The organism is Psychrobacter sp. UBA3480, assembly GCF_002377945.1.
Taxonomy (GTDB): domain Bacteria; phylum Pseudomonadota; class Gammaproteobacteria; order Pseudomonadales; family Moraxellaceae; genus Psychrobacter.
On sequence record NZ_DFQV01000002.1, the window covers coordinates 1 to 41,424 of the forward strand.

The 41,424-nt window shown below is 42.4% G+C and carries 42 protein-coding genes and 1 pseudogene; 16 read left to right on the top strand and 27 right to left on the bottom strand.

Annotated features, from left to right (window positions below):
• The 6 genes and pseudogenes from B2863_RS00485 to B2863_RS00510 form a co-directional block, all read right to left on the bottom strand.
• Nucleotides 1–380, bottom strand: a pseudogene (locus B2863_RS00485) (copper resistance protein B); the annotation flags it as partial.
• Nucleotides 381–405: 25 nt separating this feature from the next.
• Nucleotides 406–2,106, bottom strand: coding sequence for a copper resistance system multicopper oxidase (locus B2863_RS00490; RefSeq protein WP_296206776.1), 1,701 nt, complete (start codon nt 2,104–2,106; stop codon nt 406–408).
• 119 nt (nt 2,107–2,225) lie between these two features.
• Entirely contained in the window at nt 2,226–2,879 is a 654-nt protein-coding gene (locus tag B2863_RS00495; protein ID WP_296206777.1) for a DUF411 domain-containing protein, read from the bottom strand.
• Between the two features lie 140 nt (nt 2,880–3,019).
• Nucleotides 3,020–3,613 (bottom strand): c-type cytochrome, encoded by a 594-nt coding sequence (locus B2863_RS00500; RefSeq protein WP_296206778.1) that lies wholly within the window; start codon nt 3,611–3,613, stop codon nt 3,020–3,022.
• Nucleotides 3,614–3,807: 194 nt separating this feature from the next.
• A complete protein-coding gene (locus tag B2863_RS00505) occupies nt 3,808–4,086 on the bottom strand; it encodes a hypothetical protein (RefSeq protein WP_058025813.1) in 279 nt (92 codons plus the stop codon).
• Nucleotides 4,087–4,263: 177 nt separating this feature from the next.
• On the bottom strand, nt 4,264–4,548 hold the full coding sequence (locus tag B2863_RS00510) for a hypothetical protein (protein WP_296206779.1): 285 nt from the start codon (nt 4,546–4,548) through the stop codon (nt 4,264–4,266).
• Between the two features lie 219 nt (nt 4,549–4,767).
• Between B2863_RS00510 and B2863_RS00515 the strand changes: the two genes are divergently transcribed.
• The 3 genes from B2863_RS00515 (at nt 4,768) to B2863_RS00525 (ending at nt 8,388) form a co-directional block, all read left to right on the top strand.
• Nucleotides 4,768–5,490, top strand: a complete 723-nt coding sequence (locus B2863_RS00515) for a heavy metal response regulator transcription factor (RefSeq protein WP_296206780.1) — start codon at nt 4,768–4,770, stop codon at nt 5,488–5,490.
• Between the two features lies 1 nt (nt 5,491).
• The gene (locus B2863_RS00520) at nt 5,492–7,039 is read left to right on the top strand and encodes an ATP-binding protein (protein WP_296206781.1); all 1,548 of its coding nucleotides are present in this window, start codon (nt 5,492–5,494) and stop codon (nt 7,037–7,039) included.
• A 221-nt stretch (nt 7,040–7,260) separates the two neighbouring features.
• Complete coding sequence (locus B2863_RS00525; RefSeq protein WP_296206782.1) at nt 7,261–8,388, top strand: M14 family metallopeptidase; 1,128 nt, start codon at nt 7,261–7,263, stop codon at nt 8,386–8,388.
• Between the two features lie 66 nt (nt 8,389–8,454).
• Here the strand turns inward: B2863_RS00525 and B2863_RS00530 are convergent, their stop codons facing one another.
• Nucleotides 8,455–9,426 (bottom strand): EamA family transporter, encoded by a 972-nt coding sequence (locus B2863_RS00530; protein WP_296206783.1) that lies wholly within the window; start codon nt 9,424–9,426, stop codon nt 8,455–8,457.
• A gap of 244 nt (nt 9,427–9,670) precedes the next feature.
• Complete coding sequence (locus tag B2863_RS00535) at nt 9,671–11,050, bottom strand: PLP-dependent aminotransferase family protein (protein ID WP_296206784.1); 1,380 nt, start codon at nt 11,048–11,050, stop codon at nt 9,671–9,673.
• A gap of 265 nt (nt 11,051–11,315) precedes the next feature.
• Between B2863_RS00535 and B2863_RS00540 the strand changes: the two genes are divergently transcribed.
• Nucleotides 11,316–12,497 (top strand): MFS transporter, encoded by a 1,182-nt coding sequence (locus B2863_RS00540; protein ID WP_296206785.1) that lies wholly within the window; start codon nt 11,316–11,318, stop codon nt 12,495–12,497.
• Nucleotides 12,498–12,669: 172 nt separating this feature from the next.
• Here the strand turns inward: B2863_RS00540 and ampC are convergent, their stop codons facing one another.
• A complete protein-coding gene (ampC, locus tag B2863_RS00545) occupies nt 12,670–13,845 on the bottom strand; it encodes a class C beta-lactamase (RefSeq protein ID WP_296206786.1) in 1,176 nt (391 codons plus the stop codon).
• Between the two features lie 609 nt (nt 13,846–14,454).
• Between ampC and B2863_RS00550 the strand changes: the two genes are divergently transcribed.
• The gene (locus tag B2863_RS00550) at nt 14,455–16,812 is read left to right on the top strand and encodes a sensor histidine kinase (RefSeq protein ID WP_296206787.1); all 2,358 of its coding nucleotides are present in this window, start codon (nt 14,455–14,457) and stop codon (nt 16,810–16,812) included.
• A gap of 33 nt (nt 16,813–16,845) precedes the next feature.
• Nucleotides 16,846–17,784, top strand: a complete 939-nt coding sequence (locus tag B2863_RS00555) for a response regulator (protein ID WP_296206788.1) — start codon at nt 16,846–16,848, stop codon at nt 17,782–17,784.
• A 188-nt stretch (nt 17,785–17,972) separates the two neighbouring features.
• On the opposite strand, the gene B2863_RS00560 is transcribed toward B2863_RS00555, so the two are convergent.
• Nucleotides 17,973–18,278, bottom strand: a complete 306-nt coding sequence (locus B2863_RS00560) for a LysR substrate-binding domain-containing protein (RefSeq protein WP_296206789.1) — start codon at nt 18,276–18,278, stop codon at nt 17,973–17,975.
• 454 nt (nt 18,279–18,732) lie between these two features.
• Between B2863_RS00560 and B2863_RS00565 the strand changes: the two genes are divergently transcribed.
• From B2863_RS00565 to B2863_RS00575, 3 genes are all read left to right on the top strand, one after another.
• Nucleotides 18,733–19,596 carry an SDR family NAD(P)-dependent oxidoreductase gene (locus B2863_RS00565; protein WP_296206790.1) on the top strand — a complete coding sequence of 288 codons (864 nt, stop codon included), beginning with the start codon at nt 18,733–18,735 and terminating at the stop codon, nt 19,594–19,596.
• 126 nt (nt 19,597–19,722) lie between these two features.
• Nucleotides 19,723–20,772: a zinc-binding alcohol dehydrogenase family protein gene (locus B2863_RS00570; protein ID WP_057762481.1), complete on the top strand. Its 1,050-nt coding sequence runs from the start codon at nt 19,723–19,725 to the stop codon at nt 20,770–20,772.
• Between the two features lie 99 nt (nt 20,773–20,871).
• Entirely contained in the window at nt 20,872–21,177 is a 306-nt protein-coding gene (locus B2863_RS00575; RefSeq protein WP_201569072.1) for a putative quinol monooxygenase, read from the top strand.
• Nucleotides 21,178–21,343: 166 nt separating this feature from the next.
• Here the strand turns inward: B2863_RS00575 and B2863_RS14655 are convergent, their stop codons facing one another.
• Both B2863_RS14655 and B2863_RS00580 read right to left on the bottom strand, forming a co-directional pair.
• Nucleotides 21,344–21,496, bottom strand: a complete 153-nt coding sequence (locus B2863_RS14655) for a zinc-binding dehydrogenase (protein WP_414706854.1) — start codon at nt 21,494–21,496, stop codon at nt 21,344–21,346.
• Nucleotides 21,497–21,590: 94 nt separating this feature from the next.
• On the bottom strand, nt 21,591–22,064 hold the full coding sequence (locus B2863_RS00580; RefSeq protein ID WP_296206791.1) for a winged helix-turn-helix transcriptional regulator: 474 nt from the start codon (nt 22,062–22,064) through the stop codon (nt 21,591–21,593).
• 102 nt (nt 22,065–22,166) lie between these two features.
• On the opposite strand from B2863_RS00580, the gene B2863_RS00585 reads away from it, so the two are divergent.
• Both B2863_RS00585 and B2863_RS00590 read left to right on the top strand, forming a co-directional pair.
• Nucleotides 22,167–22,895 (top strand): SDR family oxidoreductase, encoded by a 729-nt coding sequence (locus B2863_RS00585; RefSeq protein WP_296206792.1) that lies wholly within the window; start codon nt 22,167–22,169, stop codon nt 22,893–22,895.
• A gap of 64 nt (nt 22,896–22,959) precedes the next feature.
• Nucleotides 22,960–23,547: a 2-hydroxychromene-2-carboxylate isomerase gene (locus tag B2863_RS00590; RefSeq protein ID WP_296206793.1), complete on the top strand. Its 588-nt coding sequence runs from the start codon at nt 22,960–22,962 to the stop codon at nt 23,545–23,547.
• A 171-nt stretch (nt 23,548–23,718) separates the two neighbouring features.
• Here B2863_RS00590 and B2863_RS00595 read toward each other — a convergent pair whose 3' ends face one another.
• The gene (locus tag B2863_RS00595) at nt 23,719–24,465 is read right to left on the bottom strand and encodes a carbon-nitrogen hydrolase family protein (protein WP_296206794.1); all 747 of its coding nucleotides are present in this window, start codon (nt 24,463–24,465) and stop codon (nt 23,719–23,721) included.
• Between the two features lie 109 nt (nt 24,466–24,574).
• Nucleotides 24,575–25,465, bottom strand: coding sequence for a LysR family transcriptional regulator (locus B2863_RS00600; protein WP_296206795.1), 891 nt, complete (start codon nt 25,463–25,465; stop codon nt 24,575–24,577).
• 131 nt (nt 25,466–25,596) lie between these two features.
• On the opposite strand from B2863_RS00600, the gene B2863_RS00605 reads away from it, so the two are divergent.
• Entirely contained in the window at nt 25,597–26,466 is an 870-nt protein-coding gene (locus tag B2863_RS00605) for a DMT family transporter (RefSeq protein ID WP_296206796.1), read from the top strand.
• Nucleotides 26,467–26,520: 54 nt separating this feature from the next.
• On the opposite strand, the gene B2863_RS00610 is transcribed toward B2863_RS00605, so the two are convergent.
• Nucleotides 26,521–27,066 (bottom strand): GNAT family N-acetyltransferase, encoded by a 546-nt coding sequence (locus tag B2863_RS00610; RefSeq protein WP_296206797.1) that lies wholly within the window; start codon nt 27,064–27,066, stop codon nt 26,521–26,523.
• A 200-nt stretch (nt 27,067–27,266) separates the two neighbouring features.
• Entirely contained in the window at nt 27,267–28,142 is an 876-nt protein-coding gene (locus tag B2863_RS00615; RefSeq protein ID WP_296206798.1) for an MBL fold metallo-hydrolase, read from the bottom strand.
• A gap of 147 nt (nt 28,143–28,289) precedes the next feature.
• On the opposite strand from B2863_RS00615, the gene B2863_RS00620 reads away from it, so the two are divergent.
• Complete coding sequence (locus B2863_RS00620; RefSeq protein ID WP_296206799.1) at nt 28,290–29,183, top strand: LysR family transcriptional regulator; 894 nt, start codon at nt 28,290–28,292, stop codon at nt 29,181–29,183.
• A 176-nt stretch (nt 29,184–29,359) separates the two neighbouring features.
• Here B2863_RS00620 and B2863_RS00625 read toward each other — a convergent pair whose 3' ends face one another.
• The 3 genes from B2863_RS00625 to B2863_RS00635 form a co-directional block, all read right to left on the bottom strand.
• Nucleotides 29,360–29,749 carry a nuclear transport factor 2 family protein gene (locus B2863_RS00625; protein WP_296206800.1) on the bottom strand — a complete coding sequence of 130 codons (390 nt, stop codon included), beginning with the start codon at nt 29,747–29,749 and terminating at the stop codon, nt 29,360–29,362.
• 439 nt (nt 29,750–30,188) lie between these two features.
• Nucleotides 30,189–30,845, bottom strand: coding sequence for an oxygen-insensitive NAD(P)H nitroreductase (nfsB, locus tag B2863_RS00630; protein WP_296206801.1), 657 nt, complete (start codon nt 30,843–30,845; stop codon nt 30,189–30,191).
• Nucleotides 30,846–31,149: 304 nt separating this feature from the next.
• Complete coding sequence (locus tag B2863_RS00635; protein WP_296206802.1) at nt 31,150–32,124, bottom strand: hypothetical protein; 975 nt, start codon at nt 32,122–32,124, stop codon at nt 31,150–31,152.
• Nucleotides 32,125–32,299: 175 nt separating this feature from the next.
• On the opposite strand from B2863_RS00635, the gene B2863_RS00640 reads away from it, so the two are divergent.
• Nucleotides 32,300–33,214, top strand: a complete 915-nt coding sequence (locus B2863_RS00640; protein ID WP_296206803.1) for a LysR family transcriptional regulator — start codon at nt 32,300–32,302, stop codon at nt 33,212–33,214.
• 132 nt (nt 33,215–33,346) lie between these two features.
• On the opposite strand, the gene B2863_RS00645 is transcribed toward B2863_RS00640, so the two are convergent.
• The 6 genes from B2863_RS00645 to pqqA all read right to left on the bottom strand — a co-directional run bounded on the left by B2863_RS00645 (nt 33,347) and on the right by pqqA (nt 37,719).
• Nucleotides 33,347–34,402 carry a dipeptidase gene (locus tag B2863_RS00645; RefSeq protein ID WP_296206804.1) on the bottom strand — a complete coding sequence of 352 codons (1,056 nt, stop codon included), beginning with the start codon at nt 34,400–34,402 and terminating at the stop codon, nt 33,347–33,349.
• Nucleotides 34,399–35,571, bottom strand: coding sequence for a pyrroloquinoline quinone biosynthesis protein PqqE (gene pqqE, locus B2863_RS00650; protein ID WP_296206805.1), 1,173 nt, complete (start codon nt 35,569–35,571; stop codon nt 34,399–34,401). Before pqqE ends, B2863_RS00645 begins: the two co-directional genes overlap by 4 nt.
• Nucleotides 35,568–35,864, bottom strand: a complete 297-nt coding sequence (gene pqqD / locus B2863_RS00655) for a pyrroloquinoline quinone biosynthesis peptide chaperone PqqD (RefSeq protein WP_057760106.1) — start codon at nt 35,862–35,864, stop codon at nt 35,568–35,570. Before pqqD ends, pqqE begins: the two co-directional genes overlap by 4 nt.
• A complete protein-coding gene (gene pqqC / locus B2863_RS00660) occupies nt 35,861–36,619 on the bottom strand; it encodes a pyrroloquinoline-quinone synthase PqqC (protein ID WP_102078380.1) in 759 nt (252 codons plus the stop codon). Before pqqC ends, pqqD begins: the two co-directional genes overlap by 4 nt.
• Nucleotides 36,620–36,661: 42 nt before the next feature.
• The gene (gene pqqB, locus B2863_RS00665) at nt 36,662–37,573 is read right to left on the bottom strand and encodes a pyrroloquinoline quinone biosynthesis protein PqqB (protein WP_296206806.1); all 912 of its coding nucleotides are present in this window, start codon (nt 37,571–37,573) and stop codon (nt 36,662–36,664) included.
• Nucleotides 37,574–37,644: 71 nt separating this feature from the next.
• Nucleotides 37,645–37,719: a pyrroloquinoline quinone precursor peptide PqqA gene (gene pqqA, locus B2863_RS00670; RefSeq protein ID WP_082894360.1), complete on the bottom strand. Its 75-nt coding sequence runs from the start codon at nt 37,717–37,719 to the stop codon at nt 37,645–37,647.
• A 364-nt stretch (nt 37,720–38,083) separates the two neighbouring features.
• Between pqqA and B2863_RS00675 the strand changes: the two genes are divergently transcribed.
• Both B2863_RS00675 and B2863_RS00680 read left to right on the top strand, forming a co-directional pair.
• Nucleotides 38,084–38,335 (top strand): hypothetical protein, encoded by a 252-nt coding sequence (locus tag B2863_RS00675; RefSeq protein WP_201569055.1) that lies wholly within the window; start codon nt 38,084–38,086, stop codon nt 38,333–38,335.
• A gap of 255 nt (nt 38,336–38,590) precedes the next feature.
• The gene (locus B2863_RS00680) at nt 38,591–38,836 is read left to right on the top strand and encodes a hypothetical protein (protein WP_057760113.1); all 246 of its coding nucleotides are present in this window, start codon (nt 38,591–38,593) and stop codon (nt 38,834–38,836) included.
• 164 nt (nt 38,837–39,000) lie between these two features.
• On the opposite strand, the gene B2863_RS00685 is transcribed toward B2863_RS00680, so the two are convergent.
• Both B2863_RS00685 and B2863_RS00690 read right to left on the bottom strand, forming a co-directional pair.
• On the bottom strand, nt 39,001–39,897 hold the full coding sequence (locus B2863_RS00685) for a 3-hydroxyacyl-CoA dehydrogenase (RefSeq protein ID WP_101205846.1): 897 nt from the start codon (nt 39,895–39,897) through the stop codon (nt 39,001–39,003).
• 531 nt (nt 39,898–40,428) lie between these two features.
• Complete coding sequence (locus B2863_RS00690; protein WP_296206807.1) at nt 40,429–41,367, bottom strand: LysR family transcriptional regulator; 939 nt, start codon at nt 41,365–41,367, stop codon at nt 40,429–40,431.
• Between the last annotated feature and the right edge of the window lie 57 nt (nt 41,368–41,424).

A 41,424-nucleotide genomic window follows, 5' to 3' on the forward strand; every position in this document is an offset into this window, starting at 1 on the left:
ATCATTGGCTTACCATACTGTCCGTAAGGAACCCCATTTGAATAGTCTGGACTGCGAGCATCAGCTGGTGGCTGCCCACCCTGCATCCCTGACATATCCATACTGCCATGATCCATGCCACTGTGATCCATACCCGACATATCCATGCCACTGTGGTCCATATCAGACATATCACCCGACATATCCATGCCACTGTGGTCCATATCAGACATATCACCCGACATATCCATACCACTGTGGTCCATATCAGACATATCACCCGACATATCCATGCCACTATGATCCATATTCGACATCTCAGCAGCTGTTGCAAAAGGTGATGTGAGCAAGACTAGCGATGACAAACCAATGAATGACAGATTTTTCTTAGATATTTTCATAATAAGCCTCATATTCGAAGGTTTGTTAAACGACGGCAACTTCTCGGAACATACCAGCTTCCATGTGATACAGCAGATGGCAATGCCACGCCCATCGTCCAACTTCTCCCGTCACATCGAAGCTAATCTTTTGCGCAGGCTGCACCACAATCGTATGTTTACGTACTTGAAAGTCTCCAGATGGCGTGCGCAAGTCACTCCACATTCCATGCAGATGCATAGGATGGTTCATCATCGTGTCATTGACTAAGGTAATACGTACGCGTTCGTTTGGCTTAATATTGACAGGCGTTGCATCCTTAAACATGACACCATCCAACGCCCAAATATAGCGCTCCATGTTACCCGTTAAATGTAACTCAATCTCTCGGGTAGGCTTGCGCTGCTCCGCAAATATAGCCTCATCCACGGAACGTAATTGGTCATAAGTCAAAACCTTTCTATCAATATCACGCAGGTTAATACCGGGATCATCGAGGTTCATACGTGGACTGTCGACACGCATGTCAGATTTAAAGTCATACTCGGTCTTAGCATGCTTTGCTTTGTAGCCTTTATCACCCATCGCACCCATCATATCTGCCATGGTTAACCATTCGATCTTGTCCAGAGCAGGTGTGGCAGCTCGCGCGCCTTTTTTAGTTGCAAGCGTAGTCGCGACATAGCCTGAACGATCGATGTTTTGGGCAAATATGGTATGTGCATCTTGAGTAGGCGTGACGATGACATCATAGGTCTCAGCCACGCCAATGCGGAAATCATCAATCGCAACGGGTGCGACATCAATACCATCTGTTGCTACCACAGTCATCTTGAGACCCGGTATACGCACATCGAATATCGTCTGTGCTGAGGCATTGATAAAGCGTAATTTAACGGGCTGTCCTGCTTTTACTAGTTGTGTCCAATTAGCCGCTGTGGTCTTACCATTCATCAGATAGGTAAAGGTTTTTTCGCCAGATAAATCAGTAAAATCCGTCGGCATCATACGCATCTGATTCCACATTTTGCGCTTGTCATAAGCGGCTTCTAAATCTGTTGCGGCAATATCAGACAATAGTTTTTTGAAGTCTGGCAAATGATAATTATCAAAGTCAGCGCGCTGTTTGAGCAACTTCAAGAGATTGTGTGGATCGCGGTGCGTCCAATCACTCAGCACGATCACATGGTCTTCTGCGACTGGATGACGCTCACGGCCTTTTGGTTCAATGACAATAGCGCCCAGCATACCGGTTTGCTCTTGGAACCCACTATGAGAGTGATACCAATAGGTGCCTGATTGTTTAAGTTTGAATTTATAAGTAAAGGTGCTATTTGCAGGAATGCCATCGAAACTGATACCCGGTACGCCATCCATCTCAAAAGGTACGAGCAAGCCATGCCAATGGATAGAGGTTGACTCATTCATCTGGTTATGAACACGGATAGTTACGGTATCGCCTTCTTGCATCTTTAGCGTTGGTGCTGGTAGCGAGTCATTAATCAGCGTCGCCATACTCGACTTGCCATTGACAGTAACGGGCTTCTTGCTGACATACAGATCAAACTCATGCCCAGTTAAGATAGGTACGATATGGCCAGATTTATCACTGTTGACGGCTGCATTCTGCTGGCCTTTACCGAGCGCACTATTGGCAATAGACGGTAGGGTGGACAGCATGGATGCCCCTAACAAGGTAGAAGATCCTGTCAAAAAACGCCTGCGATTAAGCACAGTTTTGTTCATAATAATTCACCTGATTTATATCCATAAAGTGAGAGTTGAGTCTATATATTTATCAGCTAAGCCTATGTCTTTGGCCGCTTATTAACAGAGCTTTATAAGCTATTTAAACGACAACCAAGCTAGATTTGCTGCTGCGGTGTGTCAATAGTTGCATAAATAGCTGTTGAGCCATCTTTGTTAAGCTGCATCACTTTATATGGCATAAATTTATCTTGGTATTCCATACCTGGGCTACCGACTGGCATGCTCGGTACAGCAAGTCCGATCGCATCACTTGGCGGGTTTTTTAGGAACTGCGCCATATACTTAGCAGGGACATGACCTTCAAAAACGTAGCCATCAGTAGTGACGGTGGTATGGCAAGAGCGCATTTGCTGCGGTACGCTGTATCGCTCTTTAAACAAGGACACGTCTTCGACATTCTGTGCGGTTGCGTTTAGACCATGACCTTCGGCATAACCGACCCATTCTTTGCAACAGCCACAATTGGCATCTTTATAGACGGTGGCTGAGATATTTTTTAGGATAGTTGATTGGGTATCTGAAGGAGCGCTGATAGGTGTCATTTCAGCTGTTGGTTGCTCCGTGTGCGTAGTTTGCACGTTTTGCGTAGCAACAGTTGGCTCAGTCGCTAGTGTTGAGTCAGCAGCAGCGGAATTAGGTTGACTGCAAGCGGCAATCGTTAACGATAATGGCAATACCACGATCGCCGAGAGCACACGGCCAGATATCAGATGATGTTTATTAATAAATCTATTAGTATAGCGTCTCATAAAACCACTCCCGAGCGTCTGTCTGACGATTAAATATTATAAAAATTAGAGCCAAATCACTGGATAAAATAGTGCTAGCAAAGTTTAAAACTCAAATCGCAAAAAGCAGCACTATTAAGCACTGCATTTTGTACAAAAAATCAATGTTGCATTTCGGATCCATCACCTGACATATTCATCTCACCATCAAATGACATATCCAACATACTATCGTCTAACCGAGTCGTTAGCATGGTGTACTGGTTTTCATTTAAGTCAGGTAGCGATCTAATAAAAGCAACCATCGCCCAAATCCTGTCATCATCGTGAGTGGCGCCCCAAGCGGGCATGCCAGACGCCATAATGCCATGTTTAATCGCCCAAAAGCTTTGTCTAGCACCAGCCTCGTTTTGATAGCGCTTAACGATATCCGCCTGAGTAAAGTTAGGAGGCTTTGGGTACATACCGCTATTTAAATCTGTGCTGTTGACGCCGGGAGACAAATGACAGCCTGCACACATATCTTTGTAATCTGCACCGCCCGAGCTGATCATTTCCGCCTTCTTTAAATTGGGAACCAAAATATTCTTACTGGCATGTTCAATTGAGCGTGTGCGGGCAGTTTCTAAAAAATCGTAAACCAGCGGACTATGAGCTCGATCAGCACCGATATTTATCATGCCGCTAGTCACCGTAATAAAAATACCCGTAATAGCGACAAAGACAGTAAAAAGTATTCCTAACAAAAACTTCATAGGTTTGTCCTAAAAATCCATTTTCTTTAATATCCCATTACTGCTTGATCAGCTTCTCTGACAATATAGTCAAGTCTATATAAATCCGCTACAGCGTCATCCTCGCTAAGCATACTAATGTATAACTTGCACTCGGTTTCCTTGTATCGAAATTATATTGAACTGACTATAGTATTGAACTTATAAATTGATATTTAAGAGTCGCTATCGCTGCTCACACAGTGCTTTTGGTACATCGCTTTCATTTTGCTCATGTTAGCCATCATGGCTTTCATAGCAGGATCATTCATATCCATTTTGCTATGATCCATTTTTTGCATCATCTGCATATGCTTTTGCATTTTCTCACAGTTCATTTGGTCTTTTTCAGCATGCATTTTTGGATCGTGTGCCAACGCAGAGGTTGAAACGACTAAGGCTATAGCAGTTGCTACGATTGATTTAGACAGTGGCATTGATTTGAATAGTGACATGGTAAATCCTTATTTGATTTGGTATGTAGTCGAAAAGACTTTAAGATATTAAGTTACTTTAAAGCATACTTTAGTGATTCTGACAGAGAGATGACGGTAAGATTACAATTCTGTCATCTTACTATTTATGGTTTTTAATGTTGTCAGTAATCCTTTAGTATGACATCAGAGCTGATGTTACTTATCGCTACCATATTTGTTGATAAAGTATTTTTCAGACTGTAGATGTTGATCTTTTTGTTCAATCTCACAAGCCACTCTCGCATCGATATAGCTTTTCATTTGTGAATTTGAGAGCTGAGCATCGTTATGATCCAAGTTTTTTGCAAACTCAGTCACAGCGTCGCAGTTGTTGATGATTGAAGTGCTTAGATCCGTCGTATGCGCATTGGCAGTGGTAGTACCGATAAGTACAGATACCGACAGCAGTAATACTTTTTTAAATGAACCGTGAACTTTCATATAAAACCTCTTTTGTAAGTTGTTTAAATTGATTACCGATAAAAATAATTCATCGTAGCTAAGTATTGAAACGAGCAGCTATTTATCGTTTATGTAGGTTAGCAAAATAAAACTGACAGTCTGATTACGAGCACATGACATCTTTGTCAGTTACCCATCAATGTTGTCACCTGTGCTGGTTAGAACGTTAAACAATCATGACCGTATTGAGGAATTACAATGAAAGTACTGCTGGTAGAAGATGAATTGAAGCTTGGCGAGTATATAAAAAAAGGCTTAACCGAAGCTGGGTTTATCGTGGATCATCAGCTAACAGGATTAGATGGCTATCATGCATTGATGACGGAAGAATTTAGCGTGATATTGATGGATGTGATGCTGCCTGATGTTAGTGGCTTTGAGCTGGTGCGTAATTACCGAGCGGCTGGCAAGCATACGCCTGTGCTATTTCTAACCGCAAAAGATGACTTAAGTGACAAGATAAAAGGGATTGAGATTGGTGGCGATGATTATTTGACCAAGCCTTTTGCCTTTGCAGAATTGATCGTCAGGATGAAAAGCTTATTACGACGTGCCAATCAAGCCGACTATCAAAGTACGATTATGCAAATAGCGGATCTTAAGATGGACATTGGTAAGCGCACGGTGCATAGAGGAGATAAGCCTATTAAGCTCACGGCAAAAGAGTTTTCCTTACTACAGTTTTTATTAGAGCGCCGTGGTGAAGTGCTTCCACGCTCAATCATCGCTTCCCAAGTATGGGATATGAACTTTGAAAATGATACCAATGTGATTGATGTGGCGATAAGGCGTCTTCGTATAAAAATAGACGATGATCATGACGCAAAGCTGATTCATACGGTGCGCGGGATGGGCTATCGGTTAGAAGCGGTCGATACAGTGCTTGATAGCAAACCATCTCACGAAGCTGGCAATGTCTAATATGAAATATAGGTTTGATAATCGGCGCTTGCCGCTATTATGGCGTACTGTGCTGTTGCTCACGATATTTGTTGTTATATCGCAGGTTATTATTTATATATGGATACAGCGTTCTGTTAAAGGCCATTTCGAGCAAATGGACGCTGAGATTATGACCCATGCGGCTTTTAATCTACGTAAACGAGTGATAGAACCTAGTAGCCCTATAACTTCTCAAACCCTACCAAGCTCTCAATATCCATTAAATAGTCAACAGTCGCTAAGAGCGGCGCCTGACGTAATGCCTGATGGAGATACTTCTACCGCAGTGATATCAGATGAAGTTGATCATCAGCATTCTTCTTGGCTAGATTACGATCTAAAAACCATTATCGCTAATAAAGAAGGGCAGATACTGTCTAGTACCCCCAATAACTTTGCTCAAGAACTAGGGAAAGGGTTTAATCTGTCATCACTGAAACAAGATAATGATAAGCAACAGTTTGTGATGAATATCAACAGTCGATACTATCGAGCAATGGTCATTGAAGACGACAAAATGCTCGCGCTTATCGCATTGCCTATAGATGTGCATCATCAGTATTTATTACAGTTCAATCGTCAGCTTAGTATGATTTTGTTCGCGATTACCTTGTTGCTCATATCAGTAGCGGCATTGGGTGTGTACTGGGGTTTTGCCCCTTTGGCGACCATCGTCCAAAAAATGAAAACAATGAATCCTGACAGATTGGATGATAGAGTCACGGTCAGTGATATGCCGTTAGAGCTGCGACCACTAGCAGAATCTTACAATTCGATGATGGCCAAGCTTGAAAGTAATTTTGAATCATTGTCACGGTTTTCAGACAATATCGCCCATGAGCTGCGCACTCCAATAGCGACACTCAGCACGCAAACGCAAGTCATGTTAAACAAACCGAGAGCGGGTGATGAATACATTGAGCAGCTACACCATCAACATGACACGTTAGAGCAGCTGTCGGCCATGATAAATAATATGCTGCTACTGGCAAAAACCCAAAAAGGATTGAGTGACTCGCAAATCAGTCACGTGGATACGGACAGTTTAATCACCAAGCTCGTTGATTACTACGAAATGATTGCAGAAGACCGAGGTATCGCTATTGAAACAAAAGGTGAGTTCAGCGCTGTCTTAGGAGATAAAAGTTTATTACAAAGGCTTTTTGCTAATCTGATATCGAATGCGATTTATTATGCTGCTCAAGATAGTGTTATAACCATTAGGGCAGATAGAATAAACTCAGATGAGATGGTGGGCACAACAATAAGCAGTCTTCAACAATCAAAACAAGATATTCTACGAATGACAATCACCAACCGATTAGATGAGCCATTGACACAAAGTGAGGCAGATAAGTTGTTTGAGCGCTTCTATCGACATCACAAAACAGTAGATCGCCATACAGGAACAGGTTTGGGTCTATCCATCGTACAGTCTATCGTTGGGGCGCATAACGGTAACGTCAGTATTACTATAAAAGACGATGATTACTTTCAAGTGAGTGTCGAGTTATTGGCGGACGTTTAATCTTTTAGTAGTCAACGATAGATATTCAATCTGAATAGATAAATTTGATAGATGGTTGCCTTGAAAACGAGCTGGTAATGACCAAGTAAATGTATGTCTAGTACCCAATATAAAGCTAGAGATTATTAAAAAGCAGTAGTTAGAACGGTAAGTCTATAACGAACATAACGTTTAAAACAGTATCATAACAATCAATCATAAAAATCAATTAGGGAATGACTATGCATATCACGGCTAATTTTGATGCAGGCAACATTGACATTATTAATGCAGATGACAAAAAAGACATTCAATTAGCGATTCGCCCAGATGTTGGTAGCGAGTTTTTTCAGTGGTTTAACTTTCGTCTGTCAGGTCAAATAGGGGAGCAGTATGTTCTCAATATTCTGAATGCAGGAGAGGCCTCTTATCTAGAAGGTTGGGAGAACTACCAAGCGGTGGCTTCTTATGATCGTCAGCATTGGTTCCGTCTGCCAACGTCTTACAAAGATGGCAAATTGACCATCGTGGCAGAGTTAGAATGCGAAACCATTCAGATTGCGTACTTTGCCCCTTACAGCTATGAGCGTCATCAAGATTTATTGGCCACTGTGCAAGTGCATCCGCTAGTGACGTTAGAGCATCTAGGTGAAACGCTTGATAAGCGTGACTTGACCCTAGTCAAAATCGGGGATGGAGATGCTAGTAAGCGTAATATATGGATTACTGCTCGTCAGCATCCAGGTGAGACGATGGCTGAATGGCTGATCGAGGGTTTGTTGTATAGCTTGTTAGATAGCGATAATGCGACTGGCAAACAGTTATTAGACAAGGCCAATTTTTATATTGTCCCTAACATGAACCCTGATGGTAGTGTACGTGGTCACTTGCGTACTAACGCTGCCGGAACCAACCTAAACCGTGAATGGCAAAGTCCAAGCTTAGACAAAAGCCCTGAAGTATTTTATGTGATTAATAAAATGGAAGCGACGGGCGTGGATCTATTTTATGATGTGCATGGTGATGAAGCATTGCCATACGTATTCCTCGCTGGTTCACAAGGGACGCCAAGCTACAGTGACCGTCTTGCTGGACTACGTGATAGATTTTCAGAGGTATTGAAATTAGCTAGTGCTGATTTTCAGTCTGAATTTGGCTATGAGATTGATGCACCAGGTGCTGCCAATATGACCGTTGCCACCAATTGGGTAGCAGAGCGTTTTGATTGCCTCGCCAATACGTTAGAGATGCCATTTAAAGACAATGATAATCTGCCCGATGAAGAGATGGGTTGGTCGCCAGAGCGTTCTATCAAATTAGGCGAAGCATCACTGATAGCAATGCTAGCTGTCGTGGATGATTTACGATAACTATAGAAAAAAAGCTGCAGAAAATAAAAAGCTGCTAATGATGGCCAAGTGTTTTAGTGGTCATCGTTAGCAGCTTTTTTTCATTTTTATTTTCACATTCGCCAATAACAGCCCTGATAAGATCAACATCATGGCCAGCATTTTCCACCACGTCACCACTTCTCCTGTGAGTAGTACTGAGGTCACCATACCGAATACAGGCACCAATAGCGCAAATGGCATAACCTTGGAGGCAGTATTTTGACTGAGTAAGTGTGCCCACAGACCAAAGCCAATTAAGGTTGAGATATAGACGATAAACCCAAGTGAGAGCCAAGACTTGAGTGATGCTTCAGTAAACGTCGCTAGTTGCCATGCATCAGTCTCAAATATAAGAGAAGATATCGTTAACATCACGCAAGCAATGAGACCGCCCCAGACTACCAGCGTTAGCGCAGACAGAGCAGAGGCTTTATTTTTTTCAGTGCTAGATGGGGCAACAGATACCCTTGTTCCTTGCTGCGTTTCTTGTAGGGCAGCTTTCTCTGACGCTTTTTCTGAGGCCTGTTTTGATGCTTGCTTGGATGCAATATTACCAAAGCTCCAACCGATGGCAGCTATCAGGATACAGATGAACCCTGCCAAAGGCATATCACCGCCAAGGTTTAACGCAATCACGCTGAGTCCTAGTACACCGACCAACATACCGACGATTTGCATACGGCTGACTGCTTCACCCAATATAAAGTAAGCTAGCAATACTGTGATAAAAATCTGAATTTGTAGCAGTAGTGCCGTTAGCCCCGGGGATGAACCCAGATGCATCGCTGTAAACACAAAGGCGTATTGCATGACAAATGTACCGATGGCATAAATAAACAAGGTACGGTTGAATTTAGGCGGCTTTAGAAATAAAACCAGAGGCACAGCAGTAAAGAAAAAACGCAGGGCGGTAAGCATCAATGGCGGAAAGCTCTCAAGACCCCACGCAATAAAAGTAAAATTCACGCCCCAGATAAAGGTAACCAGTACAGCCAATGCAGTATATATAGGGGACATATGAGCTATCCTAGAGAAATAGTATCCGTTGTCGGAAGTGATTAGATTTGATTGTGTTTGGCTGATATTTAGGCTTAGAATTATAGTCGAAAGGTCACTATATAATAGGACGGTACTAGCACTATAGTCGATTCAATTTAAAAGTAGTACAAGGCAACCGAGTGTAGATGTATATTAAATACTTCAAGCGAGGTTAACGCTGTAATACTTTTATAGTGGAATGACTATATAAGTCTCTGATTGGTTAGTCTAACGATTGAGCCAATACCTCGAAAACTTTTGAATGACTCATCTGTGCCACATTGAACCGCATAAAGTTCTCAGCATTGTCCGATTGGCTAAAAACATTACCCGGTGCCAATACCACACCCTGTGATAAGCAGCGATTGGCCAATTCGGTCGCATTATTATTCTTAGGTAATCGGCACCATAGGAACATACCTGCTTGTGGAAGCAGCCACGGTACGATGCCCAATTTAGCCAATCGTGGTAGCGTATGAGTACGTGCGTTTGCCAGCCGAGTATGGATATCATTCATATGCTTACGGTAGCCGCTATCAGTCAACGCTGAGAATACAACAGCTGCGGCCAGCTGACTGCCACCAAACCCAGTCGCTATCTTTAAATCGACCAAACTCTCGACCCATTCTGTAGGCGCGGCAATATAACCACAGCGTAGAGATGCGGATAACGTTTTAGAAAAACTGCCGATATAGAATACGCGTGATAACCCATCCAAAGCCGCCAATCTCGCTGCAGGCTTGACTTCAAAATCTGCAAAAATATCGTCTTCGATAATGTACAAACCAGCTGCTTGGGCCAATTGTAATACACGGTATGCCGTAGCAGGTGACAACGTTGCGCCCGAAGGATTGTGAATGGCAGCATTGGTGATGTACAGGCGCGGCTTATGCTCATCTAAAATCGCTGCAAAGGCCTCTACATCTGGCCCATTTGGCGTATAAGGGACGCCAACTACTTTGACCCGATGGGCAAGCAGCTGTGCTCGAAAGTTAAAATAACAAGGATCATCGACGACAACCGTATCACCTGGTGTCAGCAAAAATCGAAAAATCAAATCTATCGCTTGAGTGCCGGAATCCGTCAATATAACCTGTGACGGTTCTGCATTGATACTCAATCCTGCCATACGCCGCGTGAGTAGTTGGCGCAATGTTAACAATCCTAGCGGCGTTGCATACTCACTGATAATGGACGCGTCAGCTTTTGCTACATTTCGCAGACCACGGCGTATACCTGCCTCAAACAGCCAGTCCGCTGGTAACCAGCCGCAGCCTGGCTTTAGTGCACCATCGGGTGGCTCCAGCGACTGCCGCGATACCCACAATGGATCTACCACTCGTTCAATTTTTGGTGCTATATCTGTCAATGATAGTGGCGCTGTCGTCTCTGCCACATAGAACCCTGCACCAGGGCGGGAGTAGATAATGCCCTCAGTTTGCAGGCGTTCATAGGCTTCAACCACGGTCGATGGTGAGAACCCATAATCTTTGGCAGTAGCACGGACAGACGGTAGCCGCGACTCTGGCATGTAGATGACAGTCGCTATTTTCTCTTTTACGTCAGCCATGACAACTTCGATGCGTGTTAGCTTCTTATTCATATTTTTTACAATTTTTGGTAAGGCAGATTTTGTGAAGGTTTTATCTTAAGGGTACAGCTAGGACAATATATGGGTAGGATATCCCAACTGTATGGGTTTTATAGACCAAACAGTTCTGTCTAATTGTACTGTATTGTATATAGATAACCTACTGTGCTTTTGTTTTAATTATTGAACGTAAACGATGTAGAGGTAGGTGTGATTCTATTGTGAATCGCACTTACCTCAGTCAATTCAACGATTATTATTCGAAAAGCAGCGATATATGACTACAAAAAAATATAATAAATATTTGGCCTTTGCCTTATGCGTGATAACGACAAGCGTCAATATCCAAGGGCCGCTTTATGCCGTTTATGCACACAATGATGGCTATGGCGTGCTAGCAACTACGATAGCATTTTCCTTTTATGTATTGGGTGTCATACCCGTATTGTTAGCTTTTGGCGGATTGTCTGATCGCATCGGACGGCGCAAGGTGATTTTAATCTCTTTAGCCCTATCGATAGCAGCGACAGCTCTCATGTTGTTTTATCCGTACACGCGAGCATTAGCAGTAGCACGATTCGTACTGGGTGTGGGAACGGCTCTGATGGCTGCTACGGCGACTGCCTATATGATTGAGCTGCTTGGTTCATCAGATACGATGCGTGCGACAGCGTGGGTGACGGCCAGTACGACGATAGGTTTTGGTCTTGGTCCTGTATTGACGACGGTTTCTTTGATGTTTTATGAAACCGATCAGCCAGCCAGTTTTCTCTTACTGCTAGCGAGCGGGATATTCGCTATGTTTTTGTTATATCAATTACCAGAGACGGCACCTAAACGCACTAATTTGCCCACCTCTATGCTACGGCTACCTTATTTTAATCGTGAAGTTATATGGTATGGCAGCGGTATTTTGATTTGTTGGGCGACGACCGGATTGGTGTTGTCAGTTATTCCCTCAGTGCTGGCCACGCATGGACTGGCTAAGTATGCAGGGGTATCCTCTATGTTAGCCATCAGTTGTGGATTGATCGTTCAGCCAATCGCCCGAAAGCTTGACCCTCAAGTTTCAAGCAAGCTAGGTCTTCTGATCTTACTACCAGCTTATGCTTTATTGGCTTGGGGGACGTTGAATGCCAATCTACCAGTGATTCTTTTGGCGGCATTTTTGGCCAGTACTAGTTGCTATGGCTTTGTTTATTTAGGCGGTATGTTAGGAGTCGCAAAATCTGCTGGAAATGAGCAGGCACGTGCAAGTGCAGGCTATTTTCTGATGGCATATATAGGGCTTAGTGTCCCCGTCATCTTTACTGGTTTGATTGTGGATCGGTATGGTGCTGCTACTGCGTTCTACGCCTTTGGTGTGTTTTCATTAGTTGGTGTGATTGTCTTATTTGCTAGCCAGCCTATGTTGAAAATCGGACGTCATTCGAACGCCCATTTGCATAGCGTGACTTAGAATAAAATTGATAGTACAGTTTTCTATTCATTCAATATCTTTCTATGCAGCATCTTCAATTTTAGAAAAAAAGTCCTTTATACTGATATAAAGGACTTTTTTACATTCATTATATTGGTTTAAAAAAGGTGAATATCACTAGAGATACAGCAACGTTCTGTTTTCTTCTACTTCAATTAGCCATCGCACTTTGCAGGATGGTGTAAGCCGCTTTGACCCTCTCTGCGTTGGGGTAGTTCTTATTTGCCAAAATGACAATGCCAGATTTTTTTGCGGGAATATAAGCGATATATCCACCGAATCCATTGGTAGCGCCTGTCTTGTTCACCCATACATCGTTTAAAACAGGTGTCGGCTGATTGTTTGCTGTAATAGGCTGTGGCTTGAGCACCACATCCGTTGAATTACCTTCAAGTAGTGTGTCTAGCTGAGTGGGGAATGGATACATCTCCCACGCCAATCCCTGTGTAACAGTGCTCGCTTGATAGTATCCCTTTCTAGTGTTTTGCAATGACTGTTGAATATCTTTATCCAAAGGGATTAACCCCATATTAGCCGCCATGTAATGGGTCATATCCGCGCTGGTTGATTTAATACCATAAGCTTCGGCGTCCAAAATCCCAGGGTTAACTCTTATCGGCTCTCCAGCAGCGTTATAACCAAATGCATAATCGTCCATTTTGTCGTTAGGAACATTGATAAAGGTACTAGGCATATTGAGTAAGGGCAGTATTTTATCTTCCATCACCTGTGTGTAATCCGCGCCCATACTCAAGGCTGATATATGGCCGAACAGTCCTATACTGGCGTTAGAGTATAGACGTTTTGAGTTGATAGGGAAGGCAGGTTGCCACGACTTATAGTAGCGGAACAATTCCTTATTGTTTTTGATATCGTTAGGTACTTGAAGTGGTAGACCACCTGCCGAATAGGTGGCTAGGTTGATAAGCTTGGTGTTACCAATGGCGCTGTCTTGTAGATAAGGAATGTATTTATCAGCGGTATCCTCCAAGTCGAGTGTGCCATTGAGCTCTGAGTAACTTGCCAAAGTCGCGGCAAAGGTCTTACTGATAGAGCCCAACTCAAAGATAGTGTTTTCTGAAACAGCCTTGCCAGATTGTTTGTCAGCCAAACCGTAGTTATAAAAAGACGACTTTCCATCGACAATAATGCCAAACGCCATACCTGGAATATCATGTGCTTTCATTAGCGACTTGGCTTGTGCATCGACTGTGCTTTTCAGATGACTGTCGCTGTCTGCTGCTTGCACTTGTCCAGATATCAATGAGGCGGCAATGACAGCAGTCAGACCAACTCGGCTAAAAAGTGTTTGCACTGATTTTTTCATGATTATATTACTTGTCCGTTTTGTTAGAAGTAGCGGAGGTCTATTCCTTTAGCGAGTCTGCAAATAGGTTACTGACTTCGAGAATGTCATTTCGTGTTTTCCTATTTTATTTTTACAGAACCTCCGTATTTTTACAGAATACCAATATTCCGGCAAGCTGAAATCGGTGTATTGAACACGGATTAAGGGCTAATTCATACTTCTACTATGAATGTTTAAACGTATTTGTCTCTCATTTATTGAGGAATTGTCGTGTGCGCGACAAACTTCTAAGCGCTGTTATGAAATTATAGTCTACAGGCAAGGGATGTCGTCAATGATAAACCTTAACTTATCACTAAATAAATTAATCAGGGATAAATGATGAATAGTAATCAAAATGCTTATGGTATTGTCTGCGCTGTTTTTTTTGTTTGACAGCAATTTGGCGCATTTTTTTTGTTATGTTTAAAATGAGGACAAACCCTAAAAACACAACTTTTGTCATTATCTTGTCATAACCGCATCGTATCCTTGAGCTCACTATGAATGGTGGCTGCGTATGGCTGATGTCTTGACTTATTGTATGAGTCATTGATAACAGTAGGCGCATCAATACAAGGTTTGTTTATGAGTGTGGCTAATCGGCTTGGTAGTATTTCCACGCGCATGCTGATTATTTTGGCATTGGCTTTTTTATTGATTATTCTGATGGTGTACTGGGTTATTGAAACCCAAGCGAAGCCGCGCCTACTAGAGATGACTTCAGAAACAGTGGTTGAAACGGGTAATGAAGCAATCAATAGCATCATGGCGAGTATCAGCCATGTCGATGGATTGGCAAAGGCGACCAGTACGATGGCTGGTGGCTTGCCAAAAGAAGACGTTCTTTATAAAGAAACCTTTGGCAATCTCATGCAGCAGACGGACCTGCGAATCGTGGGCGGAGGTGTATGGTTTGACCCTAATATGTATGAGCAAGGTCGAGAGCGTCAGTCGTTTGTGTGGGCGCGTGATGATGCAGGCAACATGCAACCATCAGAACGCTATAATCAAGTGAGCCAAACACCCAATCCTTATTATCGAGATTGGTGGTACATTCCAGCGATGTATGCACGTCATGACCACTGTGTCTGGAGCCGTGCGTATGTGGATCCCGTGAGCAATCAGCCGATGATGACTTGTGCCAAGTCATTATATGACAGTCGTAACCAAGCTTTTGATGGCGTGGTGAGTTTTAATTTGTTATTGGATAATCTCGATGATGCCATGAAAAAATGGCAAGATAAGGTAGGTGGTTACGTCTTTTTGGTAGACCTGGACAATCGGTTTTTGACCTTTCCTGATCAGTCGATGGTCACTCAAGTGACGGAAGATAATCCTCAGGGCGAAATGGTAACCGCACATCAATTGGCCAAGAAAAACCCTAGCTTTGTACCTATTGCTGATCGCCTAGATAGTATCAATCGCACACTGATCGATGAAGCGACTGCCAAAGATGAAGGCCGTTTCACGCTCGCCGCCCGTAGTATTTTGAGCACGACCAATTTGGACAAAGTCAGCGAACAAGAATCCCAATTACTCTCCGCATTATTGCTGTTGAACATCGATCAGACGTTTAACTTAGTCGGCAGTCATTTGGTCGATACCATCGCTGTGCCCAATGATTTTGTGTTGCAGCAGTCTGCCACCGCTTTTGTGTTTCGTATGCCATTTACGTATTGGAAGATGGTCATCGTTAAGCCTGATAATGACATGATGAGCGTGGCAAATGCACTGTCAAACCAGCTGATTCAAGCCATGCTATTGGGGTTTATTCCGATTTTATTACTGACTGCATGGGTGTTTCGTCGCTACTTTACGCGTCCATTGAAGCACATGGCAATGGCCGTGGCTGATATGGGCACATTGATTGAGCAAAAACAATATCAAAAATTAAGCGTGCATAAATTGCCACACTCAAATGTCAGTGAAATCCAAGTCATCAGCGAGCAGACCAATCAACTAATTGATCGTGTCGTCGAAAACGAAGGCGCGCTTGCTGAAATAAATGTCCATCTAGAGAGCCAAGTGACCGCCCGTACGAAAGATTTGCAGCAAGCCATGGACGAATTAAAAGCCTCACAAGTGCACCTAGTACGCTCCGAAAAAATGGCCACACTCGGTCAGATGGTGGCAGGCGTGGCGCACGAGGTCAATACGCCTCTTGGCTATGTGCGTAGCAATATGGAGCTGGTCGGTGATAACCTCATGCGTTTTGATGAGCTGATACAGCATACCGATCAATTATTGCATGCGTTAAAAGAACCAGAGGCTGACCAAGCACAAGTGACTCAATTGATAGAGGAGACCTTGCAGTGTTGTGAGGCAATTAAAGAAGATGAAGTCAGTGAGGATTTGATAGATTTGATCAAAGACGGCCTGTATGGCGTCGATCAGATTGCGGAGTTGGTCGTGAGTTTGCGTGATTTCTCTCGAATTGACGAATCCAAGGTAAAAGAGGTCGATATCAATGACTGTATCAACACGTCTTTGGTGATGGCACGTAATAATCTAAAAACTCTAGATGTCAGCACCAGTCTGGCTGAGCTACCATTGATTCAATGCAATCCTTCGCAAATCAACCAAGTATTACTCAATCTATTTAATAATGCCGCCCAAGCCATGCCAATGGATCATAAAGGGACATTACAGATCCTCTCGTCTGTTGATGAGTCGCGACAATACGTGGCAATCAGCATTACAGATAATGGTGCTGGTATCAAAGAGAGTATTTTAACGCAGATCTTTGAGCCCTTTTTTACTACCAAAAAAGCTGGTGATGGCACAGGGTTGGGATTGGCTATCACAGCACAAATTATCGAACAACATAGCGGTCGCATCGAGGTCAGCTCAATCGTTGGCACTGGAACGACGTTTACCATCCTGCTGCCGATACAGTCTATCGCTCATAAAACCGAATCTTCACAGGCCTTATTTGAAAGTTGAGAGACTTCCAACTACTTATTTAAAGAGAGCCTCATGCAAAAACCAAAAATTGCCTTTATCGATGATGAACCACGCATTTTACGCAGTTTAAAAATGCACTTCCGACAGTCACACGATGTGTTTATCACTACTGATGCTACTGAGCTGATGGAATATATCAGCGCGAATGAGGTACAAGTGGTCGTCAGCGATCAACGCATGCCAGACAAGCAAGGTACAGAAGTGTTGCGTGATATCAAGTCGGCATCCCCGAACACTATTCGTATCTTATTGACGGGGTATGCAGATCTGAATGCGGTGATTGATTCTGTGAATGAAGGCGAGATTTATCGCTATATCACAAAGCCTTGGCAAAATGATGAACTCAAAAAAACCGTTAATAAAGCCACAGAGATTGCTCAGAAAACCCAAGAAATCACCCAAAATGTCACTGAAAATCATGATATTCAAAACCGTATTCATGCCAGAACTGATAGCAAGCGTAGTATATTGGTGTTAGATGATGATGAGAGTGTTTATCAGCAAATAAAAAGTCATTTTAAGAGTGCTTATACCGTGAGCTGGGCAAGCAATATTGAGCAGGCTGCAAGCTTATTACAAAAAAAACGCTTTGGTGTCACTATTACGGATTCGACGCTCAATAAAGAAAATATCACTCCCATTGTTTATGCGCTAAAAAATATTCAGCCTGATCTGATGGTGCTCATGTTGACCGAGTTCAAAGATGCACATATGGTGATTGATTTGATTAATAAAGGTCAGGTATATCGCTGCCTACCACGACCGACCAATTTTTCTATGATGAGTATCAGTCTTGATCGCGCGTTTGATCATCACGAAAGATTGGTACAGCAGCCGATATTGGCAGCTCGCCATCATGTTGAAGCAGTGCCGGAATCAGAGACGTTGAACTTTTCTGACAAGATAAACCGTTTTTTTGCCAAATTTAGAGGTTGGCGTATTGGAAGGTGACGTCAATCCAACATAAAAGTGATACATATGATTATCATCTTGCTAGTAGGTTTTACTATGTGCTGATGGTTATAAGTTTTCTCATTGGCTGCTCGCAAGCATAACAGAGGCTGCACAATATTTATCCCAGTAGAACCGTATGCTCTTTAAGAGGAGTCGACTGTATTTTGTTTAAGGTCGAACGCTATTCAAGCCAAAACATTTTGCACGCAGTCGATTAAATATTCCTTTACGGCATTGAACAGTGGGTCAAGCAATCGTCGTTCAGGAAAGATCAAATATAGTGGATAGGAGGTAACTTGCCAACCCCCTAGTTTAATTTCAATGTGCTGTCCTTCTTTTATATCAGAACTAATGTCCAAACGAGATTCTAGTGCAACACCATGTCTCATTATTGTCCAACGCCTGACCACGTCACCATCTTTTGCCCGATACAGCGGCGCTCGTTTGTTTGTCCAAGCCTTCAAACGTTCATTGACTAAAATATTTGTCATTGTGTCCCAGACACAGACAATTATGTTCAGCCAATGCTGAGGGTGTCTTAGGTTCACCAAACTTCTCTAAGTACATAGGCATTGTCTAAGATGCCCAGTGCATCCTTACAGTGCTGCAAAAGCTGCTCACCCTTGTTAGTAAGGCGGAGCTTGCGCGTCAAGCGGATGAACAATTTGTCCTATTGAGATACGCTGATGGAGGACAGGCCCTCGTTTGAGAAACATCAGACTAAACAGGACGGTTGTATTGTCTCAAATATAACAAACAACCGCTTAGATATCGATCTAAATAACCCCTTAAAAACAACCTACTTTCAAAATTATATTGAAAGTGTTTTAGGTGATGGCTACTGTTTGAAGCACAACACTTTCATTACAATGGATGCTATCACGACGGATAAAATAGAACAGGTATCCAAAACTGAAACAATAATTCAAACAATAAGGGCGGTTTATGACTCTGAATACCACTAAAACGATTTTAATTACTGGCAGCACAGATGGCATTGGCAAATTGGCAGCGTTAAAACTGGCAGAAGCTGGACACCAAGTGTACTTGCATGGCCGCGATGCTGACAAGCTTGCTAGCGTCATTGCAGAAGTTCGAGCAGTCGCGACAGGCGCAGCAGTAGATAATATTGATGGGTTTGTGGCTGATTTTTCTGATCTAACGGATGTGCTAAAGATGGCAGCAGACGTCAATGAAAAACTGCCCAAGCTTGATGTGCTCATAAATAACGCAGGGATTTATACCACGGCATCAGCATTGACTAAAGACGGTTTGGATGTACGTTTCGTAGTCAATTATCTAGCGCCTTATGAGCTGACCAATGCTTTATTACCTTTGCTAAAGCAGTCTGATAAAGCGCGTATCGTGAACTTAAGCTCAGCTGCGCAAGCGTCAATATCTTATCAAGCACTTGCAGGCCAGACCCGCCTCGATGATAAGGATGCTTATGCCCAAAGTAAGCTGGCACTCACGATGTGGAGTATGGCATTAGCTGACACCGTCGCTAGCAACGATATCAATGTCATCGCCGTCAATCCAGGCTCGCTACTGAACACAAAAATGGCCAACGAAGCGTATGGTCAGCATTGGTCATCAGCAGACAAAGGCGCAAATATCCTAACGGAGTTGGCCATCTCGGATGAGTTCGCTGATGATACTGGTAAATACTTTGATAACGATATAACAGATGGCGCACATGGCGATGCAAGAGGGGCGTTTGGTCGACCACATGCTGATGCCCTAAACACAGCAGCCATTGCAGAGCTTGAGCAGCAGACTCAGACAGTATTGCAGTCAATTTTTGCATAAGATGCATAAGATTTATATTTAGCAGCATTAATGAATTTCAAACATTTGAACCATTACTAACTATATTTTCAAATTTTATTATTAAAAACTTTCTCATTAAAAACAGGACACAATATTATGCAAACTATCAAAGCCATTGGTTATCAAAACAATCTACCTATCGATAATGAACAATCGCTACAAGACATAACCCTTGATAAGCCAATTGCTTCAGGCCGCGATATTCTCGTAGAAGTAAAAGCCATATCAGTCAATCCTGTAGATTATAAAATCCGTGAAGGGCGACCTGCCGCAGAGGGTGAGTATGCTGTTATTGGTTGGGATGCTGCCGGTACTGTGACGGCTGTCGGTGAAGACGTCAGTTTATTCTCAGTAGGCGACAACGTCTATTATGCTGGAGATTTAACCCGTTCAGGCAGCAATGCTGAATATCAGTTGGTCGATGAGCGTATTGTTGGGCACATGCCAGCCTCTTTGTCTTTCGCTGAGGCAGCGGCATTACCACTCACAACGATTACGGCTTGGGAGATGTTATTTGACCGTCTACAAGTGCCTGTCTCTGATAGCGCAGCAAATGACAGCGATAGTAGCGAGGATGCTAATAACGTCTCAGTATTGGTCATTGGCGCAGCGGGCGGTGTTGGATCTATCTTAACTCAGTTATTAAAGACAAGAACGTCTGCCACGATTATCGGTACAGCTTCGAGAGATGAGAGCGTGCAGTGGCTCAAAGATTTGGGTGCTGATCATGTTATCAATCACCGCAACCCATTGTCTGATGAGCTACAAAAAACAGGTATTGCTGAAGTAGATTACGTGGTGAGTCTCAATAACACTGAAGATCATTATGAAGAAATCATTAAATGCTTAAAGCCGCAGGGTAAGCTTGGACTGATTGATGATCCAAAATCACTAGATGCCAACCCTCTTAAAACCAAAAGCTTAAGCCTGCATTGGGAGTTTATGTTTGCACGCTCAATGTTCAATACGCCAGACATGATTGAACAGCATCATTTATTAAATGCAGTGGCAAAATTGATTGATGCAGGCGAGATCAAAACCACGGTCGCTCACAATCTTGGGGCTATCACCGCTGAACATCTACGTAGTGCGCACCAAATGCTAGAAAAACAGCAAGCGCATGGCAAGATTGTATTAGAAGGCTGGTCTGCATAACGCATAACCCCATTTAGATTAATAGGTCCAATGTGACGCTTTTAGCAGACACGTTGGACCTATTTAAATCAATGATAATAATAAACATAGGATAAATAGATGAGCACGCAAGCAAACAAACCACTTACCATCGTCGCCACTATCAAAGCCAAACCTGAGCACGTTGAACAAGTCAAAACTGAGCTGCTTAAACTGACAGCAGCATCACAAGATGATCAAGGTTGTATCCAATATGACTTGCATCAGGAAAATGCAAATAGTAACGGTTTCGTGGTTTATGAGATCTGGGAAAACAACGAGTGTCTTCAGCAACATGTACAAAGCCCGCATTTTCAAAACTATGTACAAGTAACAGATGGGATGGTCGATGAATTTGTCGTTACTGAAATGACAGTTATCTCATAGGTTTGATCTATATTCTGCTGCTGACGATAAAATGAATGGTTGAAAGCCATGACTGATAAGATTGACTTTCATGTTTCAAAACAGCGTTTATTGATTTAGATATAAATGGCTTTGAATAAAATATTCAAAATCATTTATACGTTATTTATTTGCTATTGATCGATAATTATTCTTGAGCAACTTTCAAAACGATTTTACCGACATGTTTCTTTTCTAAGAAAACCGCTTGAGCAGTATGTATCTCTTTTAATGGAAAGGTACACGCCACGATTGGATTTATTTTACGTTGTTCGATACAGTTAACGAGGTTTTGGAACACTTTAGGCTGAAGTACAGTACAACCGTAAAAGGTCAAGTCTTTTAAATAAAGTGTTCTGATATCTAGCTCCAGTGATTCATAAACCGCTACTATATTAAATAATCACTTCATCATTACCGATCCATTTGGGTCCTATCTCAACCTCAACATCACGTGCAGTAACGGCCTCAGCGCACTCGGAGCATACTGTCACAGGATGCATAATGTGACCACATGCCTTGTGTCTATGCAACAGCGGTGCCCCGCGTTCATCAGCCATGTATTTATCACCCCAACTGACCAATGCCAGTACGACCGAGTGCAAATCTAATCCACACTCTGTCAGTCTATATTCCTCACGTAGCGGCCGCTGTTGATAGGCGACTTTTTTTAAAATATCGTATTCAACCAGCTTGCGAAGACGGTTAGATAGGACATGGCGTGTAATGCCCAAGCGTTGCTCAAATACGTCGAATCGTCTGACTCCCAAAAAACAATCGCGTAAAATCATGAGCGTCCAACGATCACCAATGACTGCTAAAGTGCGAGCCACCGAGCAAGACTGTTGGTCCAGTTCATCCCAGCGCATAGGTTATCTCCTTTATCTTTAAGCTATAGGTTAGCTTGACAGGGTCCAAAAATAAAGCTATGTTTTTGTTAGTTCTAAAAAGGAACCTATAAGGAAATAGATATGAACAGAGCACCCGTAGCAGTTGTAATCGGCGCAGGCGATGCCACTGGCAGCGCTGTTGCCAGACGTTTTGCGCGAGAAGGTTTTACTTTGTGCGTGACCAGAAGGACTGTTGAGAAGCTAGAGACATTAGTCAGTGATATCGAAGCGGCTGGGGGAGTAGTCAAGCCATTTGGTTGTGATGCACGTGTCGAGCAAGAGATGGTTGAGCTGTTTGCTCATATTGAAAAAGACATTGGGCCGATTGAAGTAGTAGTGTTTAACATCGGGGCAAACGTTCATTTCTCCATCTTAGATACGACAGAAAGGGTCTATCGAAAAGTGTGGGAGATGGGTGCCTTGGCTGGATTTTTGACAGGTAGAGAAGCGGCAAAAGTCATGATTCCACGTGAGAGGGGGACAATTATTTTTACGGGTGCAACAGCGTCTTTACGCGGTAGTAAAGGTTTTTCGGCTTTTGCTAGCGCTAAGTTTGCTCTGCGGGCATTGGCACAAAGCATGGCACGCGAGTTGGGGCCAAAAGGCATACATGTCGCACATCCTATCATTGACGGTGCCATTGACACTGATTTTATTCGTGACAACTTTCCTGAGCGCTATGAGCTCAAAGACCAAGACGGTATCTTAAATCCAGAACATATCGCTGAGCAGTATTGGCAGTTGCACTGTCAGCCAAGAGATAGCTGGACGCATGAGCTGGATTTACGCCCATGGATGGAAACTTTTTAATCCTATCTAGTTAATAACCGTCAAAATTTTAATGGATTTTTAATATATTGCAAGGAATGCAAAGATGCGTAAACAAGTAGAGTTTTTCTTTGATGTGGGTAGCCCAGCCAGTTACTTGGCATGGACACAGTTAGCGAGTATCGCGCAGCGTCACAATGCCGAGGTCGTTTGGCGTCCTATGTTACTTGGTGCAGTGTTTCAAGCCGTTGGTAACACCTCACCAGCTGCCGTACCTGCTAAAGGCGCTTATATGCTCAAAGACCTTAAGCGTTTTTCAGCTATCTATGACGTGCCTTTTCGCTTCAATCCATTTTTCCCAGTCAATACGATGCAGCTTATGCGCGGTGTTACCGCTTATCTGGGGACATCTAAATTTGAGAGTTATTTATCCGCTATCTTCAATGCGCTATGGGCTGAAAAGTTAAATATGGAATCACCAGAAGTTGTGGCTGAAGTTCTGTCGAAAGTAGGCATTGAGGCGACTGATTTTATGGCATGTATTAGTGAGCCTGAGGTTAAGGCGCGTTTAAAATCTAGTACTGAAGAAGCAGTAGCACGAGGGGTGTTTGGAGCACCAAGTTTCTTTGTAAATGGTGAGATGTTTTTTGGTCAAGACCGTTTGAGCTTTGTTGAAGATGCTTTGAGAGACTGAGAATAGTAAGTCATAGGATATATAGACTGCGCTGTACTAGCTCAACGATAATCCATCGGCTCTCAAGCCACCAGACATCAGCCGCGATAAGTAACCGTGATTTTTCTTCACTGTGTTTTCTCCAGAAAATAACCTTGCCACTCAGTTTAATGATTAAGCTCTATGGTTACATTAAGACAAGTCTATATATTGATAGTTTTGCTTAGACTGCTCTAGTTCCTCTAAATCTATATTTACTGTTACTATATCTGGCGACGAACCAAGTTTTTTGATAATTCGTCCTGTAGGAGAGACGATTAGGCTCTCTCCTACAAACTGACCGCCATGACCGACGCCGACACCATTGCAGGTAATCACAAAACATTGGTTCTCTATAGCCCGAGCTTGAGTCAATACATAGTGGGTATTTGCATAAGGAGACATATTGCCGTTTGGCATAAATATGATCTGTGCGCCTTTTTTTGCCAGTGCTCTTGAGCCTTCTGGAAACTCTAGCTCAACACAAATTTGAGCGCCGCAAACCACATCATCAATGCTAACCACTGACAAGTCTTCTCCACTGGTAAATACCCCAACATCATCAAGCCAAAGCTTTGACTTTCGGTGTTTATGAATGATTTTGCCGTTTTTTATAAAAGAACATGCGTTATAGAAAAGTTGATCCTGTTTGTCAATATGTCCAATAATGATGGTTAAATCTGTATTTTTGCTTGCTTCCAATATGCTGTGAAAGTGCTCTGTTGATTGATGATACAACGCTGCAATATTGTCTAGCGTCGGAAAGCCAGTCAAAGCAAGTTCTGGAAAAATCATAAAGCCATTACAAACTTGATGATCATGGATTGATTTTAATATCGCAGCAGCATTTACTGATACTTGATAATCGGTAATATCCATTTGATTGAGGATTATTTGCATAGGTCTTGCTCTTTATCGTAGGGGGTTGATACTTTCACAGTGTTTATGGTCGCAATTATAGGTAATACTCGTTAATGACGGTCTTTAGAAACACTTATTTAAAACACTTTTAAAGACATTGTGACTCTAACCAACGACTCAATTTAATGATGTCTGGTTGATTTGACTTTAAGTCATTATAAAAGAAATAGAAACTGTCGCCAGTGAGTAATTCATGCATTGGGATTTTGACAAGATTTTGCTGATGGGTTTGTTCTAGCATCATATAGTTGTCGGTAAGCGTAATACCTAAGTTATAACGTGCAGCCTGTGCGGCAAGCAGTACATGGCTAAATTGATTAATCTTTACCTCGTTTGGCAGCTCAAACCCGCCTGCTTTACACCATTTTAGCCAATCATTAGCTGTACCTTCACTTTTGTCAGAATATTTTACGGACAGTATAGGGTGTTGCCATAACGCCTCAGGCAATGGCTGATCCTTTATTTCTGCCCAAAGTTTTTGGCCACAGACAGGAAATAGCTTCTCAGCGAATAAAAGCTTGCTGACTACATTGCGTTTCGGTGGATTGACGGTAATAAAGCAATCCGAACACTGCTCGTTATAGTCGTCTTGGTCTGTCACCATATTTAAGGTCAGCTCAATCTCTGGGTGCTGTTCGCGGAAGTTTTCTAACCGAGGAATCAACCAATTGACAGCCACTGAACTATACAGTGCTAGGCGAATATGCCCAGGCTGGTCATTTCGAATGGCCTGACTGGTATTGGACAGAGCCGTCAGCGATTGATTTACTTCTGTGAAATAACGCTCGCCTATATCTGTTAAAGAAAGGGTTCGGCCCTGCCTATAAAACAACGCTTCACCAAGATATTCTTCAAGCGTTCGAACCTGATGACTCACGGCACTTTGCGTCACGTTGAGGCTTTCTGCTGCCTTAGAAAAACTATTAAGCCTTGCTACAGATTCAAAGCATTGTATGGCACGTAATGGAGGAAGTTTCATTATGAGTTCAACTAATAATAAACGTTTTTATATCATTATACGTCATGAGTATACGCGAATATACTATTTATCTGACCATTAGATTAAATGGCTTAATTTAAAATTTTATGTATTTTGAGATAGGTATAAGCATGATAATGCCGAAGATGAGTGTTGGGTTTGCAATGATACTATTGGTTGCAGGAAACATGATTGCCGTCCTTTCAGATGCGCTGATAAAAGAGTTACCAGATGGCGCAGTGGTCTATCAGTTTGTGCTATTGCGTCAGCTAACAGCCATCTTAATGCTGCTACCGTTTTGTTTATTTAACCAAAAAGCCAAGTTGATTAGTAATATAAAATGGCATTTTGTACGGGGTCATATTTGGTTATTTGGTGCGGTATTTATGGTGTTGTCCATTCAAGCGCTACCGCTGGCAACGGTGAATGCTATTTTTTATACCGCTCCTTTGATGATGTTACCGTTAGGATTTTTGTTTTATAAAGACAGACTTACAGCACCAAGCATCGTTGTGGCAATACTAGGTTTCATAGGTATTCTTGTCGTGGTAAAACCAACACAAATTAATATGGGTGCTATATTTGCGCTGATCGTGGCCTTAACCATGGCGACAAACAACCTACTAGTGCGTAAATTGCCTTCGAATCACACCGTTGCTCAGACCTTGTTTTTGACCAATTTAGTCGGAATGCCGTTGGGGCTTGGTTTGGCTATTTGGGAAAATGCCCCTTTGAGTTGGTACGCGCTATGGATAGCAGCAGGCTCAAATTTGTTTATTTTGATCTATGCGGGTATCTGCGTACTGGTCTACCGAGCGGTTGAAGCACATAAAATATCTAGTGCAGAATATACCGGTCTGTTAGGAGCAGTGGTTATCGGCATCGTATGGTTTGATGAAATACCTGATATCAGTCTTTTGATAGGTTCGGCTCTTATTGTCTTACCTTTAATTTGGCTCGCCACGCTTGAGTCTATTAAATATAAAAGAACAGCCTTATAGAGCTTTTAGATTGTATTTTTTTGGTCATCATGGATGATTGTCTCTATAAACGTGTTAAGACAAGAGTTTGATGTAGGTGAAGTGCATTATCTGCGGGTTTAGATGGTTGGGATACTCATCAACACGTTGATAGCCATTATTATCGTAGTACTGATAAGTACATAAAGTGTCTGTATGTAATGCATACGTGACTGCACCCTGTGCCACGAGATAAGTCTCAAATGCTTGATTCAACGTCGCTCCAATACGGTGGCGACGATAGTCTGGATCTACACAGAAGAACTGCAATTCGCTATCAAAATTGACTTTATTTCGTTTCGCACCAGCTGTCTCTTTTTTCTGTAAATCACTTAATACCTTTCGACCTTGATCAGATAAACGCAGCTTGTTTTCTATCTGATCAATAATGGGCTTATTATCGAATAATAAAGCTTTATGTGGATCTTCTTTAGTGACCCCTATCACCACACCGCAAATAATGTCACCATATTCTGCAACTTGTATAAAAGTAGCATGATGACAGTCTTTAGCTAGAAATAGGGTAGCCAGTTGCTTTAGAGCCCGCTTATCTGTGGCGCTAGTAAATACACTCAAATTCATATTGACGACAAAAAGGTCGACAATGGCTGTAAAGTCTTCAGGCGTAGCACGACGATATTATATTGTCATTAGTCACTCTCATTTATCATTAAAAGTGCTAGCGTATGCTGATTAACCAAGCATTCATACGCTAGCATTTTGAACTCGTATTTCGCTAATAGACTTATCAAATAATGATATTTTTATCTAATAGTCCGCATTTACCACTTCAGTTCACCTGTATTTACTTTACTGCCTATTTGTAAACTAGTATCCCCAGATAACGCGGGGTAAGCTACTTCCATGGTAGAAATTACTTTTTCTGACTGCTTAGAGTTTTGCTTTTTTGCCTCATCCAGTGCTTGCTCAAAGGTTTTTAGATAACTGAGAGTGAAATCAACAGCATAGTCTTTTTTGAGTAGGTTGCCCGAATAGTGACCTGGTATCACAAGGTTTGGCTTTAATTGCTTCATTTGTTCTAACGATTGCATCCAAGCGCTACGAGCTTCTTTAGTTTGGGTATCAGCAGTCCACACATGCATACCTGATGTTACCGACACACCGCCGAACACAGTTTTTGACTCTGGTACCCACATATATGCTTGATGAGTTCCCATCTCCTTGATTTCAATTTTGTGACCTTCTAAGGTCAGTGTAGACTGATCAAGTGTTTGCGGTACTGTGATCTTGGTAGGCGCATGTTTACCAAGGATTGGACCCCAATGCTTTAATTTTGCATCTTTAGTCGCCTCAATGTGTTCAATAATAGAAGGGCTAGACATAACCTTTACATCAGGGAAGGCCTTGACTAAAGGCTGAAGACCGAAATAGTAATCTGGATCGCCTGCCGTGATATAAATCATTTTAAGGTCTTTATTACTTTTTTTGATCATATCAACCAATGCTTCACCATCTTTGACACTAAACTGTGCATCGAACAAGATAGCATCTTTCTCGCCACTTGCCAGCACAGAGGTCACTGGGAAAATAGCATTTTGATCTGGTTTATATGCTTGCAGTTTTAGATCGGCTGCGTTTGTTTGGGTTGCGAGCAGTAGCACACTGGCCGCCATAGAAGCTGTCATTAATTTTTTCATAATCCACCTGTATTTTCATTTGAGTAAATAGACCGCGTTAAGGGCGGCATTCGTTGTTAGTAGCTATTCTATTCGATTGTATTTCGTTTAAATACGCTATAATTCGGTATTTACTGTTTCAGTTTTCGCGCAAATAAGGATAGATAAATGGATAGGCTGACCGCGTTACAGGTGTTTGTTACGATCGTTGAGCAAGGTAGCTTGAGCCGTGCCGCAGACAATTTAGACATGTCTAGAGCTAAGGTAACGCGCTATCTGACAGAGCTTGAGAGCTGGATGGATATGCGCTTATTACATCGCACAACCAGAAGTCTAAGCCTCACTGCACCTGGTGAGCAGACCCTTGAGGTAGCGTATCAGTTGCTTGGATTGACCGACTCGTTGGATCAGATACGCAATCAAAACACTTTGGAGCTAAAAGGTCAGCTGCGAATCACGGCCAGCTTTTCGCTGATTGATAGCCTTTTGATGGATGTGGTTGGTCGCTTTGTTTCTCACTGGCCGCAAACAGCGATTGATATTCTTACCACTGATGATTCGGTCAATTTAGTTGATGCCCGTATTGACTTGGCGATTCGTATCACCAATGACTTGGAACCAAATGTCGTTGCCAGACGTATCGGTGAGTGCCACTCTATCGTATGCGCTGCACCTGAGTATTTACAAAAGCGTGGCAGACCTGTAGATGTACAATCGCTTGTACATCACAACTGTCTATCGTTTGCGTATTTTGGACGGTCGGCATGGGTGTTTGACGGGCCAAATGGTCCAGAGTCTGTTCCTATCTCTGGCAATATCAGCGCCAATATCTCTGAAGTCTTGCTCTCTGCCACGTTGCGTGGACACGGGATCAGCTTACAGCCATCTGGCGCAGTCAAGTCTTTGATTGCATCTGGACAACTTATTGAGTTATTGCCTGAATGGAAACCCAAAACTTTGGGTGTTTATGTGGTTTATGCCAATCGAAAGCAGGTGACACCACTACAAAGAAAGTTTATTGATTTTCTCGCCGAAGAAATAAAGCGTTCGCCTTATTGGTAGCAAGAAACTCATAAACTAGGATATTAATAGATAGGAAATATCTTACGACGGCTCTAATGTTAACATTAGCCAATAGGTATTTATTACTACTATGATTGAGGATTAAAGGCGTAGATTATGCATAGTCTGATTACGCATAAAAGGAGGTATCGCTTCTATATATATATATATATGAACTAATACATAGTTTGATCATTAGCAGAATCTTTAGGTATTTGCTGGATAGAGTCCCAATGCTCAACAATTTTCCCACTATCATCAAATCGAAAGAAATCCATCGTCACGAACTCATCGATGGTTTTATCTTCGTTATGCCAGACTTGATGGGTATGCAATGAGACTAAGTCATCTTCAGCGATACAACGTACAAACTCAATTGACTTATTCGGATACTGTGCTTGCATCCGTTCAAAGTATTCAATAAATCCTGATTTACCATCGACTACGGCAGGATTGTGTTGAATATAATCATCGCCCACATAATCAGCGACGGCCTTTTGTGGATTACCCTCGTGAGCGGTCTGATAGAACGCGATAGCATTCTTTTTATTGTTTGCCAAATTCATCGTCGGCTCCAGTTATTATTTATGTTTATTTTAAAAGCAATACAGTAAATTAATAAGAAATATTATTAAAAAACGTCAGAAAATCTATAGCAGAAACTCAAACGGCCAATAGCAACGCTAAAATTATGCTTATTGACCATTTGATAATGTTTAGACTTCGCTTAGGGTCTGTTGAACATTCAAATATTAGGGCTGCTGATTGCTAAAATTGCACCAAATTAGGCGCAAGCCGACGATAATGTCGAGACCTTAACTAGGATTGCAACAACGTTCGGGGTGATTTTAGCATCAGCCTTTCAGGGCAGTACTATTTTCTGCCAATATATGGCGAAATTGTTTAACCTAGAATGACTAGGCGTCAAAAATTTCACTGCATATTGTCTAAAAAATAGTGACTGCCAGCACCACATTTGAATGATCAACAGACCCTAATGATTGCTTAAGCCTTAATAAAAATAGTCTCTTCACTCAAGCGTGATTTAGGTATTTTGGCATTAAAGTCATCATCGCTGCGGTAGCCAAACGATACCACTGCTACGGCAGAATATCCTTTGCTACGTAAGTCGAACTCTGTATCAAGCGCCTGTAAATCAACGCCTTCCATAGGGACGGTATCAATACCCAAAAGCGCGCTGCCCAATAGTACCCCGCCCATGTTGAGATATACCTGTTTGGCAAGCCAATGTGGCTCATCTTTGGTATCGAATCGATGCATATCTAAGAACAATTGGCGACCTTGATGCATCTGTGCTTTGAATTCTGACTGTGCATAACGACCATCTTGATCTTCTTTTTCAAGTACAGCCTGCAAGTAGTCATCATCCGCATGAATACGAGTACAGAAAACCACCACGTGTGAGGCATCTATGACTTTAGGTGTATTAAAATGAAAGGCACCTTGCGTGCTTTTGGCAATGCGTGCTTTGCCTGCGTCATCATCTGCAATGACAAAGTTCCATGGTTGAATATTGGTACTTGATGGACTCATTTGTAGCATGTCTTTGATCTGTTCAAAATCTTCAGCAGATATCTTTTTATTGGCATCAAATACTTTGGTGCTGTAACGCCAGTTTAGTGCTTCATTGATGGTTTTCATGATTGTCCTTAAGTAAAGTAAGTTTCAGTTTTTTAGTCAGCTGGTAATACAAACGGATTTAACAAACGGTTCTACTCAATCCTTATTCTTGCATAGATAAGTTGAATGATTAGCCCGTCCTAGCGATGACTCATAATAGTAAAGTTCATACATTAGAACCACTAGCTACAAGAGAAAACACTTTCAATATTATTTTGAGAATACGGCGTTTTTAATCTATCTAAAGGTTATTTATTAGCTATATTAGGACGTATAATGAAGGTGCTTTATCAATTGATAAATCCATTAAACGCATAAGCTCATCTTAAAACGGCGCGAAATTATCAGGCTGACTGTGCGTAGCAGTCCAACGTTGATTGGCATCAATATGACTATTAAGCCCAACTCCTTGTGGTACTTGCATATTATCGCCATACAGCCAAAGCACCATATTGGTACGTTTGCCACTAGTGATTGGATGTGCGGCGTGCGGCACCGAGCCTCTATGAATAATCGCCATGCCAGGTTTAAAGATGGCACGTTTGGTTTGCCCTAAATGGCGATCAACAAAGTCAACTTCTGATCCAGTAAAGTCTTCGCCTGGCAGATTTAGGTTAATATTCATAGTCACCGCTGAAGCATCGGTATGAAGTTGTAGCGATGTATCACCTGTCGGCTGGTATTGAATCGAGAACCCAAAGGTCTGAGTGTCATAGCCATAAATATTGGCAAATAACAACCGAGCGATAGGGCGCATATATTGATTCATGACTTTATGATAAAACGCCTGAAAATTAGGGGTGGCCAAATAGCCTAGCGAGCGCGCATCTAGCATGGCCCCATTACTGTTCAAGGCAATACCGTAAGGAGGACGTATGGGAATGTTAGCGTCTGCGATTGCTTGCAGATAATGGCGCAGCGTTGATAGTTGTGTTGGGTCAAAGAGTTGCCCCTGATATACGTCAGGTAGTATCTCTTGCCATAAATTTTTAACAGCCGTCTCCGTAGAAGGAGCGCGCCATGCTTGCGTCACTGCATCACGTAGAGTTGGATCAAATAATGAGTCATCAAGTACAGGCAAGTCCTGCTCAGTGGTTTCCCACTCTGCCCATGCTTGCTCTAATAACTGGCTGTTTTGATGCCAGAAATGCTCTACCGATGGTGCACGTCTAAGAATGTCTGATTTTGAAGGTAGTGGTAAGTTGCGTGCTTGCTGTAGTGCGCTCTGTTGATTATCTCCATCATGGTCGCTATGGTGTTGAGTATCCTGTGTGCTTGTAGGCCGTATTATAGTATCCATCGTGTATCTCCAAATGTGTGAGTAAACCTTATAGATGCATGCTACTATAATTAATGATTTTGATAATCAGCAGGTTTAGAGAAACAGTTTCAATAATTTTTATATAATAATGAGGCTAGCAGCAGCAAGCGATGGTGGTTGCTAAGTTAGACGCTAATTGAACGAAGGCATGACGATGAAAAATTTGCAGGATTTACGTATTTTTATTGAGACCGCTCGCTTAGGCAGCCTATCTGCCTGTGCTCGGCACTTAGATCTGTCGCCTGCAGTTGTGAGTGCAGCGGTCAAGCGATTAGAAGCCGAAATTGAGACGGTATTATTTGTTCGCTCTACTCGTAGGCTGCGTCTAACTAGCAAGGGTGAGCAGTACTTAAAGCATTGCCGAGATGCGGTGGCTATCTTAGACAATGCTTATGCAGGACTACATGACAATGATGCCGAGCTGACGGGTACCATTCGACTGTCGGCATCATCAGATTTGGGACGAAACCTAATTTTGCCTTGGCTGGACGATTTTATAGACATTCACCCAAAAGTGACGGTGCAGCTACATATGTCAGACAGCTATGTGGACTTGTACGGTCAGCAGATTGATTTGGCACTACGTTACGGCGCACCCAAAGATTCATCACTGGTTGCACTACCCATAGTGTTGAATAATCGCCCTATACTGTGTGCGTCAAAGGAGTATTTGAGCAAAATTGATAAGGATATCGGTATCCCAAAAATGCCGGAAGATTTGTCGCAGCATAATTGCTTACGTTTAGGGCATGATGAAAAATATTTGAGCGAGTGGACTTTTGAAAAAGAGGGCAAGACTAAACGTGTGGCCGTGGATGGCAATCGCAGAAGTAAAGACGGTGACGTTGTACGCCGCTGGGCAGTGGCGGGTAAAGGCATCGCATTAAAGTCTCAGTTAGATATAGCCGGCGATTTAAAGGCAGAGAGACTTGTCGAGGTAGAGTTGGACGGCTGGCAAGTGGCCAACTATCCGCTGTATTTGATTTGTCCAGAACGGCGCTTAATCGATCCATTGTTTAATGCGGTCAAAGAATACTTGATTGAACGAGTAGAGCAGGTGTTAAGGTAAAACGAGAACTAATGATTACCCTGTTTGATCAGTTGTAAGATAGTTAACATTTAAATTCTTTACATGAGGTATGTTTAATCAGACGAGCAAAACAACAATCCCTAGACAGTGGTTAATTAATGATTATTATGACTATTGCCATACCTTATCAAACACCGTAAACCAGTTTTTTGACGTCACCTTTTCAATAAGTTGATCAGAGAAATGGCGTTGCTGCATTCGCTCAATCAACATAGAGATTTGACTGATATCAAATAACTCATCAGGTAGGAGGCAACCATCGAAATCAGAGCCAAACCCAACGTGATCTTCGCCTAGATGGTCGATCAGATAATCAAGATGATCGACAATCACATCAAGCGAGGTTTGCGTATTACGTTGTCCATCTGCACGAAGAAACGCCACATCGAAATTCACTCCAACCAAACCATCGCTTTGTTTAATAGCAGCCAGCTGCTGATCAGTTAAGTTCCGTGCTTGCTGACATAGAGCGTGCGAATTGGAGTGTGTCGCAACAATAGGCTGGCAGGCAATCTCTAGCGTATCCCAAAAAGCACGCTCATTCATATGCGACACATCTATCAGCATATGCTTTTCACTGCACTTAAGAATGAGGTCTTTACCTTGAGTCGTGAGCCCAGATCCTGTATCGGGAGAATGCGGAAAAGACGCATTTAAGCCATCACCGAAGAGACTCTTTCTATTCCACAGTGGGCCAATGCTTCTGAGGCCTGCCTCATAAAACATATCAAGCAGGTCAGGCTGTATGGCTAAAAACTCAGCACCTTCCAAATGCAATACAATGGCCAGTTGCTTATTCTGCTGACAGGCTTGGATTTGTTTTAATGAGGTGCAGATCTGAATCTGACCGTCAGATCTTGCCTCTAGTTGCTGGGCTAGTTTCAATTGTGTGCAGCAGATATCGACGATTTCTTGCGGAGTAAAATCCGAATTTGAGGGGTCAGATAGTTTTTCAGGATGGTTGTTTTTCACATAAGCATAGGGTGGTAAAAATATAGAAAATAATCCGCCCATCCAGTTCGCGTCTTTGCAACGTTGTAAGTCCAAATGCCCTGGTAGCGTGCCATAAATAAAGTCATGTACCGGATCGGCAGCTGAACTTAGCCAAAGGCGGGTCAACAGATCGTTATGTCCATCAAATATGACAGGCTTAGTATTAGCATTCATATTTCACCTGTTACCATACGAGTAGGAATCAATTTGTCTTTATTCAGCTGTTTGTTACTCAGTGATTTAGAATTCTTTGGATTGCGAAAGCGCAACTCTTCAAAAGGTACAGGCGTCTCGCTGTTGATACGTGCCTCCTCAATCAGGTAGTGATAAGGCGATTTGTCACAGACAGGATCGGCGTTTTTGGCATCCCCAGTTAGCATAAACGCTTGGCAACGGCAGCCGCCATAATCGCGCTCTTTGTCTGGGCAGCTTTGACAGATGTCGGGCATCCAGTCATCACCGCGAAACTGATTGAAGCTCGTAGATTCATACCAAATGTCTGACAGTGGTGTATGTCGTACATTAGGAAACTGTATTGGCATTTGTCTGGCAGCATGGCAAGGTAGGGCTGTACCGTCTGGTGCCACTGTTAAGAAAATCTTGCCCCAGCCATCCATACAGGGCTTTGGACGTTCTTCGTAATAGTCTGGCACCACAAAAATAAGTTTGCATTTGATACCACGTTCTTCAATCTGCTTACGGTATTCATTGGTAATGCGTTCAGCTCGGATCACTTGCGCTTTGGTTGGTAGTAAACCCTCTATGTTCTCAAACGCCCAACCATAAAACTGACAAATAGCCAGCTCAACCGTGTCGGCTTTTAGCTCTAAGCAAAGATCAATAATCTGATCAATCTGATCAATGTTCTGCCGATGAATCACAAAGTTAAGTACCATCGGGTAATCGTACTGTTTGACCAGACGTGACATCTCATACTTTTGCTCAAAGGCATGTTTTGAACCTGCCAAGGCATCGTTGACCGTTGGATCACTGGCTTGAAAGCTAATTTGAATATGCTGAAGACCTGCTTCTTTTAAGCGCGCAATTCTAGCCTCAGTCAATCCCATACCTGACGTGATTAAATTGGTATAAAAACCTTGATTGTGTGCATAAGCGACCAGCTCCTCTAGGTCTTGACGAACCAGTGGTTCACCGCCAGAAAAACCAAGCTGCACCGCACCCATTTGCCGCGCCTGATCAAAGACATCAAACCATTCTTGCGTCGTTAGCTCATCTTTATACTGAGCATAGTCAATAGGGTTTGAGCAATAAGGGCATTGTAAGGGGCAGCGATAGGTTAGCTCAGCAAGCAGCCATAGCGGTAGCCCGACTGGCGCAGTCATACTAAGTCAATCCAATGTTCACGCTGGGCGACCAGCATATATTCGATGATGTCTTGCTCGATTTCGGGAATATCACCAAACATAGCTTGCACCTTTTGGATAATATCAGCAATGGACGCTTGACCATCAATATGTTGCCCAATGATGCTGGCACTGTCATTTAATTTGATCATACCTTCAGGGTAGAGCAAGACATACGCATTTTGCGCAGGCTCAAACTGAAAACGATAGCCGTGACGCCATACCGGTACGATGGATTGATCCAGCTCAGGTAAACTAGCAGGTATACTCATTTGAACAATCCTTTATGCCAGACATTGTCAGTGGTAACGCTTTGGTAAGGAGCTTGATTATGCACATAGGCTAGGCTCAAGGCATCCAAGATCGTCCATAAGATATCGAGCTTAAACTGCAATATCTCTAGCATACGCTCTTGTTGCTCGGCTGTTTTGAACGAGTCGAGTGTGATGGTCAGACCATGCTCAACATCGCGGCGAGCTTGACTCAAGCGCGAGCGGAAGTAAGTGTACCCTTGCTCCTTTATCCAAGGGTAGTGCTTGGGCCAGGACTCTAAACGCGACTGGTGAATCTGCGGAGCAAACAGCTCTGTCAGTGAGCTACTAGCGGCTTCTCGCCATGAGGTACGCCGTGCAAAGTTCACATAAGCATCGACGGCAAAACGTACACCTGGTAGGACTAGCTCTTCAGAGATCACCTGCTCACGGGTCAAACCAACCGCTTCTGCCAGACCGAGCCACGCTTCGCGACCACCCCCATCAGGATAGACGCCATCTTGATCAATCATGCGCTGGATCCACTCTTGACGCACGCGTTGATCAGGGCAGTTCGCCATGATTGCCGCGTCTTTTAGCGGGATATTGATTTGGTAATAAAATCGATTGGCGACCCACGCTTGGATTTGCTGCTGTGTCGCTTTGCCTTCATGCATCATGATATGAAAAGGATGGTAAATATGATAATACTGACCCTTAGCCATAATCGCTTGTTCAAACGCTTCTGGGCTTAGCGCTGTGTTTTCTTCTTGCATTGTTCTCACCTTACGATTGCTATCTTTGCCTTACCGTTTGTCTTAAAGCTCAATCTGCATACCATCAAATGCTACTTCAACACCATGTTGTTTTAATGTCGCAGCCTGTTCAGACTGTTCATTCAATATCGGGTTGGTGTTATTGATATGGATCAGCACCTTACGAGCGTTATCGAGCTGATCTAGATAATGCAGCGAGCCATCTTCACCACTAATATGTAAATGCCCCATGTCTTGGCCGGTCTTCGTACCGACGCCGCATTCTTGCATTTCATTGTCAGTCCAGAGCGTACCGTCAATCATTACGCAATCAGAGCTTTTCATAATCTGCATCACTTGCTCGTCAATTTTACCGAGACCTGGCGCATAAAATAGTTGTTTTTGTGTTTTTAAGTCTTTTACAATCAGGGCAATATTGTCGCCATCATGCGGGTCGTTGCGGTGCGGAGAGTAGGGCGGTGCAGAGCTTCTAATCACTAAAGGCGTCAATTCTAAATTGTCAAATCTTTCAATCTTAAACGTCTTTTCTGGATCAATTTGATTATATTGCAAGCCGCCATTCCAGTGCTTTAACATATTAAAGAGAGGAAATCCTGTTGTTAGATCTTGATAGACCATGTCAGTACACCAAACAGGAATTGGACAACCTTCACGCAGGGTCAATAGCCCCGTCGTATGGTCAAGTTGACTGTCCATTAAGACTACATTGGTGATACCTGTATCTCTCAATTGAAGTGCTGGCTGTGCCGCCTTGAACTCAAATAATTGTTGGCGGATATCAGGGGATGCGTTGAATAAGATCCAATCCACACCATTTTCTGATATGGCTATCGAAGATTGGGTGCGGGTTTTTGCCTGAATCGTGCCTTGACGCACACCGTGGCAATTATCGCAGTTACAGTTCCACTGCGGGAAACCGCCACCAGCAGCTGAGCCTAAAACGTGAATATACATAAATCAATATTTCCAAAAAAATAAAAGCCCTAATCATCTAGGGCTTTTAATGGATTGAGTGCTAATAAGTTTTAGCGTGCTTCGAAATACATAGTCACTTCGAAACCGATACGAATGTCTTGAAAAGCTGGTTTGGTCCACTGCATGGGATTACTCCGGAACGATCTTACTATTTAAGAAGTAAGATTAATAAAGTGAATGAGTGATAAAGGGTAGTATAAGCTGCCCCCCGCTGTCAATTTCTTAGATGTTAGTAAAGCGTTAACGGGCATCGTTCAAGCAGTCTTTTATAGCACAAATGCAAGCCGATTTATCATACCGAAAAGACAGTATATCGAGCATAAGATTAAAAATATCTTTGAATAGTTTGAGTATAAATTCTAACTATAAAAAATCTGCTCGAAGTGAGTTAAGCGTATTTCGAGAACTTATGAGTTATACAGATATATTGCAAAAACCGAATTTATCTATAAAGTAATAGATTAACTTGATAGATACTGGAGCCTGAAGATGATTGCTGAATTACAAGGCAGTGAGTTAACCAAAGCAATCTTGGAAAATGTCAGCAACTATGTATGGTGTGCTGTCAGCAACGTTAGCGATGATTATGCTGTAGCAACCATAGATAATGGTTACTACGAATTATTGGTTCCTATTGTAGCCTTTAATAACGACCAGTTCGTTTGTGATAAAGGTGATCTATGGGAGTACGCTGTCTCAGTAAAGAGAGTGGCACTTACTCATGATGATGTAGGGCTATAACTCATTATCAATATAATGACTGTTGCGTTCTACATACAGATTAGTTTTACAGCCTATGCATGAAAATCTACCATCTGTCTACAACTTCTTGTTCTAGCTGACAATACATCTGTACTATCTATTTATAAGCTCATCTGTCTAACCATCAATATTTTGCAACGATAGATAAAACAGGTTCGAAGATGCTCAAGTGATTGCTGTTACAAAACCGCTTGTTTAGCTTACTAATCATTGTCATTGAATAGGAGTAACAACATGGATACGGTAATTGTTGGAAGCGAATTGACTCGTTCAATGCTTGAGGACGGTCATAAAAATATATGGTGTGCTGTAAGTGATGAGAGTGATGAGAATGCTCTAGAAGATCAGGTAGGTAATGACTTCACATCTCGCATTGTGGCTTTTGAAGATGGCCAGTTCTATTGTACGGGCGGTATGCCTTGGAAGTATGCAGTGCCAATTGAAATAATTGCATTGACGCGATATGACTTTTCTCTTTAGTGAACAACATAACTTAGATAGGTTTGAATAGTTATCGCCGAAAGTAAATCCTAATATTAAGATATTTAGTTAGATAAAATGCGCGACTGACAAGGCCATTCAAGCGATGCAATATACAGCTTGAATGGCCTTTTGTGTTTTAGAGCCATTTTGAAAGCTATTTATTATTTTAAAAATTCAGGGCGCATAAAGGCTGGGTTTGGATATGTATAAAATCCTTCACCAGTCGCGAATCCTAGTTTGTTTTGATCGATTAATTGCTCTTTTAAATATTGAGCAGCCTTGAATCTCACAGGATTTTGAGTTTTTTCAGCAGATAGTTTTGTGATGTTGTAGGCAGTGTTGATACCGATAGTGTCCAATATGGCAAAGGGGCCTGACGGCGCGCCAGTTACTATCATCCACGTTTTATCTATCGTATGTGGATCGGCAACCTCTTTTGCAACCAATTGCAAAGCTGCATCTATAAAAGGCGCCAACAAACTGTTCATGATATAGCCGGGTTGCTCTTTATCCAGCGGCATTGCCACCATACCGATGGCAGTAGCAAAAGCAACAACCTCATCAAATACGTTAGGATCTGTGCCAGGATGTCCCATGATTTCGGCGACATTATGCATCCAAATTTTATTGGCAAAGTGTAGCGCTAAAAACTGCGCAGGTCGTCCTGTTGATTCTGCAAACTGACTAGGAAGTAAGGTTGAGGTATTGGTCGCAAAGATGGTTTTCTCTGGCGCTAGTTTGGCAAGTTTTTCATAAAATTCGATTTTAATTTCAGGAATTTCGGGTATGGCCTCAATCATTAGGTCAGCATCTTTGACTGCTTCTGCTAAGTCTGAGGTGTAGCTGAGATTATCAAAAGCCTTATCCAACTGCTCTTGAGTTGCCCTCAAATCCTTTCGAAAAGCTTTACACATCAATTGAAATTTTGATTTTGCTTTTTCTAAAACCTCATCATTGATGTCATAGACACTAACATTAAAACCATGAAATGCGGCCTGAAAAGCAATTTGATAGCCTAGGATGCCGCTTCCAGCGACAGTTACATTTTTATACGTCATTGTATTTATTTCCTAATAGTAGTGGATATAAGTTGCTAGATAAATGTCTAGAACTTATAGATCTATTATTAGATGGTTTTACCTTATTATTCAACCTTCATTTTTATAAAAACATTAAAGAAAACCCAAAAATATCGCTATGCAAGTATCAAATAATTTCATACTACTTGACTTATTATATTATTAAATAATTCAATAACTTGCTGACTGTATTGCTAGCTTCATACCTAATGATTTTATGATAACTGAAGGCTAATTTAATATCATAACGACATTTTTAATGACTGTTGATGTCAAAATATTGTCGACGAGATTGTAAAGGAGGATATAAGCAGTGATGTAGGAATACTCAACAGACTCTAGGGCGTGTCCTCAATTCAATCGATAGTCATCTAAATGGGTTAAAAATAGCTAAATCTTGCCAAACGGCGTCAAATAGCTGACTAATATCTCGATATTATCTTCGCTATTTTCCTTGTTTGACTGCAATTTATCTCATTTTTATCATCATTTTTAAAATGAGGACACGCCCTAGTACGTTCTAAAAATATCAGTAGACGCGATAACCTGTTCCCTAAACCACTGATGCTTAGGGTCTTTTTGATATTTTTTGTGCCACAGCATCCGCATGGTAATCGGTGTGGGTTGATAAGGTAATGCCACGCTGTCTAGATGTTCAAATCCCAATGTATTCAATTTACTGGGGACAATCGCTATTAATTCTGACCCTTTAACGAACGTTGCCATCGTCGCAAAACTATTGGTGCGTATGACGGTATTGGCATCTATCGCTTGGATAATACGTTTATCCGTTTGACTGGCAGACGCGCCTTTGGTAAAGCTTAGCCCCACGTAGCGAGCGTTATCAAAATCTTGCTCGGTTACTGGAGGTGAGCGGTACGCAGGATCGTAATAACACCGTGCCACGTCGTCAAATAAGCGTACGCTCATAATGTCATTGTGATCAGGGGCAAAGGGGGAAAAAGCCACATCAACATTATGTTGCCGAAGTTGCTCAATATTAGGCTTGCGAGAAGGCAATATATTTAAGCGAAATGAGGCCACTTGTGCGCTAATTTGTTGCATTGCCTGTGTTAAAAACACACCCACCTGATAATCATTTGCCAAAATCGTGTAATCAAAATGAGCCAGCTTTGGCTTAAACTCTTGGGTCTGCGTTAACTCATCTAGTCGAACCAACAACGGTTTAATTTCTTGATATAAATATTCGCTTTTTTGGGTCGGCATCACGCTTCTACCCGAACGCACAAACAACTCATCGTCAAATATTAGCCTTAGTTTTTCCAAACTATGGCTAATGGTCGATTGTGTCAGATCCAGTTGTTCGGCAGTTTTAGTCACTGTGCCGACCTCGTGCAAGGTGGTGAATACCAACAAGTGCTGTCCGCTTAACGCTAAATAATCGAAATCTTTCATAATAAGTATGAACAAACCTCTGTTTTTATTCATGAGTTGGTAGCATATGATGGTTGTCATCGGGTTGCAAGAATTTAATATTCCAAAAAC

Excerpts from the sequence above, each read along its gene's own strand:
- B2863_RS00525 (WP_296206782.1), top strand. The coding sequence starts at position 7,261 with ATGCATATCACGGCTAATTTTGATGCAGGCAACATTGACATTATTAAT.
- B2863_RS00590 (WP_296206793.1), top strand. The coding sequence starts at position 22,960 with ATGCGTAAACAAGTAGAGTTTTTCTTTGATGTGGGTAGCCCAGCCAGT.
- pqqC (WP_102078380.1), bottom strand. The coding sequence starts at position 36,619 with ATGCAAGAAGAAAACACAGCGCTAAGCCCAGAAGCGTTTGAACAAGCG.
- B2863_RS00515 (WP_296206780.1), top strand. The coding sequence starts at position 4,768 with ATGAAAGTACTGCTGGTAGAAGATGAATTGAAGCTTGGCGAGTATATA.
- B2863_RS00690 (WP_296206807.1), bottom strand. The coding sequence starts at position 41,367 with ATGAATAAAAACAGAGGTTTGTTCATACTTATTATGAAAGATTTCGAT.
- B2863_RS00620 (WP_296206799.1), top strand. The coding sequence starts at position 28,290 with ATGGATAGGCTGACCGCGTTACAGGTGTTTGTTACGATCGTTGAGCAA.
- B2863_RS00565 (WP_296206790.1), top strand. The coding sequence starts at position 18,733 with ATGACTCTGAATACCACTAAAACGATTTTAATTACTGGCAGCACAGAT.
- B2863_RS00580 (WP_296206791.1), bottom strand. The coding sequence starts at position 22,064 with ATGCGCTGGGATGAACTGGACCAACAGTCTTGCTCGGTGGCTCGCACT.
- B2863_RS00635 (WP_296206802.1), bottom strand. The coding sequence starts at position 32,124 with ATGGATACTATAATACGGCCTACAAGCACACAGGATACTCAACACCAT.
- B2863_RS00505 (WP_058025813.1), bottom strand. The coding sequence starts at position 4,086 with ATGTCACTATTCAAATCAATGCCACTGTCTAAATCAATCGTAGCAACT.
- B2863_RS00490 (WP_296206776.1), bottom strand. The coding sequence starts at position 2,106 with ATGAACAAAACTGTGCTTAATCGCAGGCGTTTTTTGACAGGATCTTCT.
- B2863_RS00610 (WP_296206797.1), bottom strand. The coding sequence starts at position 27,066 with ATGAATTTGAGTGTATTTACTAGCGCCACAGATAAGCGGGCTCTAAAG.
- B2863_RS00640 (WP_296206803.1), top strand. The coding sequence starts at position 32,300 with ATGAAAAATTTGCAGGATTTACGTATTTTTATTGAGACCGCTCGCTTA.
- B2863_RS00510 (WP_296206779.1), bottom strand. The coding sequence starts at position 4,548 with ATGAAAGTTCACGGTTCATTTAAAAAAGTATTACTGCTGTCGGTATCT.
- B2863_RS00680 (WP_057760113.1), top strand. The coding sequence starts at position 38,591 with ATGGATACGGTAATTGTTGGAAGCGAATTGACTCGTTCAATGCTTGAG.
- pqqE (WP_296206805.1), bottom strand. The coding sequence starts at position 35,571 with ATGACTGCGCCAGTCGGGCTACCGCTATGGCTGCTTGCTGAGCTAACC.
- B2863_RS00600 (WP_296206795.1), bottom strand. The coding sequence starts at position 25,465 with ATGAAACTTCCTCCATTACGTGCCATACAATGCTTTGAATCTGTAGCA.
- nfsB (WP_296206801.1), bottom strand. The coding sequence starts at position 30,845 with ATGAAAACCATCAATGAAGCACTAAACTGGCGTTACAGCACCAAAGTA.
- B2863_RS00540 (WP_296206785.1), top strand. The coding sequence starts at position 11,316 with ATGACTACAAAAAAATATAATAAATATTTGGCCTTTGCCTTATGCGTG.
- B2863_RS00575 (WP_201569072.1), top strand. The coding sequence starts at position 20,872 with ATGAGCACGCAAGCAAACAAACCACTTACCATCGTCGCCACTATCAAA.
- B2863_RS00615 (WP_296206798.1), bottom strand. The coding sequence starts at position 28,142 with ATGAAAAAATTAATGACAGCTTCTATGGCGGCCAGTGTGCTACTGCTC.
- B2863_RS00495 (WP_296206777.1), bottom strand. The coding sequence starts at position 2,879 with ATGAGACGCTATACTAATAGATTTATTAATAAACATCATCTGATATCT.
- B2863_RS00675 (WP_201569055.1), top strand. The coding sequence starts at position 38,084 with ATGATTGCTGAATTACAAGGCAGTGAGTTAACCAAAGCAATCTTGGAA.
- B2863_RS00560 (WP_296206789.1), bottom strand. The coding sequence starts at position 18,278 with ATGACAAATATTTTAGTCAATGAACGTTTGAAGGCTTGGACAAACAAA.
- B2863_RS00555 (WP_296206788.1), top strand. The coding sequence starts at position 16,846 with ATGCAAAAACCAAAAATTGCCTTTATCGATGATGAACCACGCATTTTA.
- B2863_RS00520 (WP_296206781.1), top strand. The coding sequence starts at position 5,492 with ATGAAATATAGGTTTGATAATCGGCGCTTGCCGCTATTATGGCGTACT.
- B2863_RS00550 (WP_296206787.1), top strand. The coding sequence starts at position 14,455 with ATGAGTGTGGCTAATCGGCTTGGTAGTATTTCCACGCGCATGCTGATT.
- B2863_RS00500 (WP_296206778.1), bottom strand. The coding sequence starts at position 3,613 with ATGAAGTTTTTGTTAGGAATACTTTTTACTGTCTTTGTCGCTATTACG.
- B2863_RS00585 (WP_296206792.1), top strand. The coding sequence starts at position 22,167 with ATGAACAGAGCACCCGTAGCAGTTGTAATCGGCGCAGGCGATGCCACT.
- B2863_RS00605 (WP_296206796.1), top strand. The coding sequence starts at position 25,597 with ATGATAATGCCGAAGATGAGTGTTGGGTTTGCAATGATACTATTGGTT.
- ampC (WP_296206786.1), bottom strand. The coding sequence starts at position 13,845 with ATGAAAAAATCAGTGCAAACACTTTTTAGCCGAGTTGGTCTGACTGCT.
- B2863_RS00530 (WP_296206783.1), bottom strand. The coding sequence starts at position 9,426 with ATGTCCCCTATATATACTGCATTGGCTGTACTGGTTACCTTTATCTGG.
- pqqD (WP_057760106.1), bottom strand. The coding sequence starts at position 35,864 with ATGAGTATACCTGCTAGTTTACCTGAGCTGGATCAATCCATCGTACCG.
- B2863_RS00595 (WP_296206794.1), bottom strand. The coding sequence starts at position 24,465 with ATGCAAATAATCCTCAATCAAATGGATATTACCGATTATCAAGTATCA.
- B2863_RS00685 (WP_101205846.1), bottom strand. The coding sequence starts at position 39,897 with ATGACGTATAAAAATGTAACTGTCGCTGGAAGCGGCATCCTAGGCTAT.
- B2863_RS00535 (WP_296206784.1), bottom strand. The coding sequence starts at position 11,050 with ATGAATAAGAAGCTAACACGCATCGAAGTTGTCATGGCTGACGTAAAA.
- B2863_RS00645 (WP_296206804.1), bottom strand. The coding sequence starts at position 34,402 with ATGAATGCTAATACTAAGCCTGTCATATTTGATGGACATAACGATCTG.
- B2863_RS00625 (WP_296206800.1), bottom strand. The coding sequence starts at position 29,749 with ATGAATTTGGCAAACAATAAAAAGAATGCTATCGCGTTCTATCAGACC.
- pqqB (WP_296206806.1), bottom strand. The coding sequence starts at position 37,573 with ATGTATATTCACGTTTTAGGCTCAGCTGCTGGTGGCGGTTTCCCGCAG.